The sequence below is a fragment of the Streptomyces sp. McG3 genome (assembly GCF_018619185.1).
Lineage (GTDB): Bacteria > Actinomycetota > Actinomycetes > Streptomycetales > Streptomycetaceae > Streptomyces.
Genome location: NZ_JAAXYC010000019.1, coordinates 1 through 53,379 on the forward strand (window position 1 = coordinate 1; position 53,379 = coordinate 53,379).

47 protein-coding genes, 1 tRNA gene and 2 pseudogenes are annotated in these 53,379 nt (G+C 71.0%); 16 read left to right on the plus strand and 34 right to left on the minus strand.

Annotated features, from left to right (window positions below):
- Positions 1-54 precede the first annotated feature (54 nt).
- From HET64_RS05325 to HET64_RS05380, 12 genes are all read right to left on the minus strand, one after another.
- Entirely contained in the window at positions 55-2,895 is a 2,841-nt protein-coding gene (locus tag HET64_RS05325) for an RNA helicase (RefSeq protein WP_215102841.1), read from the minus strand.
- Positions 2,896-2,940: 45 nt separating this feature from the next.
- Positions 2,941-3,882 (minus strand): diacylglycerol kinase, encoded by a 942-nt coding sequence (locus HET64_RS05330; RefSeq protein ID WP_215102843.1) that lies wholly within the window; start codon positions 3,880-3,882, stop codon positions 2,941-2,943.
- A gap of 18 nt (positions 3,883-3,900) precedes the next feature.
- Positions 3,901-4,866 carry a twin-arginine translocase subunit TatC gene (gene tatC, locus HET64_RS05335; protein WP_215102845.1) on the minus strand — a complete coding sequence of 322 codons (966 nt, stop codon included), beginning with the start codon at positions 4,864-4,866 and terminating at the stop codon, positions 3,901-3,903.
- Between the two features lie 49 nt (positions 4,867-4,915).
- Positions 4,916-5,212: a Sec-independent protein translocase subunit TatA gene (tatA, locus tag HET64_RS05340; RefSeq protein WP_215102847.1), complete on the minus strand. Its 297-nt coding sequence runs from the start codon at positions 5,210-5,212 to the stop codon at positions 4,916-4,918.
- 218 nt (positions 5,213-5,430) lie between these two features.
- On the minus strand, positions 5,431-5,628 hold the full coding sequence (locus HET64_RS05345) for a hypothetical protein (protein WP_215102849.1): 198 nt from the start codon (positions 5,626-5,628) through the stop codon (positions 5,431-5,433).
- 75 nt (positions 5,629-5,703) lie between these two features.
- Positions 5,704-6,012 (minus strand): hypothetical protein, encoded by a 309-nt coding sequence (locus tag HET64_RS05350; protein ID WP_215102850.1) that lies wholly within the window; start codon positions 6,010-6,012, stop codon positions 5,704-5,706.
- A 22-nt stretch (positions 6,013-6,034) separates the two neighbouring features.
- Positions 6,035-6,991, minus strand: a complete 957-nt coding sequence (locus HET64_RS05355) for a YafY family protein (RefSeq protein WP_215102852.1) — start codon at positions 6,989-6,991, stop codon at positions 6,035-6,037.
- Between the two features lie 13 nt (positions 6,992-7,004).
- A complete protein-coding gene (locus HET64_RS05360; RefSeq protein ID WP_018959519.1) occupies positions 7,005-7,958 on the minus strand; it encodes a YafY family protein in 954 nt (317 codons plus the stop codon).
- 141 nt (positions 7,959-8,099) lie between these two features.
- The gene (locus HET64_RS05365) at positions 8,100-8,471 is read right to left on the minus strand and encodes an FKBP-type peptidyl-prolyl cis-trans isomerase (RefSeq protein ID WP_215102854.1); all 372 of its coding nucleotides are present in this window, start codon (positions 8,469-8,471) and stop codon (positions 8,100-8,102) included.
- 43 nt (positions 8,472-8,514) lie between these two features.
- Entirely contained in the window at positions 8,515-9,453 is a 939-nt protein-coding gene (locus HET64_RS05370; RefSeq protein WP_215102856.1) for an FKBP-type peptidyl-prolyl cis-trans isomerase, read from the minus strand.
- Between the two features lie 149 nt (positions 9,454-9,602).
- Positions 9,603-10,964 carry a Pup--protein ligase gene (gene pafA / locus HET64_RS05375; RefSeq protein ID WP_215102858.1) on the minus strand — a complete coding sequence of 454 codons (1,362 nt, stop codon included), beginning with the start codon at positions 10,962-10,964 and terminating at the stop codon, positions 9,603-9,605.
- Between the two features lie 9 nt (positions 10,965-10,973).
- The gene (locus HET64_RS05380; RefSeq protein ID WP_215102860.1) at positions 10,974-12,233 is read right to left on the minus strand and encodes an MFS transporter; all 1,260 of its coding nucleotides are present in this window, start codon (positions 12,231-12,233) and stop codon (positions 10,974-10,976) included.
- Between the two features lie 135 nt (positions 12,234-12,368).
- On the opposite strand from HET64_RS05380, the gene HET64_RS05385 reads away from it, so the two are divergent.
- The gene (locus tag HET64_RS05385) at positions 12,369-13,403 is read left to right on the plus strand and encodes a LacI family DNA-binding transcriptional regulator (protein ID WP_215102862.1); all 1,035 of its coding nucleotides are present in this window, start codon (positions 12,369-12,371) and stop codon (positions 13,401-13,403) included.
- A gap of 45 nt (positions 13,404-13,448) precedes the next feature.
- Here HET64_RS05385 and prcA read toward each other — a convergent pair whose 3' ends face one another.
- The 6 genes and pseudogenes from prcA to arc form a co-directional block, all read right to left on the minus strand.
- Positions 13,449-14,261, minus strand: coding sequence for a proteasome subunit alpha (gene prcA, locus HET64_RS05390; RefSeq protein WP_215102864.1), 813 nt, complete (start codon positions 14,259-14,261; stop codon positions 13,449-13,451).
- Between the two features lie 49 nt (positions 14,262-14,310).
- Positions 14,311-15,156: a proteasome subunit beta gene (gene prcB, locus HET64_RS05395; RefSeq protein WP_215102866.1), complete on the minus strand. Its 846-nt coding sequence runs from the start codon at positions 15,154-15,156 to the stop codon at positions 14,311-14,313.
- Positions 15,108-15,296 (minus strand): annotated as a pseudogene (locus HET64_RS38730) (endonuclease domain-containing protein); the annotation flags it as partial. The gene prcB and the pseudogene HET64_RS38730, both read right to left, overlap by 49 nt.
- A 158-nt stretch (positions 15,297-15,454) precedes the next feature.
- On the minus strand, positions 15,455-15,673 hold the full coding sequence (locus tag HET64_RS05400) for a ubiquitin-like protein Pup (RefSeq protein ID WP_018515354.1): 219 nt from the start codon (positions 15,671-15,673) through the stop codon (positions 15,455-15,457).
- 130 nt (positions 15,674-15,803) lie between these two features.
- Positions 15,804-17,315, minus strand: a complete 1,512-nt coding sequence (dop, locus tag HET64_RS05405; RefSeq protein WP_215102868.1) for a depupylase/deamidase Dop — start codon at positions 17,313-17,315, stop codon at positions 15,804-15,806.
- 234 nt (positions 17,316-17,549) lie between these two features.
- Complete coding sequence (arc, locus tag HET64_RS05410; protein ID WP_215102870.1) at positions 17,550-19,316, minus strand: proteasome ATPase; 1,767 nt, start codon at positions 19,314-19,316, stop codon at positions 17,550-17,552.
- Between the two features lie 240 nt (positions 19,317-19,556).
- Here arc and HET64_RS05415 point away from each other — a divergent pair, with 240 nt between their 5' ends.
- The gene (locus HET64_RS05415) at positions 19,557-19,868 is read left to right on the plus strand and encodes a ferredoxin (RefSeq protein ID WP_018959528.1); all 312 of its coding nucleotides are present in this window, start codon (positions 19,557-19,559) and stop codon (positions 19,866-19,868) included.
- Positions 19,869-19,919: 51 nt separating this feature from the next.
- Here HET64_RS05415 and HET64_RS05420 read toward each other — a convergent pair whose 3' ends face one another.
- From HET64_RS05420 to HET64_RS05430, 3 genes are all read right to left on the minus strand, one after another.
- Positions 19,920-20,501 carry a hypothetical protein gene (locus HET64_RS05420; protein WP_215102872.1) on the minus strand — a complete coding sequence of 194 codons (582 nt, stop codon included), beginning with the start codon at positions 20,499-20,501 and terminating at the stop codon, positions 19,920-19,922.
- Positions 20,502-20,682: 181 nt separating this feature from the next.
- Positions 20,683-21,600, minus strand: coding sequence for a tRNA (adenine-N1)-methyltransferase (locus HET64_RS05425; RefSeq protein ID WP_018959530.1), 918 nt, complete (start codon positions 21,598-21,600; stop codon positions 20,683-20,685).
- A 50-nt stretch (positions 21,601-21,650) separates the two neighbouring features.
- Complete coding sequence (locus HET64_RS05430; protein ID WP_215102874.1) at positions 21,651-22,901, minus strand: site-2 protease family protein; 1,251 nt, start codon at positions 22,899-22,901, stop codon at positions 21,651-21,653.
- A 177-nt stretch (positions 22,902-23,078) separates the two neighbouring features.
- Between HET64_RS05430 and HET64_RS05435 the strand changes: the two genes are divergently transcribed.
- Together HET64_RS05435 and HET64_RS05440 are read left to right on the plus strand one after the other, a co-directional pair.
- Positions 23,079-23,924 (plus strand): PD-(D/E)XK nuclease family protein, encoded by an 846-nt coding sequence (locus HET64_RS05435; protein ID WP_251144823.1) that lies wholly within the window; start codon positions 23,079-23,081, stop codon positions 23,922-23,924.
- Between the two features lie 9 nt (positions 23,925-23,933).
- Complete coding sequence (locus HET64_RS05440; protein ID WP_003970158.1) at positions 23,934-24,605, plus strand: response regulator transcription factor; 672 nt, start codon at positions 23,934-23,936, stop codon at positions 24,603-24,605.
- Between the two features lie 93 nt (positions 24,606-24,698).
- On the opposite strand, the gene HET64_RS05445 is transcribed toward HET64_RS05440, so the two are convergent.
- The 3 genes from HET64_RS05445 to metH form a co-directional block, all read right to left on the minus strand.
- Complete coding sequence (locus HET64_RS05445; protein ID WP_215102878.1) at positions 24,699-26,297, minus strand: ABC transporter substrate-binding protein; 1,599 nt, start codon at positions 26,295-26,297, stop codon at positions 24,699-24,701.
- Positions 26,298-26,620: 323 nt separating this feature from the next.
- Positions 26,621-27,331, minus strand: coding sequence for an HAD family phosphatase (locus tag HET64_RS05450; protein WP_215102880.1), 711 nt, complete (start codon positions 27,329-27,331; stop codon positions 26,621-26,623).
- Between the two features lie 144 nt (positions 27,332-27,475).
- Entirely contained in the window at positions 27,476-30,994 is a 3,519-nt protein-coding gene (gene metH / locus HET64_RS05455) for a methionine synthase (RefSeq protein WP_215102882.1), read from the minus strand.
- Between the two features lie 239 nt (positions 30,995-31,233).
- Between metH and HET64_RS05460 the strand changes: the two genes are divergently transcribed.
- From HET64_RS05460 to HET64_RS05485, 6 genes are all read left to right on the plus strand, one after another.
- The gene (locus tag HET64_RS05460) at positions 31,234-31,998 is read left to right on the plus strand and encodes an IclR family transcriptional regulator (protein ID WP_215102884.1); all 765 of its coding nucleotides are present in this window, start codon (positions 31,234-31,236) and stop codon (positions 31,996-31,998) included.
- Between the two features lie 433 nt (positions 31,999-32,431).
- Positions 32,432-33,223: an MIP/aquaporin family protein gene (locus HET64_RS05465; protein ID WP_215102886.1), complete on the plus strand. Its 792-nt coding sequence runs from the start codon at positions 32,432-32,434 to the stop codon at positions 33,221-33,223.
- Between the two features lie 45 nt (positions 33,224-33,268).
- Positions 33,269-34,813 (plus strand): glycerol kinase GlpK, encoded by a 1,545-nt coding sequence (gene glpK, locus HET64_RS05470; protein WP_215102888.1) that lies wholly within the window; start codon positions 33,269-33,271, stop codon positions 34,811-34,813.
- A gap of 14 nt (positions 34,814-34,827) precedes the next feature.
- Positions 34,828-36,438, plus strand: coding sequence for a glycerol-3-phosphate dehydrogenase/oxidase (locus HET64_RS05475; RefSeq protein WP_215102890.1), 1,611 nt, complete (start codon positions 34,828-34,830; stop codon positions 36,436-36,438).
- Between the two features lie 141 nt (positions 36,439-36,579).
- Positions 36,580-37,638: an LLM class flavin-dependent oxidoreductase gene (locus HET64_RS05480; protein WP_215102892.1), complete on the plus strand. Its 1,059-nt coding sequence runs from the start codon at positions 36,580-36,582 to the stop codon at positions 37,636-37,638.
- A 193-nt stretch (positions 37,639-37,831) separates the two neighbouring features.
- On the plus strand, positions 37,832-38,884 hold the full coding sequence (locus tag HET64_RS05485) for a PAC2 family protein (protein ID WP_215102894.1): 1,053 nt from the start codon (positions 37,832-37,834) through the stop codon (positions 38,882-38,884).
- A gap of 87 nt (positions 38,885-38,971) precedes the next feature.
- Here the strand turns inward: HET64_RS05485 and mshC are convergent, their stop codons facing one another.
- The 4 genes from mshC to HET64_RS05505 form a co-directional block, all read right to left on the minus strand.
- Positions 38,972-40,201 (minus strand): cysteine--1-D-myo-inosityl 2-amino-2-deoxy-alpha-D-glucopyranoside ligase, encoded by a 1,230-nt coding sequence (mshC, locus tag HET64_RS05490; protein WP_215102896.1) that lies wholly within the window; start codon positions 40,199-40,201, stop codon positions 38,972-38,974.
- Positions 40,202-40,322: 121 nt separating this feature from the next.
- On the minus strand, positions 40,323-41,162 hold the full coding sequence (locus tag HET64_RS05495; protein WP_215102898.1) for an SCO1664 family protein: 840 nt from the start codon (positions 41,160-41,162) through the stop codon (positions 40,323-40,325).
- Positions 41,126-41,716, minus strand: coding sequence for a DUF3090 domain-containing protein (locus HET64_RS05500; protein ID WP_215102900.1), 591 nt, complete (start codon positions 41,714-41,716; stop codon positions 41,126-41,128). The genes HET64_RS05495 and HET64_RS05500 overlap by 37 nt, the downstream gene beginning before the upstream one ends.
- Positions 41,717-41,786: 70 nt before the next feature.
- Positions 41,787-42,509, minus strand: a complete 723-nt coding sequence (locus tag HET64_RS05505; protein ID WP_215102902.1) for a histidine phosphatase family protein — start codon at positions 42,507-42,509, stop codon at positions 41,787-41,789.
- Positions 42,510-42,563: 54 nt separating this feature from the next.
- On the opposite strand from HET64_RS05505, the gene corA reads away from it, so the two are divergent.
- Positions 42,564-43,556, plus strand: a complete 993-nt coding sequence (gene corA / locus HET64_RS05510) for a magnesium/cobalt transporter CorA (RefSeq protein WP_215102904.1) — start codon at positions 42,564-42,566, stop codon at positions 43,554-43,556.
- A gap of 28 nt (positions 43,557-43,584) precedes the next feature.
- Here corA and HET64_RS05515 read toward each other — a convergent pair whose 3' ends face one another.
- Entirely contained in the window at positions 43,585-44,373 is a 789-nt protein-coding gene (locus tag HET64_RS05515) for a ferritin-like domain-containing protein (protein ID WP_215102906.1), read from the minus strand.
- Positions 44,374-44,609: 236 nt separating this feature from the next.
- The gene (locus HET64_RS05520) at positions 44,610-45,659 is read right to left on the minus strand and encodes an LLM class F420-dependent oxidoreductase (protein ID WP_215102908.1); all 1,050 of its coding nucleotides are present in this window, start codon (positions 45,657-45,659) and stop codon (positions 44,610-44,612) included.
- 138 nt (positions 45,660-45,797) lie between these two features.
- Here HET64_RS05520 and HET64_RS05525 point away from each other — a divergent pair, with 138 nt between their 5' ends.
- Together HET64_RS05525 and HET64_RS05530 are read left to right on the plus strand one after the other, a co-directional pair.
- Positions 45,798-46,781 carry an aldo/keto reductase gene (locus HET64_RS05525; RefSeq protein WP_215102910.1) on the plus strand — a complete coding sequence of 328 codons (984 nt, stop codon included), beginning with the start codon at positions 45,798-45,800 and terminating at the stop codon, positions 46,779-46,781.
- Complete coding sequence (locus HET64_RS05530; protein ID WP_215102912.1) at positions 46,778-49,120, plus strand: helix-hairpin-helix domain-containing protein; 2,343 nt, start codon at positions 46,778-46,780, stop codon at positions 49,118-49,120. Before HET64_RS05525 ends, HET64_RS05530 begins: the two co-directional genes overlap by 4 nt.
- A gap of 153 nt (positions 49,121-49,273) precedes the next feature.
- Here HET64_RS05530 and HET64_RS05535 read toward each other — a convergent pair whose 3' ends face one another.
- A complete protein-coding gene (locus HET64_RS05535; protein WP_215102914.1) occupies positions 49,274-49,912 on the minus strand; it encodes a hypothetical protein in 639 nt (212 codons plus the stop codon).
- Positions 49,913-49,959: 47 nt separating this feature from the next.
- Between HET64_RS05535 and HET64_RS05540 the strand changes: the two genes are divergently transcribed.
- Complete coding sequence (locus HET64_RS05540) at positions 49,960-50,148, plus strand: DUF5703 family protein (protein ID WP_003970138.1); 189 nt, start codon at positions 49,960-49,962, stop codon at positions 50,146-50,148.
- A gap of 70 nt (positions 50,149-50,218) precedes the next feature.
- Here HET64_RS05540 and HET64_RS05545 read toward each other — a convergent pair whose 3' ends face one another.
- The 3 genes from HET64_RS05545 to HET64_RS05555 form a co-directional block, all read right to left on the minus strand.
- The gene (locus HET64_RS05545; protein ID WP_215102916.1) at positions 50,219-51,031 is read right to left on the minus strand and encodes a chaplin; all 813 of its coding nucleotides are present in this window, start codon (positions 51,029-51,031) and stop codon (positions 50,219-50,221) included.
- A gap of 139 nt (positions 51,032-51,170) precedes the next feature.
- Positions 51,171-51,404, minus strand: coding sequence for a chaplin ChpH (gene chpH, locus HET64_RS05550; protein ID WP_215102918.1), 234 nt, complete (start codon positions 51,402-51,404; stop codon positions 51,171-51,173).
- Between the two features lie 153 nt (positions 51,405-51,557).
- On the minus strand, positions 51,558-52,892 hold the full coding sequence (locus HET64_RS05555; protein WP_215102920.1) for a M20/M25/M40 family metallo-hydrolase: 1,335 nt from the start codon (positions 52,890-52,892) through the stop codon (positions 51,558-51,560).
- A gap of 183 nt (positions 52,893-53,075) precedes the next feature.
- Here HET64_RS05555 and HET64_RS05560 point away from each other — a divergent pair.
- A tRNA-Leu gene (locus HET64_RS05560) sits at positions 53,076-53,163 on the plus strand.
- A gap of 62 nt (positions 53,164-53,225) precedes the next feature.
- A pseudogene (locus HET64_RS38735) lies at positions 53,226-53,379 on the plus strand (pseudouridylate synthase); the annotation flags it as partial.

Consider the following 53,379-nt stretch of genomic DNA (forward strand, 5'->3'; position numbering starts at 1 on the left):
CCCGCACCCCTGCCCCACCCCCGTCAGCGCAGGGCAACGGCACCGGCACCGGCGTCAGCCGACAGAGCTGTACGCCACTACCCCCCGCAACACCGCATCCACCGCCTTGCGCGCGTTCTTCGCCACAGAACTCGCCCCCTCCCCCGCGTCCCGAGGAGCCGCCGCGGCCACCTGCCCCAGCACATCGATCACCTGCTTGCACCACCGTACGAAGTCCCCCGCCGGCATCTCCGCCTCGCGCAGCACCTCGTCCAGCGTCCGGCCGGAGGCCCACATGTAGACCGCCCAGGCGAAGCCGAGATCGGGCTCGCGCTGCCCGACCCCTTCCGTCTGGTTGATCTTGAAGTCCTCCTCCAGGGCGTCAAGCCGGCCCCAGATCCGCACCATCTCGCCCATGGCGACCTTGGCGGGACCGGACGGCAGCTTCGGCGCGACGGCGTCATCTGCCTGCCGCGCCTCGTACACCAACGCCGAGACGCAAGCGGCCAGCTCAGCGGGGTTGAGCCCTTCCCAGACACCCTCGCGCAGACACTCGCTGGCGAGCAGATCCAGCTCCCCGTACAGCCGGGCCAGCCGCCGCCCGTTCGCGGTGACCTCGTTGCCCCGGAGGTAGTCCAGCTCGGTCAGGAGCGCGACGATCCGGTCGAAGGTCCGGGCGATCGTGTTCGTCCGCCCCTCGATCCGCTTCTCCAGCTGCTGGGTGTCCCGCTGCAGCCGGTGGTAGCGCTCGGCCCACCGCGCGTGGTCCTCCCGCTCGTCGCACCCGTGGCACGGGTGGGCGCGCAGCTCGGTCCGCAGCCGGGCGATCTCGCGGTCGTCGGCGGCCGGCGCCCGCCCCTTGCGGTGCCGGTCGGGCACGATGTGCCCGGCCTTCGTCCGCAGCGCGGAGGCCAGATCACGCCGGGACTGCGGCGAGCGCGGGTTGAACGACTTCGGTACGCGCATCCGGTCCAGCGCCTCCACCGGCACCGGGAAGTCCATCGAGGCCAGCCGCTTGACCTGCCGTTCGGCGGTCAGCACCAGCGGGCGCGGCCCGTCGTGGTGGTCGAACCCGCGGTGCCCGTTGGCCCGCCCGGCAGGCAGCCCCGGGTCCAGCACGAGGGCGAGCCCCGCGAACTTCCCCGTCGGCACATGGATGACGTCCCCGGGCTTCAGCTTCTCCAGCGAGGAGGCCGCCGCCGCTCGCCGCTGCGCCGCGCCCTGCTTGGCCAGCTCCGTCTCGCGGTCCTTGAGGTCGCGCCGCAGACGCGCGTACTCCTCGAAGTCACCGAGGTGGCAGGTCATGCCCTCCTGGTAGCCCTCCAGGCCCTCCTCGTTGCGCTGCACCTGCCGCGAGATCCCCACGACGGACTTGTCCGCCTGGAACTGGGCGAACGAGGTCTCCAGCAACTCGCGCGAGCGGTGCCGGCCGAACTGCTGCACCAGGTTGACCGCCATGTTGTACGAGGGGCGGAAGCTGGAGCGCAGCGGATACGTACGGGTGCCCGCGAGGCCGGCCAGCGCCGTCGGGTCCAGGCCGCGCTGCCACAGGACCACCGCGTGGCCCTCGACATCGATGCCGCGGCGTCCGGCCCGGCCGGTGAGCTGGGTGTACTCGCCGGGGGTGATGTCGGCGTGCTGCTCGCCGTTCCACTTGACGAGCTTCTCCAGCACCACGGAACGCGCGGGCATGTTGATGCCGAGCGCCAGCGTCTCGGTGGCGAAGACGGCCTTCACCAGACCGCGGACGAACAGCTCCTCGACGACTTCCTTGAAGGTCGGCAGCATGCCCGCGTGGTGCGCGGCGATACCCCGCTCCAGTCCTTCGAGCCACTCGTAGTAGCCCAGGACGTGCAGGTCCTCGCCGGGGATGGACGCGGTCCGCTCCTCGACGATCTCCCGGACCAGCCGGCGCTTGTCCTCGTCGTTGAGCCGCAGCCCTGCGTACAGGCACTGCTGGACGGCGGCCTCGCAGCCGGCCCGGCTGAAGATGAAGGTGATGGCGGGGAGCAGGCCCTCGTTGTCCAGCCGGTCGATGACCTCGGGCCGGCCGGGCGTCCAGATCCGGCCGCGCTGACGCCTCTCGCGCTCACGGTCGGCCTCGCGCACCATCTTGCCCCGGCGGCGGTCCCGGGGGTTGTAGACGTTCTGGCTCTCCTGCCGGGCGAGACGGACCAGGTCGGGGTTGACCTCACGCCGTCCGGCGCCCCGGCCGCCGTGGTCGGTCGCCTCCTCGAAGAGGTCGTACATCTTGCGGCCGGCCATCACGTGCTGCCAGAGCGGCACCGGGCGGTGCTCGGAGACGATCACCTCGGTGTCGCCGCGCACGGTGTCCAGCCAGTCGCCGAACTCCTCCGCGTTGGAGACGGTCGCCGACAGGGAGACCAGCGTCACCGACTCCGGGAGGTGAATGATCACTTCCTCCCACACCGCGCCCCTGAAGCGGTCGGAGAGGTAGTGCACCTCGTCCATGACCACATAGCCGAGTCCGGACAGCGACTGGGAGCCCGCGTACAGCATGTTCCGCAGGACCTCGGTGGTCATCACGACCACCGGCGCCTCGGAGTTGACGCTGTTGTCGCCGGTCAGCAGACCGACCTTGTCGGCGCCGTAGCGCTTGACCAGATCGGCGAACTTCTGGTTGGAGAGCGCCTTGATCGGTGTGGTGTAGAAGCACTTGCGGCCCTGCTCCAGGGCCAGATGCACGGCGAACTCGCCGACGATCGTCTTGCCCGACCCGGTGGGGGCCGCGACCAGCACCCCCTTGCCCGCTTCCAGGGCCTGGCAGGCCTCGATCTGGAACGGGTCCAGACCGAACTCGTACATCTCGCGGAAGGGCCCGAGGGCCGTCGCCATCTCGGCCGCACGGTCCCGAGAAGCCTGGTATCGCTCAGCTGGTGAGAGGTCCTCTGTCATCTTGGCTACGAGCCTACCCGCCACCTCCGACACTCAGCGCGATCTTTAAATGCCCTTGGCTGTTCCCTCGCCCGGGGCCCGGTCAGCGCCGGCCCGGGGCCCGGTGAGCACCCGTACGGCACCCGGTACGCAGGTGGCGGTGAGCGGCAGCGCGCCCAGCGGTTCACCGTCCGCGTACGCCGTGACCCCGGCCGCCGCCAGCTCGATCGAGGAGACCCGGTGCACGGTGACGGCGGGGTGGCCCAGGTGCGTGCCCCGGTAGACCTTCGGGAAGACCTTGAGGAGCGTGGTGCGGGTGCACCGCCCCACCACGGTCACGTCGAAGAGCCCGTCGTCCATCTCGGCGTCGGCACAGATCCGCATGCCCCCGCCGTACGTGGTTCCGTTGCCGACCGCGATGAGCGTGGCCTCGATCTCGGTGGCCTCTCCCCCGTCGAGCCGGATGCGGTACGGGATCGGCCGGAAGGCGGCCAGCTCGGCGAGGATCGCGAGGTCGTACGTGAACCGGCCGCCGACGAAGCGCATCCGGTTGCCCCGGTCGTTGACCCGGGAGTCGAAGCCGGAGGCGAGGACCGAGCCGAACCAGCGGTCCCCGACCCGCCCGAGGTCGATGTCGCGGTGACCGCCCTGCTTGAGCGCCCGCGCGGCCAGCCGTCCGGCGGCGGCCGGGTCACGTATCGGCAGCCCCAGCGCCCGGGCGAAGTCGTTTCCGGTGCCGACGGCGACGACGCCGAGCGGGGTGGCGGTCCCGGCGACGGCCTGGAGGGCGAGGGACATCAGCCCGTCCCCGCCCACGGCTATCAGTGCCCCGGTCCCCGCCGCGACGGCCTCGCGGGCCCGGCGCAGGGCGTCGTCGGCGTCCTCGCCCAGCACCGTACGGACGGAGAATCCGGCGTCCCGCAACGCGGAAGCGGCCGGCTGCGCGGCGTGCGCGCCCCGGCCGCGTCCTGCGGTGGGATTGACGAAGAGGGTGATCTCGCTGGTCACCCGCCGGACCCTACAAGGTCAGGTGATGTCGTCGTAACCGTTCAGCCGGCGCGATCCGGGACCGTCCGTCTCGCCGGACGCCTGCCCCGGAAGTGCGGGGCGGGAGCCGGAGACTCTCTCGATGCTGCCGACGGGCTCGGGCGTCAGATCGAGATCCGATGCCTCGTCGTCGCTGAGCTCGGCGTCGGGGTTCTTGCGGTTGCGCCGCTTGTCGTTCAGCAGGGAGAAGCCGACGGCGATGAAGTAGAGGACCGCGAGCGGGCCGGCGAGAAGCAGCATGGAAACCGGTTCGCCACCGGGGGTCGCGATGGCCGCGAAAGCGGTGAGGCCCACGATCATCCCGCGCCACCAGCCGAGCATCCGCTTGCCGGAGACGACACCGGTCATGTTCAGCGCGATGAGGAGCAGCGGCAGCTCGAAGGCGATGCCGAAGACGATCACCATGCGGACCAGCAGATCCAGATAGCTGTCGAGCTCGATCTGGTTCTGCACGTTCTCGGGGCTGAACCCGAGCATGATCTCGGCGGTCTGCGGCAGGATCGCGTACGCGAGGTAGGCGCCGGAGAGGAAGAGGGGCGCGCCCACGATGGCGAAGGCGTAGGCGTAGCGCTTCTCACCCTGGTGCAGCCCGGGGGCCACGAAGGCCCACAGCTGGTACAGCCAGACCGGAGTCGCCAGCAGGACGCCGGACATCAGGGCGACCTTGAGGGCGTTGGTGAACGGCGCCAGCAGGGTGTTGGTCTTCAGCAGTGCGCAGGGCTTGCCGTTGACGGCGACGACCACGCCGTCCTTGCATCCGACGGATTCGAGCAGGGGGCGCAGAAGGAAGTCGTAGATCTCCTTCTGGAAGAACGCTGCCACGATCGTCACCACGACGATCGCCAGCACGGCCTTCAGCAGCCGGTTACGCAGCTCACGCAGGTGATCGAGGAGAGGCATCCGCCCCTCGTCGTCCTTCTCCTGCTTGCGGGCAGACTTGAGCAACCCACTTCCCTCGTCTCGTGCGGCGGCTGTCGGCGGAGCGCGTCAGCTGTCAGCTCTGGGTGGTGGGCTTGGCCTCGCTGACCGGGCGGGAACTGGTGACGTCTCCCGGAGCGGCCTGGATGGTGCGCGCGGTGGTGGACTGCGGGGGCGTCGGGTCCTCGACGGTCTCCGTCGTGGGCGCCGCGGTCGTCGCGTCGTCCTTCTTCATGGCCTTGGCCTCGCTCTTGAGGATGCGGGCCGACTTGCCGAGCGAGCGCGCCATGTCGGGAAGCTTCTTGGCACCGAAGAGCAGCAGGATGACAGCGATGATCAGAACGATCTCGAGGGGCTTCAGATTGCCGATCATGTGCGACTTCCTTCTCACTGAGGCGGCTGGAGGGTGGGCTCGCTACCCGTTCGACCGGGCATACGTCCGATCGTTGCGCTTGGCAGCGATCGTAACCCGCAGGGGTAAACGCGAGGCAATGCCCGTGCGTACTCCTGCTTGCGACCCGCACCTCCCTGCCTGGGCCGACCCATGCAGCGTACCCCCCGGTGCGGTCGAACATCAGGTCTCAGGAGCCGTTATCGCAGGCCTTCGCCGGTGGCCGCGAGGCGGCCGGCCGCCCGTTCGAGGTCCTCGGACGCCCGGTTGATCCGCTCCGTGGTGACCGTGACCTGTCGGCCGAGACGCTGGGCCTCGACGAAGACCTTGATGCCCAGGACGCCGAGCACGGTGATGCCCAGGAATCCGAGGGCGATGGCGAGCATGGGCCAGAACATACGGCGGTGCCTCTTCCTACGGGGCTTCCTACAGGACTTGCCACGTCGCTTCCAACGGGCGCGGTGGCCGGGCCGCTACAGCGCGGTGTGCAGGCGCAGCGTCCGCACGCCGCCGCCGGTGAGCAGTTCGATGATGCGCTCCCCGGCGGGCTTGCGGACCGAGGCGCCGCACTCGGGGCAGGTGAAGGTGTAGAAGGTGGTGCGGCTGGTGGCGCCGATCGCGAGGCGCAGTGCCGCGGCGGCCAGCTCGAAGCGCCCGCGGCAGTCGGGGCAGGCGGCCCGGAAGCGTACGGCGGCGGGTACGGGCACCGGGACGGGTCCGGCGCCGGGCAGGGGCGCCGGGCGGATCCCGGTGGTGGCCGGGAACAGGGGCGTCCGGTTCATCGTTGTGTCCCCTCCTCGGGTCTCAGACCGCGTCCTCGTAGGCGGCGAGTGCCTCGCGGGCGGCCTCGCGGGCGCTGTCCGCGAGTTCCGGCGGCGTGACGATGCGGCCCTCGCCGCCGAGGCGCAGGGCGAGCCGGCGCAGGGAGGCCGGGTCCGGGGTGCGCAGGGTGATCCGCAGACCGCCGTCGGGGAGCTCCTCGGCGGAGTCGTGCGGGTAGTACTCCGCGACCCAGCGGCCGCCGGTGCCGACCTCGATGACGACTTCCGGGTCCTCGGCGGCGGGCTGGACCAGCCCCGCGGACAGGTCGCGCAGCTCCAGCTCGGGCGGGGCGGCGGGGGCGTCGAGGAGGCGGATCTCGGCGACCCGGTCCAGCCGGAAGGTCCGGCGGGCCTCGGAGAGCCGGCACCAGCCCTCCATATAGGTGTGCCCGACGGCGAAGAGCCGGATCGGGTCGACCTCGCGCTCGGTGAGTTCGTCGCGGGCGGGCGAGTAGTAGCGCAGCCAGAGCCGGCGGCGCTCGGAGATGGCCCGGTCGACGTCGGCGAAGACGCCGCCCTCCGCCTCGAAGGTCACCGAGAGGCGGGAGCTGGCCGCGCCGGACTCGCCGGCGGCCGTCTCCAGCTTGGCGGTGGCGCGCACGAGGGCGAGCCGGTCGCTCTCGCGCAGGCCGGGCAGGGTGGCGACGGCGCGGGCCGCGACGAGCAGCGCGGTGGCCTCGTCGGCGGCGAGGCGGAGCGGCTCGGCGACGTCGTCCGGGTTGTGCCACCAGATCCGGTCGCCGTCGGTGTCGATGTCGAGGAGGTCGCCGCCGCGGAAGCTGGTGCCGCACATGGGCAGGACGTCGAGGTCGGAGATCAGCTCGTCCTCGGTGATCCCGAAGGCCCGTGCCACGTCCTGGACGTGGGCGCCGGGGCGCTCGCGCAGATACGTCACCAGGGAAAGCATCCGGCGGGTCTGGTCGATCGCGTTCGTGGCCATCGTTTCCCTGCCCCTAGTCCTTGGCCACGGCGCGGAGCCGGTCCACCACATCGGCCCGCAGATCGGCGGGTTCCTCCACGACAACATCCGGGCCGAACTCGACGAGCCAGGCGTCGAGTCCGTGCCCGTACGGGATCTCCAGCTCGTCCCAGCCGTCGCCGCGTTCCCTCACGGCTATCGCGCGCGACCGCAGCGGGTAGCCGGCTCCGGCGCGCAGCCTGATCCGGGCGGTACGGGTCGCGGTCTCGCCGGCCCAGCTCTCGACGGTCTCGCGGACGGTGACGACGTCGGGCACCTCGGCGCTGAAGGCCCCGGCGCGGGAGCGGACCTTGCCGGTGATGCGGGAGAGCCGGAAGACGCGTTCGGCGCCGCGCTCGCGGTCCCAGCCCGCCAGATACCAGTGGCCGCGCCAGCATTCGAGGGTCCAGGGTTCGACCTGGCGCTGCTCGGGGCGGGCGGAGTTGGCCTTGCGGTAGTCGAAGGTGACGGGGCGCCGGTCGCGGCAGGCCAGCATCAGGGGCTCGAAGGCGGCCTCGTGGACGGGGATGCGGGGTTCGAGGGCGCTGTGGACCTCGTAGGCGTCCTCGGCCTCCGGCATTCCGGCGGCCCGCAGCTTCTGGAGGGCGCCGCTCGCTGCTCCGGCGAGGCGGGCCTGCTGCCAGACCTTGGCGGCGAGGCCGAGGGCCGCGGCCTCCTCGGCGTCCAGGGTGATGGGGGGCAGCCGGTTGCTGTCGCGGCGGGCCAGGTATCCGGTGTCGCCGTCGAGGTTCTCGACGGTCTCGATGACGAGGCCGAGCTCGCGCAGATCGTCCTTGTCGCGCTCGAACATCCGGTTGAAGGAGTCGTCGGAGCCCGCTTCCAGGTAGGCCTCGATGGATCCGCGGAGTTCGCGCTTGCTGAGTGGGCGCCGGGTCCCCAGCAGGCACAGCGCGAGGTTCATCAACCGCTCGGCCTTGGCAATCGCCATCGACGCCCTTTCTCTTGTTGCTCTACGACCGTCGACCGTACCGCCCCGGGGTTCTGGGAACCAAAAGGCGGGCCACCAGCCGGAGAGCGGTGAGGGCCCCCGCCGTGCGGCGGGGGCCCTCACACGCGCGACCGGAACGGATCAGACCGCTACGAGGTCGCAGACGAAGATCAGCGTCTCGCCCGGGGCGATCTTGCCGCCGGCGCCGCGCTCGCCGTAGGCGAGGTGCGCGGGGATGATCAGCTCGCGGCGACCGCCGACCTTCATGCCCTGCACGCCCTGGTCCCATCCGGAGATGACCTGACCGGCACCGAGCTGGAACCGCAGCGGGGTGCCGCGGTTCCAGGAGGCGTCGAACTCCTCGCCGGTGGAGAAGGCCACGCCCACGTAGTGGACGGAGACGGTCTGGCCGGCCTGGGCCACCGCGCCCTCGCCCTCCCAGATGTCCTTGATCTGCAGGTCGGCCGGCGGCTCGCCACCCGGGAAGTCGACCTCGGGCTTCTCGATGCTCACTGAACTGCTCCTCTAAATGATGAACTGGACAACCGGGACAGTCTTACACCTTGGCGAGGATGTCCACGGCGAAGACCAGGGTGGAGTTCTTCGGGATGGCCTGCTGCTGCTGGTCTCCGAAGGCCTGGTCCGGCGGGATGACGAGCAGCACCCGGCTGCCGACCTTCTTGTCGGTCAGGCCGTTCTTCAGGCCCTTGAGGGTGACCTGGGACAGCGGGAAGGTCTGGGTCTTGCCCGTGGTGTACGTGTTGTCGAACTCCTTGGCGCCCTTCCAGATCATGCCGACGTAGTTCACGACGACGCTGTCGGACTCCTTGACGACCTCGCCGTCGGACTCCAGGACGTAGTTGGAGACGAGCTTCTTCGGCGGGTCACCCTTGGGGATGGTGACCGTCGGGGCCTTGCCGTCGGTCTTGACGCCGACCTTGGGCAGGTCGATGTTGTCCTGGGCGACCTCGGTGCCCTTGGCGGAGGCCGGGATCTGGGTGGCCTTCAGGATGTCGACGACGAACACGAGCGTGGCGTTGGGCTTGATGTCGCCCTGGCCCTGCTCGCCGTAGCCGAGCTCCGGCGGGATGACCAGCTCGACGCGGCTGCCGACCTTCTGGCCGACCAGGCCCTTGTCCCAGCCCTGGATGACCATGCCTGCGCCGAGCGTGAGGTCGAAGGGCTGCTTGCGGTCGAAGCTGTTGTCGAACGGCTTGGTGGAGTCCCACGCCTGGCCGAGGTAGTTGACCTGGATCGCGTCGCCGTTCTTGAGCTTCGCGCCGTCCCCCTCGCTGATGACGTCGGTCTTCAGCTCCTTGGGCGGGTCACCCTCACCCTTGGAGAGGGTGGGCTTCTCGCCGAACTTGGCGCCCGCGGTGATCGCGGGGACGCCGTTCTTGGACGAGGCGGAGTCGGAGGCCTTGTCGTCGCTGCCGCACGCCACTGCTGTCAGCAGCAGGAGGGGGGCGACGAGAAGGCCGGCAATTCGGCGCACTGGTTCCTCAGATCTCAGGGGGCACGGTGAATCGGTCCCGCAACACTCTAGGCCCTTTGATTCGCTGGGGGCCGGACCCCGCACGGACGGCCCCGGCCCCCAGGACCGGTGGGTCCTGGGGGCCGGGGCCGTGCCGCGGTGACGTCGGCTCACATACCGGCGATCAGCTTCTCCACCCGCTCGTCCACGGAACGGAACGGGTCCTTGCACAACACCGTGCGCTGCGCCTGGTCGTTGAGCTTGAGGTGGACCCAGTCGACGGTGAAGTCCCGCCGCTGCTCCTGGGCCCTGCGGATGAAGTCGCCGCGCAACCGTGCCCGGGTGGTCTGCGGGGGCACCGACTTGCCCTCGAAGATCTTCAGGTCGTTGCAGATGCGGGCGGTCTGCCCCTTGCGCTCCAGGAGGTAGAAGAGGCCTCGGCGGCGGTGGATGTCGTGGTAGGCGAGGTCTATCTGGGCGACCCGCGGATTCGACATGGTCATGTTGTGCTTGGCCCGGTACCGCTCGATGAGCTTGTACTTCATGACCCAGTCGATCTCGGTGCCGATCCGGTCGAGGTCCTCGGCCTCGATCGCGTCCAGGGTGCGGCCCCACAGCTCCAGGACCTGGTCGACGGTGCCGGTGCGGATGCCACGGCGCTCGACGAAGTCCACGGCCTTCTCGTAGTACTCCCGCTGGACCTCGATGGCCGAGGCCTCCCGGCCGTTGGCCAGGCGCACCTTGCGCTGCCCGGTGAGGTCGTGGCTGACCTCGCGGATCGCCCGGATCGGGTTCTCCAGGGTCAGGTCGCGCATCACCGTGCCCGCCTCGATCATGCGGAGCACCAGGTCGGTGGCGCCGACCTTGAGCAGCATGGTCGTCTCGGACATGTTCGAGTCACCGACGATGACGTGGAGACGGCGGTACCGCTCGGCGTCGGCGTGGGGTTCGTCGCGGGTGTTGATGATCGGCCGGGAGCGGGTGGTCGCGGAGCTGACGCCCTCCCAGATGTGCTCGGCACGCTGGCTGACGCAGTAGACCGCGCCGCGCGGGGTCTGGAGCACCTTGCCCGCACCGCAGATCAGCTGCCTGGTGACGAGGAACGGAATGAGGATGTCCGCGAGCCGGGAGAATTCTCCGTGGCGGGCGACGAGGTAGTTCTCGTGGCAGCCGTAGGAGTTTCCCGCCGAGTCGGTGTTGTTCTTGAAGAGATAGACGTCGCCCGCGATTCCCTCCTCGTGCAGGCGGCGTTCGGCGTCGACGAGCAGGCCTTCCAGAATGCGCTCGCCCGCCTTGTCGTGCGTGACCAGTTCGGTCACGTTGTCGCATTCGGGGGTTGCATATTCCGGATGCGATCCCACGTCGAGGTAGAGGCGGGCGCCGTTCCGCAGAAAGACATTGCTGCTGCGGCCCCATGACACAACACGGCGGAAGAGGTAGCGCGCCACTTCGTCAGGTGACAGTCGGCGCTGTCCCCTGAACGTGCACGTGACGCCGTACTCGTTCTCCAGCCCGAAAATGCGGCGGTCCATGACTGAACATTACGCCTTATGGCCTGAGCTGAAACCGGGTTCGACGGCTCCGTTTCGATCATTTTCCGATCCCGTCACGACGGCGGGCGTACGGGAGGGGGGCGTGAGGACGTTCCCGGTGGCCAGGAGGACCACCAGGGCGGCCACTCCCCCGGCCCCGGCGACGGCGAAGCTCCAGGCGGTCGAGCCGAGTTCGACGGCCGGTCCCGCTACCGCCGTGCCGGCCGCCGCGCCCACACCGAACGTGGTGACGAGCCAGGAGAACGCCTCGGTCACGGTGCCGCGCGGGGCGTGCCGGTCGACCACGATGAAGGAGCAGGCGATGGCCGGTGCGAGGAACACTCCGGCGAGGGCGGCGAGGGCGCTCATGACGGGCACCGAGGGGGTGAGCGTCAACGGCAGATAGCCCAGTGCCAGCAGCCCGACGATGACCCGCAGCCGTTTCTCGGGGGCGCCGGCCCACTGCCGCGCCCCGTAGCCGAGGCCGCCGATCAGCGCGCCGAGCCCGAGTGCGGCCATCAGCCACCCGTACACCGATTCCCGGCCGTGGTCGTCCGCGTACGCCACCCCGGCCACCGTGATGGAGCCGAGGGCGAGCCCGACGAAGAAGAACGCGCCGAGCAGGGCGAGGAGTCCGGGCGAGCGCAGGGCGCCGAGCCAGTGTGCCTCACGGGGCGCGGAGCGCCAGGTGCGCGAGGGCTCGGACAGGACCACCGAGAGGGCGCCGAGGACACCGATGGCGTTGATGACGAGCAGCGCGGCGGCGGGCGACCAGAGCGAGACGAGCAGCGTCACCAGGAGCGGGCCGACGGTGAACATGATCTCCTGCGCCACGGCGTCCATGGCGTAGGCCCGGTGCACCTGGCCCTCACCCTTGAGGACGCTGGGCCACAGGGCCCGCAGACCGCCCTCCAGCGGCGGTGTGGCGACTCCGGCGATGATGACGGCCAGGTAGGCCAGCGGGAGCGAGGAGAGGCCGGTGAAGGCCAGCAGGGACATTCCGAGCGCGGAGACCACGGCGGCCGGGAACTGGACGCGCGGCTGCCCGTGGAGGTCGACCGCCCGGCCGAGCAGCGGCTGCCCGACGGCGGTGGCAAGACCGTAGGCGGCGGCGAGCGCGCCGGCCAGGGTGTAGCTGCCGCCCTCCGCCCGGGTGAACAGCACGATCGCGATGTGCGCGGTGCCGTTGGGCAGCCGCCCCACCAGGGTGCCCGTCAGCAGCCGCGCGGCATGCCGCGCCCGGAGGATGTCCAGATATCCCGCGGCCATGTCCGCCCCTCTCCGCCCCGACCGGCTGCGCCGCCCCCGAGGTGTTACGTATAACGTCGAGGCTCATACGTACCATGTGCGCAGTTCGCGGGTCCACCTCGCGGCGTTACGGAAACATCCCGCACGGAGGCACGAGTGACCAGCGCGCAGCAGCCCGTCCCCGCCCGGCCCACCAGCCGCGACGTGGCCCGTGCGGCGGGCGTCTCCCAGGCGACGGTCTCCCTGGTGCTCGGCGAGAAGTGGCCGGGCAGGGTGTCGGAGACCACGGCCCAGCGGGTCCGGGACGCCGCGGCGGAGATCGGCTACCGGCCCAATCTGGCGGCCCGCAGCCTGCGGCTCGGCCGCACCAGGACCGCGCTGCTGGTGGTGCCCGCGCTCACCAACGAGTTCTTCGCGCGGGTGTACGCCGGGGCGGCGGAGCTCGCCGCCGAGCACGACTTCGGCGTGGTGCTCTACCCCTCGCCCGACGGCACGGGCCCGGCGCGGGACCCGTTCGCCTCGGCCCGCGCCGCGCTCGACGGGGTCATCGCGTCCTCGATGGCAGCCGACGCGCTGGGCGCGCTGCACGGGGCGGATCTGCCGCTGGTGATGCTGGACAGCGACCCCTCGGACACCGGGCCCGCCGCCCATGTGAACCTCGACATCGCCGACGGGATGCGGCAGGTGACGGAACATCTGCTGGGGCTCGGCCACCGCCGCTTCCTGCATCTGGCGTCCGCCGTGGACACCTGGACGTTCGCGGTACGCGCCGGGGCGCTGCACCAGGCCCTGAAAGCCGCGGGGGACGCGACGGTGCGCACGGTGCGTGCCCCGCTGGACGTACGGGCGGGGCGCGAGGCGGCCGAACAGGCCCTCTCGGCCGTCGGGGACCGGCCCACCGCGATCATCTGCGACGACGACATTCTCGCCGCCGGGGCCTGCAAGGCGGCCCGCAGGCTCGGGCTGCGGGTGCCGGACGAACTGTCGGTCACCGGATTCGACGACCTGGCACTGGCCACGGCGCTGGAGCCGGAGCTGACCACGGTGCGGCTGCCGGCGGAGCAGGTCGGGGAGCGGGGCATGGAGGCGCTGCTCGCGGTGCTGGAGGGCCGCCCCGCCGATCCGGGCGGTCTGCCGGTCAGGCTGGTCGTACGCGGCTCCACGGCACCGCCGCCCGCCGCCCGGACATGACGGTGCCCCCGGGCCGGGACCCGGGGGCGCTGTCCTGCCGCCGCGCTACTTCTCCGTCTCCTCCGTGGAGTCGGGAGTGCTGCCGGCACTCTCCGTGCCGTCCGTGCTGTCGGTGTCCTCGGTGTCGGACGGGGCGTCCGTCGGCGTGCTGCCGGCGGTCTCCGTGTCCAGCAGCCGGGCCAGCTGACGGCCGACGATCCGCTTGAACTTGCGCTGCTGGGGGCGGGTGCGGTCCAGGACCGCGACCTCCAGGCGCTCCGCGGGGATCTCCCGCTCGCCGCCGCCCGGCTCCCGCGAGAGCGCCTGGACGGCCAGCTTGAGCGCCTCGGCGAGGGTCATGCCGTCGCGGTGGCGCTGGTCGAGGAAGGTGCTGATCTGTTCGGAGTTGCCGCCGACCGCGACCGAGCCGTGCTCGTCCACGATCGAACCGTCGTGCGGCAGCCGGTAGATCTGGTCACCCTCGGGCGCGCTGCCGACCTCGGCGACCACCAGCTCCACCTCGTACGGCTTCTCGGCCGCGCTGGAGAAGATGGTGCCGAGCGTCTGGGCATAGACGTTGGCCAGCCCACGGGCCGTCACATCGTCCCGGTCGTAGGTGTATCCGCGCAGATCGGCGTAGCGCACGCCGCCGATGCGGAGGTTCTCGTACTCGTTGTACTTGCCGGCGGCCGCGAAGCCGATCCGGTCATAGATCTCGCTGAACTTGTGCAGTGCGCGGGACGGGTTCTCGCCGACGAACACAATGCCGTCGGCATACTGCAGCACAACGAGGCTGCGACCACGGGCGATGCCCTTGCGGGCGTATTCCGCCCGGTCGGCCATGGCCTGCTGGGGTGAGACATAGAACGGCGTCGACACCGGCTATCCGTCCCTTTCTGTCAGTGACGAGTGCGTCGGGAGGCTGGGGTCAGAGCAGCGCGGCGCGCGGGCCGTCGGGCTGCTCGAGTCGGCGCTCCAGGATGGCGCGCGCGATCTCGGAGGACTCCTGGTCGGTCAGCCTCCGGAAGCCTTCGTCGGTGATGACGGTGACGATCGGGAAGATGCGGCGCGCCACGTCGGGGCCGCCGGTCGCCGAGTCGTCGTCCGCTGCGTCGTACAGCGCCTGCACGACCAGGGTGAGGGCCTGTTCCTCCGTCAGGTCCTCGCGGTAGAGCTTCTTCATCGCGTTGCGGGCGAAGATCGACCCGGAGCCGGTGGCCGCGTAGCCGCTCTCCTCGGTACGGCCGCCGGTGACGTCGTAGGAGAAGATGCGGCCCTTCTCGCGGTCGACGTCGTAGCCGGCGAAGAGGGGCACCACCGCGAGGCCCTGCATGGCCATGGCGAGGTTGCCGCGGATCATGGTGGAGAGGCGGTTGGCCTTGCCCTCCAGGGAGAGCTGGGCGCCCTCGACCTTCTCGAAGTGCTCCAGCTCCAGCTGGAACAGCTTGACCATCTCCACAGCCAGTCCGGCGGTGCCGGCGATGCCCACCGCGGAGTACTCGTCGGCCGGGAAGACCTTCTGCATGTCGCGCGAGGCGATCATGTTGCCCATGGTGGCGCGCCGGTCGCCGGCCAGGACCACGCCACCGGGGAAGGACGCCGAGACGATGGTCGTCCCGTGCGGCGCCTCGATGGCCCCCTTGAGCGGCGGCAGGCTCCGATTGCCCGGGAGCATCTCGGGCGACTGGTCGGACAGGAAGTCCATGAACGAGGACGAACCCGGCGTCAGGAAGGCAGCTGGTAGACGCCCGGTGCTACGAGTGTTGGCTTCCACGCGTTTCCCTCCAGGTATGCGATGGCCCTGCGCAAGAGAGTCAGGATCATCCCCCAACTTGCCGATGGCCGAATTGCCGTTGAAGCACGTACGCCACGGACCCTACCCGCCAGGCGGGAGTGATCCACATGTTCGGAGGGGGTTATCCGCACCGATCCGGCGGGACCGGGAACCGGCCCCCGGATCGGCGGGCGGGGTGACGGCGCACGCCGTGGCGCACGCCGTCACCCCTCTCCCCCGTTGCCTGCGCATGTCCGCGTGAGCACCCGGAACCCACTCAGGCGTTCACATTGATGAACTACTGTCCACCCTTTTGAACGAAGGACCGAACGAAGTCCTCGGCGTTCTCTTCCAGGACGTCGTCGATCTCGTCCAGGACCGAGTCGACGTCGTCGCTCAGCTTCTCCTGACGCTCCGCGAGGTCCTCGGACGCCTGCGCGTCCTGCGCCTGCTCCTCGGTCTCCTCGGTGGAACGTGTCGCCTTCTGCTGTCCGCCGCCGGTGTCCTTGGTCGCCATGTAGCTCACCCCGCTCGGTTCGAAGCAATCGAAGCTCTTGATCAGACCCTACCCACGGGGTCCGACATTTGACCCGGTAGTTGATGCAACGCCCGCGCCTCAGGTGATTGATTCCCAGCCCGGAGGCCTTTCAGCCGCCCGACAGCACCCGGACCAGCTCCTCCGCCGTCCGGCAGCGGTCCAGCAGGTCCTTGACGTGTTCCTTCGTGCCGCGCAGCGGTTCCAGGGTGGGCACCCGCTGCAGGGAGTCGCGGTCCGGCAGGTCGAAGATCACCGAGTCCCACGAGGCCGCCGCGACGTCGTCGGCGTACTGCTCCAGGCAGCGCCCGCGGAAGTAGGCCCTGGTGTCCTCCGGGGGCTTCGTACGGGCCCTGGTGACCTCGTCCTCGTCCAGGAGGCGCTTCATCTTCCCGCGGGCCGCCAGACGGTTGTAGAGGCCCTTGTCGGGCCGTACGTCCGCGTACTGGAGATCCACCAGATGCAGCCGGGGCGCGTCCCAGTCCAGCGCGTCACGGCGGCGGTAGCCCTCCATGAGCTCCCGCTTGGCGATCCAGTCCAGCTCGCCCGCCAGGCTCATCGGATCGGTCTCCAGGCGGTTGAGGGTGTCCTCCCAGCGGGTCAGGATGTCCTTGGTCTGCTCGTCGGCGTCCGCGCCGTACCGCTCGTCGACGTACTTGCGGGCCAGTTCGAAGTACTCCATCTGGAGCTGGACCGCGGTGAGTGTCCGGCCGCTGCGGAGCGTGATCAGCTGCCGGAGGCCGGGGTCGTGGGAGACCTGGTGCAGGGTGCGCACGGGCTGGTCGACCGCGAGGTCGACGTTGATGAAGGCGTCCTCGATCATGGACAGCACCAGGGACGTGGTGCCGAGCTTGAGATAGGTGGAGATCTCCGAGAGGTTGGCGTCGCCGATGATCACATGGAGCCGGCGGTACTTCTCGGCGTCGGAGTGCGGCTCGTCCCGGGTGTTGATGATGGGGCGCTTGAGCGTGGTCTCCAGACCGACCTCGACCTCGAAGTAGTCGGCGCGCTGACTGATCTGGAAGCCGTGCTCGTTGCCGTCCTGGCCGATGCCGACCCGGCCCGCGCCCGTGACGACCTGGCGGGAGACGAAGAACGGCGTCAGATGGCGCACGATGTCCGAGAACGGCGTCTCCCGCTGCATGAGGTAGTTCTCGTGCGTGCCGTAGGAGGCGCCCTTGTTGTCGGTGTTGTTCTTGTAGAGGTGGATCGGCTGTGCGCCCGGGATGGCGGCCGCCCGCTCCGCGGCCTCCGCCATGATCCGTTCGCCGGCCTTGTCCCAGAGCACCGCGTCGCGCGGATTGGTGATCTCCGGAGAGCTGTATTCGGGGTGCGCGTGGTCGACGTACAGCCGGGCGCCGTTGGTGAGGATGACGTTGGCCAGGCCGATGTCCTCGTCGGTCAGCTGGCTGGAGTCGGCGGTCTCCCGGGCGAGGTCGAAGCCTCGCGCGTCACGCAGCGGATTCTCCTCCTCGAAGTCCCAGCGGGCGCGGCGCGCCCGGTGCATCGCCGCCGCGTAGGCGTTGACGATCTGGGACGAGGTGAGCATGGCATTGGCGTTGGGGTGGCCGGGGACGGAGATCCCGTACTCCGTCTCGATGCCCATTACTCGCCGTACGGTCATGCGGCCCTCCTTGCCCGGCGCCGGCCCCTCCGGGAACGACGCTCAAGTACCGCTGCTGAGTCCGGTGCGTATGCGATGCCCGTCACCGCACTGCGCGACTCGGCGGTACCGCAGAGCCTAGAGCGCCTCTGCGCCGGTGGGGAGATCAATTACGACATTGCTCCGGCAAGGCCGGAACGGGGGAATGAAACCGGCTGCGGAGGCCCCTGGGGGCTTCCGCAGCCGGTCCGCGTATTACAGGTACTGGCCGGTATTGGCCACCGTATCGATGGAACGGCCGGTGTCCGCACCCTGCTTTCCGGTGACGAGTGTGCGGATGAAGACGATCCGCTCACCCTTCTTGCCGGAAATCCTGGCCCAGTCGTCCGGGTTGGTCGTGTTCGGCAGGTCCTCGTTCTCCTTGAACTCGTCCACGCAGGCCTGCAGGAGATGAGCGACCCGCAGCCCCTTCTGGCCCTGTTCCAGGAATGCCTTGATGGCCATTTTCTTTGCCCGGTCGACGATGTTCTGAATCATCGCGCCGGAGTTGAAGTCCTTGAAGTACAGGACTTCCTTGTCGCCGTTGGCGTAGGTGACCTCCAGGAAGCGGTTCTCCTCGGACTCCGTGTACATCCGCTCCACGACGGACTGGATCATGGCGTGGGCGGCGGCCGGCCGGGAGCCGGTGTGCTCGGCCAGGTCGTCCGCGTGCAGCGGGAGCCCCGGGGTCAGGTACTTCGCGAAGATGTCCTTCGCCGCCTCGGCGTCCGGACGCTCGATCTTGATCTTCACATCGAGACGGCCGGGGCGCAGGATGGCGGGGTCGATCATGTCCTCGCGGTTGGAGGCGCCGATGACGATGACGTTCTCCAGGCCCTCCACACCGTCGATCTCGGCGAGCAGCTGCGGGACGATGGTGTTCTCCACGTCCGAGCTGACGCCGCTGCCGCGGGTGCGGAAGAGGGACTCCATCTCGTCGAAGAAGACGATGACGGGGGTGCCCTCGCTCGCCTTCTCCCTCGCACGCTGGAAGACCAGGCGGATGTGCCGCTCGGTCTCGCCGACGTACTTGTTGAGGAGCTCGGGGCCCTTGATATTGAGGAAGTAGCTCTTCCCCGTGGGCTGCCCGGTGACCTCGGCGACCTTCTTGGCGAGCGAATTGGCGACGGCCTTGGCGATGAGGGTCTTGCCACAGCCGGGCGGACCGTAGAGCAGGATGCCCTTCGGCGGGCGAAGCTCGTGCTCCTTGAAGAGGTCGGGGTGCAGGTACGGAAGCTCGACCGCGTCGCGGATCAGCTCGATCTGGTCGCCCAGGCCGCCGATCTTGTCGTAGTCGATGTCCGGGACCTCTTCGAGGACGAGCTCCTCGACCTCGCTCTTGGGGACCACCTCGTAGACGTAACCCGACCTGGAGTCCAGGAGCAGGGCGTCGCCGGAGCGGATGGTGATGTCCAGCAACGGCTCGGCGAGCCGCACCACCCTCTCCTCGTCGGTGTGCCCGACCACCAGGGCGCGCTCGCCGTCCTCAAGGATCTCCTTGAGGGTGACGATGTCCCCGGCGCGCTCGAACTGCATGGCCTCGACCACGTTGAGCGCTTCGTTGAGCATGACCTCCTGGCCACGCCGGAGGTCCTCGAGCTCGACACTGGGGCTGACGTTCACCCGGAGCTTGCGGCCCCCGGTGAAGATGTCGCAGGTGCCGTCCTCGTTGGCCTGAAGGAAGACGCCGAAGCCGGCCGGCGGCTGCGCGAGCCGGTCGACCTCCTCCTTGAGGGCCACGATCTGGTCACGCGCCTCACGGAGCGTGTTGGCGAGCCGCTCGTTCTGTGCGGACACGCCTGCCAGGTTCGTCTGCAACTCGACGATCCGCTCTTCGAGAACCCTCGAGTGACGCGGAGAGTCGGCGAGCTTACGTCGCAGGACGGCGATTTCCTGCTCGAGATAGGCAACCTGGCCGGCTGGGTCTTCTGACCCTCGCGCGGGCCGGATGCCGCGGTTGATGTCGTCGTCGTGGGCTGCCACGGTCCTCACCTCCTCCATGGGGAGCTGGACGCTTCCTGACCCTACCTGGGTGGGTGGTGATTGAAACCCCTAGATCACAAAGACTGCGGGGCGTGTCCGATCTTCACCCTTGCGCTCTCCCTCACGTCAAGGGAATACCCACCCTTCGGCACCGGAAAGCCGCCGGTTGTATCGTCGAACTGTTCAACACCCGTCAGGGCTGGCTCCAATTGGTTCAGATACGCAGGAACGGCAGGACACATGACCGTGCAGCAGGACTCGCCGGGCGACAGTGACACGCAGGACCTGGAGGTCTGGATCGACCAGGACCTCTGTACGGGCGACGGCATCTGTGTGCAGTACGCCCCCGATGTCTTCGAGCTGGACATCGACGGCCTGGCCTATGTGAAGAGCGGCGACGACGAGCTCCTCCAGAGCCCGGGGGCGACCACTCCGGTGCCGCTGCCGCTCCTCCAGGACGTCGTCGATTCGGCCAAGGAGTGCCCCGGGGACTGCATCCACGTGCGGCGTGTCAAGGACAGCGTCGAGGTGTACGGCCCCGACGCCGACTAGCCGGTACGGGGGCTGGCGCCCCGACGCCGGCCGGAGCCCCGCGGTGCGTGCTCAGACGCTGCGCGCGAGGTCCCCGGAGGTGCGGACGAAGGCCTTCCCCTTCCACCGCCAGGAGGCCTGTTCCTCCTGGTCGGGGCAGCAGCGGGGCACGTCGAGCGAGGAGTAGCCGAGCAGGGTCGCCGAGACGAGGCCGTCGCGTACGGCGAAGTCCCCGACGGTCTTCCTGTCAGCGGGGTCCACCAGGGTCGCCACGACCCTGGGTGCGGCCCCGCTGCTCCGTGTCAGGACGTAGATGCCGCCGGGCGGGGTCCCCGATCCGGCGGCGCAGTGCACCACGGCGACGGTTTCCGGCCGCCCGTCGCCGTCGAGGTCCCCGGAGGCCTTCTTCGCGACGGTCGTCCCGGCACCGCCGCACTCCAGCGGGAACTCCACGCCGGCCGGGTCGGGAGCGGGCGCCGGGGCGCCGTGCCGCGCGGTGGTCCGCTGCTCGGGGGCCGTGGCGGTCGCCGTGGCCGCACGGGGCTGGAGCAGCCCGGCCAGCGCGACGACCCCGGCCATCGCCGCGGCCGTGGCGAGCCAGTGCATCGGCTTGGCGGCGGTGTGGGCGAGGTCCGGGAGCGCGGGGGTCTGCACGCGGTACGTCTCCTGATGGTTCCTGGAAGCCCGGTGAGGGGGTGGGGACACCTCCGAGGGGTGGCCAGCATCGTGCCACACCTCACACCGGGGCGGAACGGCGGGGGCAACGAAAAGGCGCCGCCGCGCAGTTCCCCGGTCGGTCGGGGAACTGCGCGGCGGCGCCGGTACGTTGGACGGATCAGCCGCGGTCGGCGGCGGAGCCTCCGCGGCTCTGGCTGCCGGGTCCGTCGTAGTCGTCGCCGTAGGCGCCCTTGGACGGGCGGCGGCGGCGCAGCGGCGGCTCGACTCCGTCCGCGAGGCGGCGGGCGGTGACCAGGAAGCCGGTGTGGCCGATCATCCGGTGGTCGGGGCGGACGGCGAGGCCCTCCACGTGCCAGTTGCGGATCATCGACTCCCAGGGCTGCGGTTCGGCGAAGCAGCCGATCTCGCGGATGGACTCGACGGTGCGCGAGAGCTGGGTGGTGGTGGCGACGTAGGCGCAGAGGATGCCGCCGGGCACCAAGGCCTTGGAGACGGCCTCCAGGCACTCCCAGGGCGCGAGCATGTCCAGCACGACGCGGTCGACGTCGGTGTCGGAGAGGTTGTCCTGGAGGTCGCCGACGGTCAGCTGCCAGGCCGGGTGCGGGGAGCCGAAGTAGCGCTCGACGTTCTGCTGGGCGATCTCGGCGAAGTCCTCGCGGCGCTCGTAGGAGTGCAGCATGCCCTGCTCACCGATGGCGCGCAGCAGGAAGGTGCTGAGCGAGCCGGATCCGACCCCGGCCTCCACGACGCGGGCGCCGGGGAAGATGTCGGCGAAGGCCAGGATCTGGCCGGCGTCCTTGGGGTAGACCACGGCGGCGCCGCGGGGCATGGACAGGACGTAGTCGGGGAGCAGGGGGCGCAACGCGAGATAGGCGACGTTTCCCGTGGTGCGGACAACACTGCCCTCGGGAGCACCGATCAGCTCGTCGTGCGGGAAAGAACCCTTGTGGGTGTGGAAGTTCTTTCCGGCTTCGAGCGTGAAGGTGTAGTGGCGGCCCTTGGGGTCGGTGAGCTGTACCTGGTCCCCGACCTTGAAGGGCCCACGTCGGCGGGCGGCACCGGTCGGTTCAGACATGTGACCAGCCTACCGGGGATTCCCGGGCCGCCGACCGCCCGGGAGGGCCGTCAGGCGCCGGGGCGGGCCATGGCCTTGACGAAGGCGCGCTCCACGTCGGCGGTGGAGAGGACTCCGTAGATCTCGCCGGTCTCCTCGACGACCAGGTATTCGGTGGCGGGGGTGGCCTTGAGCCGGTCCAGGAGGGCCTCGCCGGCCAGTTCCGCGGGGACCTTCATGCCGTCGGTGAGGTCTTGGGCGAGGCCGCTGACGGCGACCCAGGGGCGGCGGTGTTCGGGGACGCCGACGATGGCGGCCTCGCGGACGACGCCCTTGGGGTTGCCCTGTCCGTCGACGACGACCAGGGCGCGGGCGCCCGCCTCGTTGGCCCGGCGCAGCGCTTCGGAGAGCGGGGTGGCGGATTCGACGGGGACGGCGCGGCGGGTCAGGGTGCGGGCCCGGAGGTCGGGCAGGTGCTCGCGGAGGCGGGCCATGCGCAGGCTGTTCCCGGCGCCGGTCCAGATGATGCCCGCGAGGATCGCGGCGAGCAGCGCGTCCATGACGGTCTCGACGCCACCGATGTCCTGGGCGGTGCCGCCGAGTGCTCCGGTGTGGGTGAGCAGCGGCAGTCCGACGAGGACGACGACGGCGAGGCCGCGGCCGACCCAGGCGGCGGCGATGGTGCCGCTCATGGGCTTGCCGGTGATCTTCCAGACGACGGCGCGGAGCATCCGGCCGCCGTCCAGCGGCAGGCCGGGCAGCAGGTTGAAGGCGGCCACGATGAGGTTGGAGATCATCAGGCCCGCGACCAGGACGCCGGGGACCGTGCCGGGCTCGACGAACTGCATCGCGCCGTAGAAGACGCCGCCGAGGACCAGGGACAGAAGCGGTCCGACAAAGGCCAGGACGAACTCGCGGCCGGGTGTCTCGCTCTCCTTCTCGATCTCCGAGACGCCGCCGAAGAACTGGAGTTGGATGCGGCGGACCGGGAGCTTGTAGCGCAGCGCGGCGACCGTGTGGGCCAGTTCGTGGACGAGCACGGAGGCGTAGAAGGCGATGGCGAAGAACAGGGCGACGAGGTAGCGGGCGGCGCCCAGCTCGGGCAGCACACGGTCGAGCTGGCCGCCGAACACCCAGGTGATCAGCGCGGCGACGACGAACCAGCTGGGGGCGACGTAGACGGGCACGCCGAAGGGCCGGCCCATGAGGAGGCCGCCGCCCGGCTCGGCAGGACGTTTCGGCTTGCCGTTGTCGGGATCGGTGCCGGGGGCCGTTCCCCCTGCGCCGGGCTGCGGCCGCCCGCTGTCGCCGCTGTCGTCCACGGGGTCCCTTCGGTTCGGTGAGTGGCGTTGGCCACGATCATGCAGTGTGCGAGGGTCTGCCGTCGATGGTATGCCGCTCGCTGTCAGTGGCGGGCCGTAGGGTCTTCAGACATGACTTCCGTGCCGCGGCCGCCTCAGCCGCCTTCGTCCCTGTCGCCGTCGCGGGCGAGCGATTTCATGCAGTGTCCCTTGCTCTACCGCTTCCGGGTCATCGACAAGCTGCCGGAGAAGCCCAGCGAGGCGGCTACCCGCGGCACGCTGGTCCATGCGGTGCTGGAGCGGCTCTTCGACGCCCCGGCGGCCGACCGGACGGCGCCGCGGGCGCGGGCGCTGATTCCCGGCCAGTGGGACCGGCTGCTGGAGTCGAAGCCGGAGCTGACCGGGCTGTTCGCCGGGGACACCGAGGGGGAGCGTCTGACGCGCTGGCTGGGTGAGGCGGAGCGGTTGGTGGACCGGTGGTTCTCGCTGGAGGACCCGACGCGTCTGGAGCCGGCGGAGCGTGAGCTGTTCGTCGAGACGGAGCTGGAGTCGGGGCTGCGGCTGCGCGGGGTGATCGACCGGGTGGACGTCGCGCCGAGCGGCGAGGTCCGGATCGTCGACTACAAGACGGGGAAGGCGCCGCGGCCGGAGTATTCCGACGGTCCGCTGTTCCAGATGACGTTCTACGCGCTGGTGATCTGGCGGCTGAAGGGCGTGGTTCCGCGCCGGCTCCAGCTGGTCTATCTGGGCAGCGGGGACGTGCTGACGTACGACCCGGTGGTGGCGGACCTGGAGCGGGTGGAGCGCAAGCTGCTGGCGCTGTGGGACGCGATCTCGCTGGCGACGGAGACCGGAGACTGGCGGCCCCGGCCGACGAAGCTGTGCGGCTGGTGCGACCACCAGGCGGTGTGTCCGGAATTCGGTGGGACTCCCCCGGTATACCCGCTGTCGGTCCGCCCTGCGGATCCGGGTGAGGATGGCCAGGGCAGAATGGGACCGGTCCAGGCCGAGGCCGGCCGTGCCGTGGCCCTTGAGGGCCCTTAAGGAGTTCCTGTGGCGATCCGCGTCCTTCTGGTCGATGACCAGCCTCTGCTGCGCACCGGTTTCCGGATGATTCTGGAGGCCGAGGGCGATCTGGCGGTGGTCGGTGAGGCCGGTGACGGTCTGCAGGCCATCGATCAGGTGCGGGCGCTGCAGCCCGATGTGGTGCTGATGGACATCCGGATGCCGCGGATGGACGGCGTGGAGGCCACGCGTCAGATCACCGGCCCCGGGAAGGACGGCCCGGCGAAGGTGCTGGTGCTGACCACCTTCGATCTCGACGAGTACGTGGTGGAGGCGCTGCGCGCCGGGGCGAGCGGCTTCCTGCTGAAGGACGCTCCGGCCGCGGAGCTGGTGCAGGCGATCCGGGTGGTGGCGGCGGGCGAGGCGATGCTCGCGCCGAGCATCACGCGCCGGCTGCTGGACAAGTACGCGGATCACCTGCCGTCCGGTGAGGACCCGGTGCCGGACGCCCTGCACACGCTGACGGACCGTGAGGTCGAGGTGCTGAAGCTGGTGGCGCGGGGGCTGTCCAACGCGGAGATCGCCGCGGATCTGTTCGTCAGCGAGACGACGGTGAAGACACATGTGGGCCACGTGCTGACGAAGCTGGGCCTGCGCGACCGGGTGCAGGCCGCGGTGTACGCGTACGAGAGCGGGCTGGTGCGTCCCGGCGCGCAGTAGCGGCCACGCAGGCACACGCGCACGACGAAGCCGTCCGGCCCGGTCCCGTCCTTGGAACAGGAGGGGATGGGCCGGGCGGCTTTCCGGCCGGGCTCAGACGCTGGGCCGGTTGAGCTCCCAGAGCTGGAGTTCGGAGGTGGCGCTGACGGAGCGCTCCACACCGGCGATCCCGTCGCGCGATGCCACGTACTGCTTGCCCTGCCAGATCGGCAGCACCGGCACATCGGTGGCGACGATGTCCTGGAGCTTCTCGTAGGTGGCGGCGGCGGCCGTGCGGTCGGTCTCGCGGCGGGACTCCGGGATGAGGACCCTCTGCGCCTCGCGCGACCGGTAGGGCGAGTTGAGAAAGTTGTTCTCGTCCAGGAAGGGCGCGGTGTAGTTGTCCGGGTCCGGGAAGTCGGGGAACCAGCCCATGCCGTAGGCCGCGTAGTCGCCGCGCTTCTGCTCGGGGCGGTACTGCGACCACTCCTTGCCCCGGACGGAGACGTCGAAGAGGCCCGAGCTGTTCAGCTGCCGCTGGATCGCCTTGAACTCCTCGGCGGTGGCCGGGCCGTAGTGGTCACTGGTGTAGTGCAGGGTGAACTTCACCGGCGTCTTGATCCCGGCGTCGTCGAGGATCGCCCGGGCCTTGGCTGTGCTGGGCTCGCCGTACTTGTTGAAGAAGGCGTTGGTGTGCCCGGCGATGCTGGACGGGATCAGCGAGTAGAGCGGTTCGGCGGTGGTGCCGTACACCTTGCCCGCGATCGCGCCCCGGTCGACGATCTGCGCCATGGCCTGCCGGACGGGCTTGCTGACCGCGGGGTCCTTGGTGTTGAACCCGACGTAGCTGATGGCCAGGCCGGGCAGCTCGGTGAGCTCGATGCCCTCCTCCGGCTCCACGAGCATGTCGCGGGCCTGCTGGGGCGACATCGCCCGGGTCATCATGTGGATCTTCTCCTCGTCGAGCGCCCTGCCCATGGCCTCGGCGTCGGGGAACAGGTCCATCTCGACCTTGTCGTTGAGGACCTTGAGCTCACCCTTGTACGACGGGTTCCTGGTGAAGGCGATCTTGACGACCCGGCCGTCCTCGACCCGCGGCTTCATGGTGTACGGGCCGGAGCCGTTCACCTGGAAGCCGGCGCGCCCCTCCTTCGCCGGGTACTGCCCCTTCGGGACGATGCCGGCGGCGGGGGTGGCGAGCTTGTACGGGAAGGTCGCGTCGGGCGTGTTCAGGTGGAAGATCACCTGGTCGTCGCCCTTGGTCTCGATCATGTCGATGTTGGCGAGCAGTCCGACCGGCCCGCTGTCCGCGTCGATGTCGATGACGCGCTGGATGGAGTGCTTCACGTCCTCGGCGGTGACGGCAGTCCCGTCGGCGAAGGTGAGCCCCGCCCGCAGGGTGCAGCGGTAGCTCTCGTTCGCGGTGTCGGTGAAGGTGCAGCTGCGGGCGGCCTCGGGCACCGGCTCGCCGCCTCCGCCCGGCACCGTGGTCAGGGTCTGCACGGTCTGCCGCAGGACGTTCCAGACGCCCGCTTCGTAGCCGATGGCCGGGTCGAGCGGCGCGGGGTTCTCCTTGGAGGCCACGAGCTGGTCCGTGGTGCCGACGACGATGGCTCCGTTGCCACCGGCGCCGCTGTCCGTGCTGCCGCAGGCGGCGAGCACGGGGGCGAGCAGGCCGACGACGGCCGGCAGCACCAGGGTCTTGCGGTTCATCTGGACGTTCTCCCTCATCCCGGCAGGTGAGGAATCAAAGCTAGTAGCCGCCGGTGGCCCCTCCGACCGTCCGGCGGGCGGCTCCCGCTCCCCCGGTGACCGGGCGGGGCGACATACGCTCACCATTACGGACAGCCCACCCGATCCCGGCGGCCCACCGGAGGCCCACAGGTGAGGAAGGTCACCTGTCAGGCCTCTTCACAGATGCACCCCGCAACTGATCCACATCCACGGAACGTTGCCGGAACGCACACGGGGACGACCAGAAAATCCGCTGTTCGTTCACAAGTGCGCGACCGGCGCGGACGCGCACCCGGTGCGGGTCAGCCCGTTCCGCCCGCTTGGGTGATGAGCTTGCGCAGGAAGGCGAGGTCGACCTCTTCGAGGGAGCCGACGACCACACGTCCGGCCGCGGGCGCGATCGGGGCGACGGACGGCACGGCGACGACCCGGCATCCGGCGGCCTCGGCGGCGGCCACGCCGGTCGCGGTGTCCTCGATGACCGCGCAGCGCCAGGGATCGGCGCCGAAGCCCGCGGCAGCGGTGAGGTAGGGCTCGGGGTGGGGTTTGGTCCGGGTTACCTCGTCCCCGGCGACGGTCAGCGCGAAGTGGTGGCGGCCCACCGATTCCAGCACCCGGTCGATGATCCGGCGATGGGAGGCGGAGACGAGCGCGGTGGGCACCTCGTAGGCGGCCAGCTCGGCGAGCAGCCGCTCGGCGCCCGGCATCAGCGGCACCCCGCGCTCGATGCGCTTCTCGAATCCGTCGTTGAGCAGCACCGTCAGCTCGTCCAGCCGGACGTCGGCGCCGGTGACGTCGATGAGGTAGCCGGCGCTCCGGGTCATCGGACCGCCGACGACCACGTCCCGCCAGGCCTCGTCGAGCCGGTGCCCCAGGCCGGCGAAGACCTCCTTCTCGACGTCCCACCAGAAGCCCTCGGTATCGACCAGGGTTCCGTCCATGTCGAGAAGGACCGCCTGCAGGGCGGCGCCTTCGGCCGTGCGGGTCAAGGACGCGGGGACCGTACTGGTCATCCGGCACACCTTCCGTAAGGGACGAGAAGGCCGGCCGCCATTCCCGGAAAACGGGAGGGCGACCGGCCTGCACTGGACCGACCAGTCTACGACGTGTCCGGCCGCGGTGCGCGAAGGGCGCGAGGCCGCGGGGCGGAGTCCGTCCTACCGGGCGTTGAAGTACTTCGCCTCGGGGTGGTGGATGACGATGGCGTCGGTGGACTGCTCCGGGTGGAGCTGGAACTCCTCGGAGAGGTGCACGCCGATCCGCTCCGGCTGGAGGAGGTCGGCGATCTTCGCCCGGTCCTCCAGGTCCGGGCACGCCCCGTAACCGAGCGAGAACCGTGCGCCGCGGTACTTGAGCGCGAACATGTCCTCGACGTCGGCGGGGTCCTCCCCGGCGAAGCCGAGCTCGCTGCGGACCCGGGCGTGCCAGTACTCGGCGAGCGCCTCGGCCAGCTGGACGGAGAGGCCGTGCAGCTCCAGGTAGTCGCGGTAGGAGTTGGCGGCGAACAGTTCGGCGGTGGCCTCGCCGATCCGGGAGCCGACGGTGACGATCTGGAGGCCGATGACGTCCCTCTCGCCGGACTCCTCGGGGCGGAAGAAGTCGGCGAGGCAGAGGCGGCGGCCGCGGCGCTGGCGCGGGAAGGTGAAGCGGGTGCGCTCGGAGCCGTCCTCGTGGAGGAGGACCAGGTCGTCGCCCTTGGAGACGCAGGGGAAGTAGCCGTAGACGACGGCCGCTTCCAGGAGGTTGTTGGACTGGAGGTGGTCGAGCCAGCCGCGCAGGTGCGGGCGTCCCTCGGTCTCCACCAGCTCCTCGTACGTCGGTCCATCGCCGCTCCGGGCCTGCTTGAGGCCCCACTGGCCCTTGAACAGCGCGCCCTCGTCGAGCCAGGAGGCGTAGTCCTTGAGCGGGATCCCCTTGATGACGCGGGTGCCCCGGAACGGCGGCTCGGGGATGGGGTTGGTGGTGGAGACGTCCGAGCGCACCGAGCCCTCGGGCTCCTCGACCTCCAGCACCGCGGTGTCGGTGTTCTTCTTGGGTACCCGGCGCTGCTTGAGCTCGGGCAGGACCGCGCCGGGCACGCCGCGCTTGACGCCGATGAGCGCGTCCATGAGGCGCAGGCCCTCGAAGGCGTCCCGGGCGTAGCGGACCTCGCCCTCGTAGATCTCGTGCAGGTCCTGCTCGACGTAGGCCCGGGTGAGCGCGGCGCCACCGAGGATCACCGGGAAGTCGGCGGCCATCTTGCGCTGGTTGAGCTCCTGGAGGTTCTCCTTCATGATCACCGTCGACTTCACCAGGAGGCCGGACATCCCGATCACATCCGCGCGGTGCTCCTCGGCGGCCTCCAGGATCGCGGAGACGGGCTGCTTGATGCCGAGGTTGACGACGTTGTAGCCGTTGTTGGAGAGGATGATGTCGACGAGGTTCTTGCCGATGTCGTGGACGTCGCCGCGGACGGTGGCGAGCACGATCGTGCCCTTGCCGTCGTCGTCGGTCTTCTCCATGTGCGGCTCCAGATGGGCCACCGCGCTCTTCATGACCTCGGCGGACTGGAGCACGAACGGCAGCTGCATCTGGCCCGAGCCGAACAGCTCGCCGACCACCTTCATGCCTTCCAGCAGCGTGTTGTTGACGATGTCGAGGGCCGGGGTGTCCTGGAGGGCCTCGTCGAGGTCGGCCTCCAGGCCGTTCTTCTCGCCGTCGATGATGCGCCGCTGGAGGCGCTCGTCCAGCGGGAGGGCCATCAGCTCCTCGGCCCGGCCCGCCTTCATCGACTTCATGTTGACGCCCTCGAACAGCTCCATGAGCTTCTGGAGGGGGTCGTAGCCCTCGCTGCGGCGGTCGTAGATGAGGTCGAGGGCGACCTTGACCTGCTCCTCCTCCAGCCGGGCGATCGGCAGGATCTTCGAGGCGTGCACGATCGCCGAGTCCAGGCCGGCCTTGACGCACTCGTCGAGGAAGACGGAGTTCAGGATGACCCGGGCGGCCGGGTTCAGACCGAAGGAGATGTTGGAGAGGCCCAGCGTGGTCTGGACGTCCGGGTGGCGCTTCTTGAGCTCGCGGATCGCCCCGATGGTGGCGATGCCGTCGCCCCGGGACTCCTCCTGACCGGTGCAGATGGTGAAGGTCAGGGTGTCGATGAGGATGTCGGACTCGTGGATGCCCCAGTTGGTGGTGAGGTCCTCGATCAGCCGCTCGGCGATGGCGACCTTGTGCTCGACCGTGCGGGCCTGCCCCTCCTCGTCGATCGTCAGGGCGATCAGGGCGGCGCCGTGCTCGGAGGCCAGGGCGCTGACCTGCGCGAATCGGGACTCGGGGCCATCGCCGTCCTCGTAGTTCACCGAGTTCAGCACGGCCCGGCCGCCGAGCTTCTCCAGGCCGGCGCGCAGCACGGGCAGCTCGGTGGAGTCCAGCACGATCGGGAGGGTGGAGGCGGTCGCGAAGCGGCCGGCCAGCTCCGTCATGTCGGCGGCGCCGTCACGGCCCACGTAGTCGACGCAGAGGTCGAGCATGTGCGCGCCCTCGCGGATCTGGTCGCGGGCCATCTCCACGCAGTCGTCCCAGCGGGCCTCCAGCATGGCTTCGCGGAACTTCTTCGAGCCGTTGGCGTTGGTGCGCTCCCCGATCGCCAGGTAGGCGGTGTCCTGCCGGAAGGGGATGGTCTGGTAGAGCGAGGCCGCGCCGGGCTCGGGGCGCGGGTCCCGCTCGGTCGGGGTGAGCCCCCGGGCGCGCTCGACGACGGCCCGCAGGTGCTCCGGCGTCGTACCGCAGCAGCCGCCGATGAGGGAGAGACCGTAGTCCCGGACGAACGTCTCCTGGGAGTCGGCGAGACCGTCGGGGCCGAGCGGGAAGTGCGCGCCGTCCTTGGTGAGGACGGGCAGGCCGGCGTTGGGCATGCACATCAGGGGCGTACGGGAGTGGCGGGCGAGGTAGCGCAGGTGCTCGCTCATCTCGTCCGGGCCGGTCGAGCAGTTCAGCCCGATCAGGTCGATGCCCAGCGGCTCCAGGGCGGTCAGGGCGGCGCCGATCTCGGATCCCAGCAGCATGACGCCGGTGGTCTCGAAGGCGAGGGAGCAGATCAGGGGCACGTGGACGCCGAGGGCGTCCATCGCCCGGCGCGCGCCGATGATGCTGGACTTGGTCTGCAGCAGGTCCTGGGTGGTCTCGACGATCAGGGCGTCGGAGCCGCCCGTGAGGAGGCCCTCGGCGTTCTTCTGGTAGCCGTCGCGCAGGACGTCGTAGGTGATGTGGCCGAGCGAGGGCAGCTTGGTGCCGGGGCCGATCGAGCCGAGGACCCAGCGCTGGCGTCCGTCCTTCGCCGCGAACTCGTCCGCGACCTCGCGGGCGATCCGGGCGCCGGACTCGGAGAGCTCGACGATCCGGTCGGCGATCTCGTACTCGTTCGCGGCGGAGTGGTTCGCGCCGAAGGTGTTGGTCTCGACGCAGTCGACGCCGACCGCGAAGTACTCCTCGTGGACCGAGCGCACGATGTCGGGCCGGGTGATGTTCAGGATCTCGTTGCAGCCTTCGAGGTTCTCGAAGTCCTCCAGCGTGGGGTCCTGTGCCTGGAGCATGGTGCCCATCGCCCCGTCGGCCACCACCACGCGGGTGGCGAGTGCCTCTCGGAGCGCGTCTGCGCGGGTCCGGCTGTCGGCGGCGGATGTCGGCAACGAGGCCATGGATGATCTCCCAGGGATGCGACGGCTGTCGGCTTTGCGTCCTTCTTGGGGAAGGCGCACCTCGCCAGCGTAGCCGGACGGCGTCCGGGACCGTAGGTGCGTCCATGGGACGGACTGCATGCTGTGCGGGTGCATCGCGTGCGGCCCGGTGGCGGAGACTTTCCCCCGGAGTCCCGCGCAGGTCGGCATCGACCGATAGTGTTCAGCATTGTCGAACCGAGGTGGAGGAGTACGGCGCGATGGCCAAGAACATCCAGTCGCTGGAGCGGGCGGCCGCGATGCTGCGTCTGCTGGCGGGCGGCGAGCGCCGGCTCGGGCTCTCCGACATCGCCTCCTCACTGGGGCTGGCCAAGGGCACCGCGCACGGCATTCTGCGCACGCTCCAGCTGGAGGGCTTCGTCGAGCAGGACGCGGCGTCGGGGCGCTACCAGCTGGGCGCGGAGCTGCTGCGGCTGGGCAACAGCTATCTGGACGTCCACGAACTGCGGGCGCGCGCCCTGGTCTGGACGGACGACCTGGCCCGCTCCAGCGGCGAGAGCGTCCACCTCGGGGTGCTGCACCAGCACGGCGTGCTGATCGTCCACCACGTCTTCCGGCCCGACGACAGCCGCCAGGTGCTGGAGGTCGGGGCCATGCAGCCGCTGCACTCCACGGCGCTGGGCAAGGTGCTGTCCGCGTACGACCCGGTGGCCCACAGCGAGGTCATGGAGGCGGAGCGCCGCTCCTTCACCGGGCGCACCGTCACCGCCGACGACGCCTTCGAGTCGATGCTCGACCTGATCCGGGCCCAGGGCTGGGCCGCCGACGCCGAGGAGACCTGGGAGGGCGTGGCCGCGGTGGCCGCCCCGATCCACGACCGGCGCAGGATGCCCGTCGGGGCGGTCGCCGTGACGGGCGCGGTGGAGCGGGTGGCCCCGGGCGGGACGCTGCGCCCCGAGCTGATCGCGGCCGTGCGCGACTGCGCCCGCGCGGTCTCCCGGGATCTGGGCGCCGGCCGCTTCTGACGGCCCGCACGACCCGCCCGCTCCCCGCACCGCGCGACGCCGCACCTCCACCCCCGTACGCATGACCCCGTACGCAGCCGCGTCCGCCCCTGCCGCCCGGCGCCGGGTGATCGTCCGCTCGCGCCCCGGCACGTCCGAGCCCGTCCCGGACCGTCCGGGCCCGCCCCGGCCCTCGCGGTAACGATCGCGTCGCGCACCGAGTCGTGGACCACAGAACCCTTGACGCTTCCTTCACTCGGGGGAAACACTGCCGTTCAACGGTCGGCATTGTCGAACGCCTAACGGCAATACGCGTTAGGGTGTGACAGTGCCAAGGGCCGGTCAAGCCCTTACAGGTGGGCTGCCCACGCTTCGTGGATACCCATCTGGGGCGCGGATCACCGGCGGGACCGGTGCTCCGCTCTCCCCTGGACGAAGGACAAAGGAGTCGCGGGTGTCCAGCTCCGACATTTTCATCGGCGAGACCATAGGTACCGCCGTACTCATCCTGCTCGGCGGCGGTGTCTGTGCCGCCGTCACGCTGAAGAGCTCGAAGGCCCGGAACGCGGGCTGGCTGGCCATCACCTTCGGGTGGGGTTTCGCCGTGCTGACCGGCGCCTATCTCGCCGGCGGCGTATCGGGCGCCCACCTCAACCCCGCGGTCACGGTCGGCCTGGCCATCCAGGGCGGCACGGAGTGGGGCGACGTGCCCCTCTACCTCGGCTCGCAGCTGCTCGGCGCGATGATCGGCGCCCTGCTGGTCTGGGCGGTCTACTACGGGCAGTTCCACGCCCACCTCACCGACCCCGAGATCGTCGGGACGAAGTCCACCGACGAGGGCATGGTCGACCAGACCGCCGCCCCGAAGGCCGGCCCGGTGCTCGGGATCTTCTCCACCGGTCCGGAGATCCGCAACGGCGTCCAGAACGTCATCACCGAGATCATCGCCACCACCGTGCTGGTCCTGGCGATCCTGACCCAGGGCCTCAACGACGGGGGCAACGGCATCGGCACGCTCGGCGCGCTGATCACCGCCCTGGTCGTCGTCGGCATCGGCCTCTCGCTCGGCGGCCCGACCGGCTACGCCATCAACCCGGTCCGCGACCTCGGTCCGCGCATCGTGCACTCCCTGCTGCCGCTGCCGAACAAGGGTGGTTCGGACTGGGGCTACGCGTGGGTACCCATCGTGGGTCCGCTCGTCGGCGGCGCACTCGCCGGCGGGCTCTACAACCTCGCCTTCGCGTAGCCCGAGCCGCACCTCCACCACTTCACAGACTTCCGGGAGCACACCGTGACCGACGCACACACCACCGGCACCCACGGCACCGGGCCGTTCATCGCGGCCATCGACCAGGGCACCACCTCCAGCCGCTGCATCGTCTTCGACAAGGACGGCCGGATCGTCTCCGTCGACCAGAAGGAGCACGAGCAGATCTTCCCGAAGCCGGGCTGGGTCGAGCACGACGCGACCGAGATCTGGGAGAACGTCCAGGAGGTCGTCGCCGGGGCCATCGTCAAGGCCGGCATCACCTCCGACGACGTCAAGGCGATCGGCATCACCAACCAGCGCGAGACCACGCTGATGTGGGACAAGAACACCGGTGAGCCGGTGCACAACGCCCTGGTCTGGCAGGACACCCGCACCGACGCGCTCTGCAAGGAGCTCGGCCGCAACGTGGGCCAGGACCGGTTCCGCCGCGAGACCGGGCTGCCGCTCGCCTCGTACTTCGCGGGACCCAAGGTCCGCTGGCTGCTCGACAACGTCGAGGGGCTGCGCGAGCGCGCCGAGGCCGGCGACATCCTCTTCGGCACCATGGACTCCTGGGTCATCTGGAACCTCACCGGCGGCACCGACGGCGGGGTACACGTCACCGACGTCACCAATGCCTCGCGCACCCTCCTGATGAACCTGCACCGGATGGAGTGGGACGAGAAGATCCTCTCCTCCATCGGCATCCCGGCCGCGGTGCTCCCCGAGATCCGCTCCTCCGCCGAGGTGTACGGCCACGCCAAGGGCGGCATCCTCGACGGCGTGCCCGTCGCCTCCGCGCTCGGCGACCAGCAGGCGGCCCTCTTCGGCCAGACCTGTTTCGCCGAGGGCGAGGCCAAGTCCACGTACGGCACCGGCACCTTCATGCTGATGAACACCGGCTCCACCCCGGTCAACTCGTACAACGGGCTGCTCACCACCGTCGGCTACCAGATCGGCGACAAGCCCCCGGTGTACGCGCTGGAGGGCTCCATCGCGGTCACCGGCTCGCTGGTGCAGTGGATGCGGGACCAGATGGGCCTGATCAAGTCGGCCGCCGAGATCGAGACGCTGGCCTCCTCGGTCGAGGACAACGGCGGCGCCTACTTCGTGCCCGCCTTCTCCGGTCTCTTCGCCCCCTACTGGCGTCCCGACGCCCGCGGGGTGATCACCGGTCTCACCCGTTACGTCACCAAGGCGCACATCGCCCGTGCCGTCCTGGAGGCCACCGCCTGGCAGACCCGCGAGATCAGCGACGCCATGACGAAGGACTCCGGCGTCGAGCTGACCGCGCTCAAGGTCGACGGCGGCATGACGTCCAACAACCTGCTGATGCAGACGCTCGCCGACTTCCTGGACGCGCCCGTGGTGCGCCCCATGGTCGCCGAGACCACCTGCCTCGGCGCCGCCTACGCCGCCGGTCTGGCCGTCGGCTTCTGGCCGGACACCGACGCGCTGCGCGCCAACTGGCGCCGGGCCGCCGAGTGGACACCCCGTATGGACGCGGACACCCGTGCCCGCGAGTACAAGAGCTGGCTCAAGGCCGTCGAACGGACCATGGGCTGGATCGAGGACGAAGAAAGCTGACGAGGAGCATCACCATGACCACCCTGCAGAGCGTTCCCGCCCTCGGAACGCACCCGGCCTCCGGCTCGCTGCCGAGCCGCGCCGAGACCCGGGAGCAGCTGTCCCGGGCCACGTACGACCTCCTGGTCATCGGCGGCGGCATCCTGGGCATCTCCACCGCCTGGCATGCCGCGCAGTCCGGGCTGCGGGTGGCACTGGTGGACGCCGGCGACTTCGCCGGCGCCACCTCCTCCGCTTCCTCCAAGCTGCTCCACGGCGGTCTGCGCTACCTCCAGACCGGCGCGGTGAAGCTGGTCGCGGAGAACCACTTCGAGCGCCGCGCGGTCTCCCGCGAGGTGGCCCCCCACCTGGCCAACCCGCTCACCTTCTACCTGCCCGTCTACAAGGGCGGCCCGCACGGCGCGGCCAAGCTCGGCGCGGGCGTCTTCGCCTACTCCGCGCTCTCCGCCTTCGGCGACGGCGTCGGCCATGTCATCTCCCCGGCCAAGGCGCAGCGCGACGTGCCCGAGCTGCGTACGGACGACCTGAAGGCGGTCGCGGTCTACCGCGACGACCAGATGAACGACGCCCGCATGGCGCTGATGACGGTCCGCGCGGCCGTCGACGCGGGCGCGGTCGTCCTGAACCACGCGGCGGTCACCGGGCTGCGCTTCACCCGGGGCCGGGTCACCGGCGCCGACCTGACGGACAGCACGGACGGCACCGAGTTCGGCGTCACCGCCCGGCTCGTCCTGAACGCCACCGGCCCCTGGGTCGACCACCTGCGGAAGATGGAGGACCCGAACGCGGCCCCCTCCATCCGTCTCTCCAAGGGCGCGCACCTGGTCCTCAAGCGGACCCGGCCGTGGCGGGCGGCGCTGGCCACCCCGATCGACAAGTACCGGATCACGTTCGCCCTGCCCTGGGAGGACATGCTGCTGCTCGGCACGACGGACGAGGAGTACGAGGGCGACCCGGCGGATGTCGCGGTGACGGAGTCCGACACCGCGCAGATCCTCGACGAGGCGGCGTTCTCGATCAAGGACCAGCAGCTGTCGCGCGATCTGATCACGTACTCCTTCGCGGGTCTGCGGGTGCTGCCCGGCGGTCCCGGCGACACCTCCAAGGCCAAGCGCGAGACGGTCGTCACCGAGGGCCGCGGCGGAATGCTGTCGGTGGCGGGCGGCAAGTGGACGACCTTCCGCCACATCGGCCGCACCGTCATGAACAAGCTGGCCGCCCTGCCCGGGCACCCGCTGGCCGAGGACATGGAGCCGATGAACCGGCTGCCGAGGAAGCTCCCGCTGCCCGGCATCGCCAACCCGAACGCGGTGGCGCACCGGCTGCTCATCGACGGCGGCACACCCGGCCCCCGGATGGCGCCGGACACCGCCCGGCACCTGGCCACGCACTACGGTTCGCTCGCCTTCGACATCGCCCGGCTGGCGAACGAGAGCCCGGAACTGGCCGAGCGCGTCCACCCGGACGCCCCGGAGATCTGGGCCCAGGTCGCCTACGCCCGGGACCACGAGTGGGCCGAGACGGCGGACGACGTGCTGCGCCGCCGGACCACGCTGACGATCCGGGGCCTGGCGACGGAAGACGTCCGCGCCGGCGTCGAGAAGCTGCTGGCCGACAAGGACTGACCTGTTCTGGCCCGTCCCGCGTGGACGGGCGACGGGGGCGGCTCCCGCGGGAGCCGCCCCCGTCGGCGTGCGCGATCGTCCCGGCGCACGCGCCACATTGCCGCCATACGCCCGCAACGTGCCCCGGGGACAGTGGAGTTCATGAGATTCTCCGTGCTCTCCCTGATCGGCCACGAGCCGCACCCGCTCACCGGTGAACTCCTCCCGGCCGCCGACCGGTTCGAGGAAGTGATCGACACGGCCGCGGTGGCGGAGCGGCTCGGCTTCGACGCGTACTCCATCGGCGAACGGCACGCCGGGGCCTTCCTCTCCTCCAGTCCGAACGTGGTGCTGGGCGCGATCGCGGCCCGTACGAGCACCATCCGGCTGCTGACCGGGGTGACCGTCGTCGCGATCCTCGACCCGGTCCGGGTGGCGGAGGACTTCGCGACGCTGGACCAGATATCCCGGGGCCGGGTCGAACTCGTCGTCGGCAAGGGCGCGGAGGCGGGGCACTTCGACCTGTTCGGGCTCGACGAGGCACGGCAGTGGGACCTCCAGAAGGAGAAGTACGAGCTGCTGCGGCGGCTGTGGAGCGAGGAGGGCGTCGACTGGGAGGGCGAGTTCCGGCCGCCCCTGAAGAACGTGACGACGGTGCCCCGTCCGTACGCGGGCGTGCCGCGCGTCTGGCACGGCTCGGCGACCAGCCTCAACTCCCCCGAGCTGGCGGCCAAGCACGGCGACCCGCTGTTCACCGCGAACGCCATCCAGCCGGTCGAGGCGTACGCCCGGCTCATCGCCCACTACCGGGAGCGGTTCGAGGCGTACGGGCACGATCCGGCGGACGCCGAGGTGGCGGCGGGATCGGGCGGACTCCTCATCACCGACAGCTCGCAGGCGGCGGTCGACCAGTACAAGGAGCTGTACGAGGCGCGGGTGCGGCAGGTCTTCAAGCCGCATCTGGAGGGCAAGGCCGGCTACAACACCCCGTTCCGCACGATCGAGGAGGCGATCGCGGGCGGCCCGCAGCTGATCGGCAGCCCGCAGCAGATCATCGACAAGATCCTCGGCTGGCACGAGGTCTACCGCCACGACCTCCAGTCGATCACCGTGGACGGCTTCGGGCTGGGCCGGCCGGAGCAGTTGGAGACCCTCCAGCGGTTCGCGGAGGAGATCGCCCCGGTGGTGCGCCGGGAAGCGCCGTCCTCGCCGCGGAGCTGACGCGGGGCCGCCCCGCCGCCGTACCGGCGCGGAGCGCCGGGCCGCCGTGTCGCGGGGGCCATGATGCACTGATCCGCCCGATGATCCACTCCCGGTGGCAGGGTTCACCCGGCCGTGCGAGAGGGCTGCGGCGGGGGGCCCCGGAAGCCGTAAGGTTGCTCCGTACGTATGGAGACATCGGAAGGAGGCCCGGGTGATCGAGCTCGAGTCGGTGCCCGAGCTGATCGACCCGGTCATGGTGGCCGCGTTCGAAGGCTGGAACGACGCCGGGGACGCCGCCTCCACAGCGGTCGGTCATCTGGACCGGGAGTGGAAGGGCGAGGTGTTCGCGGCGCTGGACGCCGAGGACTACTACGACTTCCAGGTCAACCGGCCCACGGTGTGGCTGGACGGCGGTACGCGGAAGATCACCTGGCCGACGACGCGGCTGTCCGTGGTGCGGGTGGGCGGGGAGAAGCCCCGGGACCTGGTCCTGGTGCGCGGTATCGAACCCTCCATGCGCTGGCGGTCGTTCTGCAACGAGATCCTCGGCTTCGCCCATGAGCTGGGCGTCGAAATGGTCGTCATCCTGGGCGCGTTGCTCGGCGACACCCCGCACACCCGGCCGGTGCCGGTGAGCGGGGTCACCTCGGACGCGGACCTGGCGCGGACGATGGACCTGGAGGAGACGCGGTACGAGGGGCCCACGGGCATCGTCGGGGTCCTCCAGGAGGCGTGCACCCACGCCGGGGTGCCCGCGGTCAGCCTGTGGGCGGCGGTACCGCACTATGTGTCCCAGCCACCGAACCCGAAGGCGACGCTGGCCCTGCTGAACCGCCTCGAGGACCTGATCGGACTGCGGATCCCGCTGGGCGAGCTGCCCGAGGACGCACGCGCCTGGCAGGTCGGGGTGGACCAGCTGGCCTCGGAGGACAGCGAGGTCGCCGAGTACGTGCAGACGCTGGAGGAGGCGCGGGACACCGCGGAGCTTCCCGAGGCGTCCGGCGAGGCCATCGCCCGGGAGTTCGAGCGCTATCTGCGACGGCGGGACGGCGGCCCCGGGCAGGGGCCGGGCGGCCACGCGACGGAGTCCGGGGACGTGCCGTATCTGCGCGACCCCTCCAGCGGCCGCACCCGCCCGCCGAAGCCGCCGCGTGCGGAGCCGGGGCGGGGGAGAGCCGCCGACGACCAGGGCGCCAAGGGTCCTGACGAGGCGCCGGGGAACGATCCCGGCGGAGGCTCCGGGGACACCCCCGACGAGGACTGACCGGGCGCCGGTGGCGAACAACGGAGCGCCGCACGGGAGACGATCCCGTGCGGCGCTCCGTTCGTGTGTCCGGACCCGCGCTCCGTCCTACAGCGCGACGCCCAGCAGGGCGTCGACCGTACGCGAGACGACGCCGGGCGCGCCCTCGTCCGTGCCGCCCTCCGCGCCCTGGAGCGCGGCCCAGCGGTCCACCGCGGCGAGTGCTGCGGGGCTGTCCAGGTCGTCCGCGAGGGCCTCGCGGACCTCGTCGACCAGCGCGTCGGCGGACGGTCCGTCGGGGCGCGAGACGGCGGCCCGCCAGCGCGCGAGGCGCTCGACGGCGTCGGCCAGCACCTGGTCGGTCCACTCCCAGTCGGACCGGTAGTGGCGGGAGAGCAGGGCGAGCCGGAGGGCCGCCGGGTCCACGCCGTCGCGGCGCAGCGTCGAGACGAAGACCAGGTTGCCGCGCGACTTGGACATCTTCTCGCCGTCCAGGCCGACCATTCCGGCGTGGACGTACGCCTTGGCGAACGGGTGCTCGCCGGTCAGCGCCTGGGCGTGGGAGGCGCCCATCTCGTGGTGCGGGAAGGCGAGGTCGGAGCCGCCGCCCTGGATGTCGAAGCCCATGCCGAGGTGGTCGAGGGCGATGGCGACGCACTCGATGTGCCAGCCCGGGCGGCCTTCGCCCAGGGAGGCCCCGTCCCAGCTCGGCTCGCCCGGGCGGGCGGCCATCCAGAGCATCGGGTCGAGGGGGTTCTTCTTGCCGGGGCGCTCCGGGTCGCCGCCGCGTTCGGCGGAGAGCAGGCGCATCGCCTCGGCGTCGAGGCCGGAGACCTCGCCGAAGTGCGGGTCGGCGTCGACGGAGAAGTAGATGTCGCCGTCCAGGTCGTAGGCGGCGCCCGCGTCCCGGAGGCGTTCGACGAGGGGCACGATGCCCGGTATCGCCTCGACCGCTCCGATGTAGTGCTGCGGGGGCAGCATCCGCAGGGCGGTCATGTCCTCGCGGAAGAGTGCCGTCTCGCGCTCCGCGAGCTCGGTCCAGTCCTGACCGTCGCGCACGGCCCGCTCCAGCAGCGGATCGTCCACGTCGGTCACGTTCTGGACGTAGTGGACCTGCCGCTTGGTGTCGAGCCACACGCGCTGAACGAGGTCGAACGCGTTGTAGGTCGCCGCATGACCCATATGGGTCGCGTCGTACGGCGTGATGCCGCAGACATAGATGCGGGCGACGGGACCGGGGTCAAGGGTGATCCGTCCGCCGGTCGCGGTGTCGTGGATCCGAAGGTCGCGGCCCTTGCCAGGCAGGGCGGGGACCTCAGAAGCGGGCCAGGCATGCATGTCATGAGCGTAACCGGACGATGCTTCCGGATACGAACCGGCACCGGAAACCTGTCCGAAGAGGCCCTCTTGCGTGAAACCCGGGGCAGGCGGTACGGCCTGCCCCGGACGCGAGGAGCTCCTACACCGGCGGCCAGGGAATGGGCGGCCACTGGCCGCTCGGCTGCGGGTGCAGGGCGCTCTTGACCAGCCCGGCGACCCGCTGCCGCAGGGCCTCCAGTTCGGCCGGTGTGATGAGTTCGGCCATCCGGGTGGCGAGGGCGGTCCCCGGCGCCAGTTCATCGGCGAGCCGGCCCAGCACGGCCAGCGCCTCCTCGGTCAGCGGCTCGCCCGCCCAGCCCCAGAGCAGGGTCCGCAGCTTGTCGTCCGCGTTGAAGGTGACGCCGTGGTCGATGCCGAAGAGCCGTCCGCCGGGGGCCGGCAGCAGGTGTCCGCCCTTGCGGTCACCGTTGTTGATCACCGCGTCCAGCACGGCGAGCCGCCGCAGCCGGACGTCGTCGGCGTGCACCAGCAGCGCGGTCTTCCCCTCCCCCACGTCCGCGAAGCCCACGGCCTTCCAGCCGTCACCGGGCTCCTCGCCCTCGACGAGCGCCAGCAGCTCGGGGGTGTCCTCGTCGGAGGCGGGGCCCTCGATCCAGAGCTGGCACATGCCCTGCCCGTAGGGCCCGTCGCGCAGCACGGTCGGCGGCACGAGGTCCCAGCCGGTCGCCCGGGAGATCTCGTACGCGGCGACCTCCCGCTGGGCGAGGGTCCCGTCGGGGAAGTCCCACAGCGGCTGCTCCCCCGCGACCGGCTTGTAGGCGCAGGGGCGCTCCTCGCCCTCGTACTCCACCGTGCAGTGCAGCACCGCGTTGGACGCCCCGCCGACCTGCCCGAGGACGCTGATCGTGCCCTCGGTGAGCAGGGTGAGCAGGTCGGTGTCCGTCAGGCTCCGCGACGGTATCCGTTCTGGCGCGGGCATACGTGTCCTTCCGGATCAAGTGGCAAGCTGCACAGCGGACACGGCGGGCGGCCGGCGTTGACGACGTCCAGGGCCCGCTTGGCGAAGGCGCGGGCCTGGGAGCCGCTGAGCCGGACGCGGAGCATCGGCGGGCCGTTCTCCTCGTCCTGGAGGAGCTTCTCCTCGGCCTCCGCGAGGTCGTCCTCGGAGCCGGCGTCGAGTTCGACGAGGGCCTGCGCCTCGACGATCATGCGCTGTTCCTCGCCGTCCCAGGCCAGGGCCATGGTGCCGACCCGGAACTCCTCCTCGACGGGCACGTCGAGCGGCGCGGTGTCGGAGACGTCGGTGGGGGCCACCGCGGGCACCGGGGAGTTGCCCCCGGTGCGGCGTACGACCTCGTCGAGCAGTTCGTCGATCCGCTCGGCGAGAGCGGTGACCTGAGCCTTCTCCAGGGCGACGCTGGTGACCCGGCCCTGAGAGGACGCCTGCAGGAAAAACGTACGGCGGCCAGGCAACCCGACCGTACCGGCCACGAATCGGTCCGGTGGGTCGTAGAGGAACACCTGACGGGACACGTCCTGCTCCCTTGAGCTTCGATGGTGGTTGGGCGGCGCTACGGCGCGTCCACCCTACTGCCCGGAGCGATCACGGCGCGCCCGCACCGCCCCCGACCGTCGCGTCCGCCGAGCCGTCGTCCGTGGGGGACGCGGCGGCGTCCGCTCCGACGGAGTGTTCGCGGGGGGCCAGGGAGGCGAGGTCGCCGGTGTCGCCGAGCCGCAGGATGAAGGGGCGCAGCCGGGTGTAGCGGATCGCGGTGACCGAGCAGGGGTCGACGTGGACACGCTGGAAGAGGTCCAGGTGCATGCCCAGCGCGTCGGCGACGAGGGACTTGATGATGTCGCCGTGCGAGCACATGACGTAGGTGGCGTCCTCACCGTGCTCCGCCTCGACCCGGTCGTTCCAGTCGCGTACGGCGTCGACGGCGCGGGCCTGCATGGCGCGCATCGATTCGCCGCCCGGGAAGGCCGCCGCGGAGGGGTGCTGCTGGACGACGGACATCAGGGGCTCGTCGGCCAGTTCGGCCAGCTTCCGTCCCGACCAGTCGCCGTAGTCGCACTCGCTGATGCGGTCCTCGGTGTGCAGGGGCAGGCCGGGGCGGGCGTCGAGGAGCGGCTGGAGGGTCTGCCGGCAGCGCTCCAGGGGGCTGCTGACGGCGAGGACCGGGGCCACCGCGGAAAGCCGTGCGGGCAGGGCCGCGGCCTGTTCGGTGCCGCGTTCGTCGAGGGAGACGCCGGGGGTGCGGCCAGCGAGCACTCCGGCGGTGTTGGCGGTGGAGCGTCCGTGGCGTACGAGGATCAGCGTGGGCATACCCGCCAGCGTAGAGGGACGGCGAAGGTGCGCGGGAGCCGATCTCGGGGAAGAATGCCCGCCGTGATCGTGGACTGTGCCATCTACCGGGACGGGCGCCGCAGCGAACGGCCCGACGACTTCTCCGATGCCCTGGACGAGGCGCGGGCCGCACGGGACGCGTTCCTGTGGATCGGGCTGCACGAGCCGACGGAGGAGGAGTTCGACCTCGTACGGGACGAGTTCGGGCTGCACCCGCTGGCCGTGGAGGACGCGCTGCGGGCGCATCAGCGGCCCAAGCTGGAGGTGTACGACGACTCCCTGTTCGCGGTCCTCAAGCCGGTCGTCTACGAGCCCGAGAGCGACACGGTCAGCGCCGACGAGCTGATGGTCTTCATAGGCGACTCGTTCGTGGTGACGGTCCGGCACGGCGAGGGAGCCCCGCTGGCGGCCGTGCGCCGCCGGCTGGAGGCCGAGCCCGAGGTGCTGAAGCACGGCCCGACGGCGGTGCTGTACGCGGTCAGCGACGCCGTCGTGGACCACTACATGGACGTCTCCGGTGAGCTCCAGCTCGACCTGGAGGAGCTGGAGGCGCAGGTGTTCGCCCCGAGCGGCGGCGACTCGAAGAACACCGCGGGCCGGATCTACACCTTCAAGCGGCAGGTGCTGGAGTTCCGCCGGGCGGCCGGGCCGCTGACCGCTCCGATGGCCCGGCTCTCGGGGGCGGGCGTGCCGTTCGTCCACGAGCACGCGCAGCCGTTCTTCCGGGACGTGGCCGACCATCTGACGCGCGCCAACGAGCAGGTGGAGGGCTTGGACCGGCTACTTTCGGACATTCTGTCGGCCCATCTGGCCCAGATGGGCGTGCGGCAGAACGACGACATGCGCAAGATCTCCGCCTGGGCGGCCATGGCCGCCGTCCCGACGATGGTGGCGGGCGTCTACGGCATGAACTTCGACCACATGCCGGAGCTGCACTGGGTGTGGACCTACCCGGCGGTGGTCGCGGCGATGGCCTGCGCCGTGTTCGGCCTCTACCGGCTGTTCAAGCGGCGCGGCTGGCTCTGAGGGCCCGGCGTCCGCGAGCCGTGTGCGCTCAGGCGTACTCGCGTTCCGGTGCGGCGGGGCCGCCCAGCGCGTCGCGCCGCCGCGGCATCTCCAGGCTCACCATGCGCCGCCAGCCGACGAGGCGCTCGTACGCGTACACCGCGTGGATGCCCGCGGCGAGTGCGGCCGCCTTGGGCCGCGACCAGCCGAGCACCCGGCCCATGGCGGCCATCACGGCGAGGCTGACGTCGCGGTAGACGCGGATCTCGGCCAGGGCGCACTCGCGCATGATCCGCTGGATGGTGCGGCCGTGACCGGCGCGGGCGAGGCCGAGGAGTTCCTCGTGGCAGTAGGCGAGGTGGTTGTCCTCGTCGTGGGAGATCATCTTCACCGCGCGGCCGATGTCGGGGTGGTCGGCGAAGTACCGGCGCAGCAGGCGCATCTGCTCGGAGGCGCGCTGCTCGGTGACGCGGCTGTGTGCCAGATAGGTGATGATGTCGCGCTCGGTGAGCCGCTGCTCGCCACGCAGCCGGGAGTGCGCGAGCCCGATGCCCTGCTGTTCCAGGAGCATGGTGTAGTCGGTCTCCGGCGGGACCTCGACCGGCGGCAGGCCGCGCTTCTTCAGGAGCGCGTTGAAGATCCGGCCGTGCTTGTCCTCGTCGGCGCCGTGCCGGACGATCCGGGGAGCCAGGTCGCGGCTGCTGTCCGGGACGAGGGCGGCGATGCGGGCGTTCTCCCAGCCCCCCTGGGCCTCACCGCTCGCGGCGATGGAGCAGAAGAGCCGGTAGGACTCGTCGTTGTCCAGGATCTCCTGGAACAGGGTCCGCGCTGAGAGCATGACGGCCACCTCCGTACCCGTTGCCCGCGGAATCGAGGTCCGCGGAGCAGTAGTGCGCAGGAAGAGTCAAATGCGCCTCGGACCGGTCGGCAACCGGAACGGCCGGGGACGACGCCCGGCGCGGCCGCGTAACCCTTGGGCGCGCGCCGCGTTGTTCCGGGTGACGGCCGTGGCGGGGAGGACCCCCGAGCCCCCACCACGGCCGTAGCGCTGTCCCGGTTCTGCCGGTGTGTTCGTCAGGCGAGCCCGGAGCGCTCCAGCGCGTCCGTGCCGGCACGCAGGGCGGTGAGCCGCTCCTCCAGCGTGAAGCCGGCCGGGGCGAGGTTGAGCGTGGTGACCCCGGCGGCGGCGTATGCCTGCATCCGCTCGGCGATCCGCTCGACGGGGCCGAGCAGTGCGGTCTGGTCGATCAGCTGGTGCGGCACGGCCGCGGCGGCCCCCGCCTTGTCCCCGCCGAGGTACTTGTCCTGGATCTCGGCGGCCTCCTTCTCGTACCCCATGCGCTGGGCGAGCTGGTTGTAGAAGTTCTGCTTCCGGCTGCCCATCCCGCCGACGTACAGCGCGGTGTACGGGCGGAACATGTCGGCGAGGCCGGTCACGTCGTCGCCGACGGCGAGCGGCAGCGTCGGGCTGACGTCGAAGCCCTCCATCGACTTCCCGGCCTTCTCCCGGCCCGCGCGCAGCGGCTGGATCGCGGTCTCCTCCAGGTGCTCGGCGGAGGGGAAGATCAGCAGGGCGCCGTCGGCGATCTCGCCGGTCTGCTCCAGGTTCTTGGGGCCGATCGCGGCGATGTAGAGCGGGATGTGCTCGCGCTGGGGGTGCACGGTGAGCTTGATCGGCTTGCCCGGGCCGTCGGGGAGCGGCAGCGTCCAGTGCGCTCCCTCGTACGACACGCGCTCACGGGTCATCGCCTTGCGGACGATCTCCACGTACTCCCGGGTGCGGGCCAGCGGCTTGTCGAACTTCACGCCGTACCAGCCCTCGGAGACCTGCGGGCCCGAGACCCCGAGGCCGAGGCGGAATCGGCCGCCGGACAGCGAGTCGAGGGTGGCGGCGGTCATCGCCGTCATGGTGGGCTGGCGCGCCGGGATCTGCATGATCGCGGAGCCGACGTCGATCGACTCGGTCTGGGCCGCGACCCAGGTCAGCACGGTCGGGGCGTCGGAGCCGTACGCCTCGGCCGCCCAGCAGACGTCGTAGCCGAGCCGGTCGGCCTCCTGCGCGACGGCGAGGTTGTCGCCGTCCATGCCGGCGCCCCAGTAACCGAGATTGATGCCGAGCCGCATAGCCGCTCCCCTTACTGATCAGTAACGTCCCTTTCTCCGGACTCTAGCGCGGGTGACGGAGTTCCGGCAGGCCCGGCGGACCTCCGGTTGTCCACAGGCCTCCACCCGGTGGGGTCATGGCCAGTAATCTCAGCGCCCATGGAGCAGAGGCATCTCGGCCGTACCGGCCTTCGCGTGTCCCGGGTCGGGCTCGGCACCCTCACCTGGGGCCGGGACACGGACGAGCACGACGCCGCCGACCAGCTCAAGACCTTCTGGGACGCGGGCGGCACCCTGGTGGACACCGCCGATGTGTACGGGGGCGGCGAGGCCGAATATCTGCTCGGGCGCCTCGTCGGGAGTCTGGTCCCCCGTCAGGATCTGGTCCTCGCCACGAAGGCGGGCAACGTCCCGGACCCCTATCGCCGCTTCAACGGTTCGCGCGGGCACCTGCTGGCCGCTCTGGACGCGTCACTGGAACGGCTCGGCACGGACTACGTGGACCTGTGGCAGGTCCACGCCTTCGACCCGGAGACCCCGTTGGAGGAGACCCTCCAGGCGGTGGACCTCGCCGTGTCCTCCGGCCGCGTCCGGTACGCGGGGGTGTCGAACTTCTGCGGCTGGCAGCTGGCGAAGGCCGCCACCTGGCAGCTCGCCGCGCCCGGGGTGCGCACCCGGCTGGCCAGTACGCAGATGGAGTACTCGCTGCTCCAGCGGGGCATCGAGCGCGAGGTGCTGCCCGCCGCGCTGGACCTCGGGATCGGGCTGCTGCCGTCCTCGCCGCTGGGGCGCGGTGTGCTCACCGGCAAGTACCGCCAGGGCACCCCGTCCGACTCCCGGGGCGCGTCGACACGGCTCGCCCCGTTCGTCGAGCCGTATCTCGACGACGCGGCGGCCCGCATCACCGACGCGGTGGCGACGGCGGCGGACGGGCTGGCGACGAGTCCGCTCCAGGTGGCGCTCGCCTGGGTCCGGGACCGGCCCGGGGTGGCGGCACCGATCGTCGGTGCGCGCAACGCCGGGCAGCTCGCGGAGGCTTTGTCAGTGGAGGCGCTTAGTCTTCCCTACGAGATCTGCCAGGCGCTCGACGATGTGTCGGCGCCCGTGCACCGCTATCCCGACCAGGACTGGAGCACGCTGTGACTGCGCTTCCCGGGGAGACCCCCGGCACCGTCGGCACGGACACACCACAGGACACCGTGTCCCCGCCGGAGGCCGGTGCCGAAGGCCCCGAGCACGCCGAAGCGCCCGACGCGTCTGCCGCGCCCGATACGCCCGACGCTCCTGACGCGCCCGAAGGCACCGAGTCGTCCGGCACTCCGGCGGACGTCGAGGACGACGCGCGGGAGGACGCGGAGGGCGATGCGGAGGAGGACGCGGAGGGCGATGCGGAGGAGGACGCGGAGGGCGATGCGACCGCTGACGCCGCGCCCGCCGAAGCGACGCCCGCCGCCGAGCTCTCGGAGGCGCAGGCCGAGCTGGCCGCCCAGCGCGAGCTGCGGGAGCGGATCGAGCAGCGCAAGGCGGAGAAGGCCGCGCCCATCGCCGCCGGCACGGGGCTGAGCGGCACGGCCGCCGATCTGCTCGCGGCCGTCCGCGCCGTGGAGAGCGGCGAGAAGGCGGGCACCGCGTTCTTCGATTCGCCCGCTCCGGCCGCCCGGCGTCCCGCACCGGCCGCCGCACAGCCGCCCCGGGCCCCGGCGCCCGCCGCCGCCCCGACGGCACGGGCCGCCACCCCCGAAGCCCTGGACGCGGTGCGCGCGGTGCTCACGGAGGGCGGGGCCCCCGAGGCGCTGGCCGGCCCGGCCGTCGGCTCGCTGGGCGAGCAGGCGGCCGAGCTGCTGCGCACCGACCCCTGGCAGCTGCTGGCGGTGCCCGGGGTGCGGCCCGAGCAGGCCGACGGCTTCGCACGGGCCCTGCTGGGTGCCGCCTGCGGCCCGGACGACGGCCGCAGGACGTCGGCCCTGGTCGGCTGGCTGCTGGAGCGCGCCGCCCTCCAGGGCCACACGGCCCTGGACGCCGGGACCGTACGGGCGGCGCTCGCCGAGCGTGCGGTCGGCGACCCGGACGCGGCGGTGCGGGACGCCGTCGAGGAGGGCGTCGCCCTGGTCTTCCGGGAAGGCGAGGAGCTGGAGCCGGACGACACCGAAGCGGAGGACGGCGAAGCGGACCTCGCGGAGGACGCCGACGCGGCCCCGGAGCCGGTCCAGGTGCTGCTGGGCCTGGACCGCTACGCCCTGGCCGAGGAGAGCCTCGCCGACGGCCTGGCCCGGCTGGTCAACGCCTGCGAGAAGGCCGCCGACTGGACGGAAGCGGCCGCCGCGGCCCCCAGCCCGTCGGCCGCCGAGCTGATCCGCACGACCGCCGCGGCCGGACTGGTCGCGCACAGCGGCGGCGAGGCGGCCCGGGCCGAGCCCGCCGCCCTGATCGCGGCGGCGCGCGGCCTGGGGCTGCGGGCCCTGGGCGCCACCCACAGCGAGGACGGCCGCCGGAGGCTCGCGGCGGCCACCGGCGATCCGGACACGGCGGTCACACTGGCCGGTCTGCTGTCCGGTGCGCAGGGCCCCGGCCGGGACGAGGACGGGGCGCTCGCCCTGGACCTGCTGGTCGTGCTGGACGCCCCGCAGCTGGACGTGGAGGGTGCGGCGGTCCTCGTCGAGGCGCTGGCCGACGGCGCCCGGCTGGTGCTGAGCGGCGACCCGGGCGTGCTGGGCTCGGCGGGCGCCGGGCGGGTGTTCGCCGATGTGCTGGCCTCCCACGCCTGCCCGCAGGTCGTCTCCCGGACCCCGGACCCCGGGCCGATCGGCGAACTGGTCTCCGGCATCGGCATCGGCGAGCTGAACCAGGTCGACGCCCCGGGCAAGGAGGTGGTGATCGTCCCGGTCCGCGACGCGGGCGAAGCCGTCCACCGCACCGTGCAGCTGGTCGCCGACTCGGTGCCCCGGGCGTTCTCCATCCCCGCCGAGGAGACCCAGGTGATCACCGTGGGCCACGGCGGGGCCGCCGGGACCAGGGCGCTGAACGAGGCCCTGAAGCAGCGGCTCAACCCGGGCCCCGGCCGCTTCGGCGGTTTCGACCCGGGCGACCGCGTGGTCCATGTGCCCGCGCCCGGCCGGACGGTGCCCGGGGTGGTGCGCTCGGCCGACGCCGAGGGGCTGCGGCTGGACTGCGGGGGCGTCCCCGTCGTCGTACCGCAGGAGCGGGTGGAGTCGTCGGTGCGGCACGGCTGGGCCCTCAGCGCCCATCAGGCGGCCGGGATGCGCTGGCCCGCCGCGGTGGTGGTGCTGCCGGGCGACGCCGCGCAGGGGCTGAGCAGGCCCTGGGTGTACACCGCGTTCGGCCGGGGCGAGCGGCATCTGTCCGTGGTGCACGGGGTGGACCAGGCGCTCCCGCACGCGGTGGCGCAGGTTCCGGCCCCGGAGCGGACGACTCGGCTGCGCCCGTTGCTGGAGGCGCTCCCGACGCCCGACGCGTCGTCCTAGCGGTTGGGCTGATCCGGACAGCGGTGGGGCCCCGGTGCGCTGTGCGCCGGGGCCCCACCGTCATGTCCGGTGCGGGAGGGAGGACGAAGGTCGGAGGCCGCCCACCGAGGGCCCGGCGGAGGGCGTGTCCGGTCCCGATCCGCCGGGCACGCCCTAGTCCTCGTCCGACTCGTCCTCCTCGTCGAAGACCGCGCTGACGTCGAAGCGGCAGACCACCAGTTCCGGGTCGGCGTCCTCGAACGGGGCGCCGAGCCACTCCCCCGGCTCCGGCGGCGCTTCCCCGGCCGAGACCCAGAGGGTGGAGTCGCCCTCCTCCAGGCCGAACTCCTTGTGCCGGGAGGCGATCTCGTCCGGTTCGTACTCGCCGAAGAGCACGCCGAGCGCGGCGTGGACGCTGGTGCCGACCACCGGGGCCGTGTCCTGTCCGCCGCCCGGACCCGCGTCGAGGTCGGCGAGGCGCTGAGCCTGTGCGAGCAGCCGCGGGGGCTCCGCGACCACGTAGTCGCGCCGGATCAGGACGCTGAGCGCGCTGGGCTCGGCGGGACCGGCGTAAGGAGGGAGGGAGTCGTCCGCGCCGGGGATCTCGAAGGGGGTGACTTCGTCGTAGCGCTCGTAGAGGAGTTCGTCGTAGACCTCGGCGGCAGCGGCAAGGGCGTTGAACGCGTCGTAGACGGCGGGGTCGTCGTCCCCGGTGCGGCGTTCGACCGCGTCGAGGTGGCGGTCGATCGCGGCTTTGACCGCCTCGGCGGCGGCACGTACCTCGGCAGCGGTGGGCTGCGCAGCATCAGACATAGTGCAGACGCTATCCGTACCGGGGCTCTGCCCGCACAATAGATGCGATGCCGGAATACGAATTCGTCGACGTGTACGTGCCGCGCGGGGTCTCCCGCAAGGAAGCGGCCCGACTCCTGACCGACCACGCCGAGTACGGACACTGGGAACTGGACCGCCTGACGCTCCGCAGGGACGGCAGCCGCAGGGTGCGGCTGCGCAGACGGATCATCCGTCAGCTACGGGCCACCTGGTGACCGGGAGCGGGCCCCGCGGTCGCGGGGCCCGCTCCCTCACCTGGGCTGTGCGCTGCTGCGCCCGCCCGGATCAGGCGGCGCTGCGCGAGCGGCGGTAGAGAACCGATCCGGCACCGGCGAGCAGCAGTCCGGCACTGGCCGGGATGAGCAGTTCGAGCCCGCCCCCACCGGTCTGTGCGAGCTGCTCCCCGGGGATGTGCTGGGTCTCGGGAGCGTTCGGCTCGGGCGGCTGGTTGGCCGGCGGGGTGACCGGCTTCTCCGGCGTGACCGGGGGCTTCTCGGGCTGCTCGGGCGGCGGGGGCGGAGCCTCGCCGCCGTTGGAGCAGCTGTTGCCGAAGACCGGGTTCAGCAGACCGCCGATGGTGACGCTGTTCCCGCAGAGGTTCACGGGGATGTCGATCGGTGCCTGGATCAGGTTGCCGGAGAGGATGCCGGGCGAGCCCTGGGCGGTCCCCTCGGCCGTGGCGCCGCCGCCCGGGGCCCGGTGACGGCCGGTGCCGGGCTCGGAGTGCCGGTCCGACGTCTCGGTGTGCCCGTCCGAGGCGGTGGTGTCGCCGGCCAGGGCGCCGTTTCCGGAGCCTCCCGGGACCGAGCGGGTCTCGGGAGCCGCCGAGCGGTCCCCGGAGCGGTCGGATTCTGCTGATCCGTTTCCGCAGTCGTTTCCGCTGGCGGGGTTCAGCAGACCGCCGACGCTGACGGAGTTGCCGCAGACGTTGACCGGGACGTCGATCGGGATCTGGACCGAGTTGCCGGACAGCACGCCCGGAGAGCCGGAGGCGGTACCGGCCGCCCCCGAGTCGGCGTGGGCGTATCCGCCACTCAGCGCGAGCACTCCGCCCGCAGCCGCCATGGTGATCAGGCCTTTACGAGTGACCTGTCGCATAGGTTCGTTTCCTGCCTTCTGGCTTCCGAAAAACCCCCGGACATGACCGTGCGGGAGCCGAATGCCGAACGGTCCCGGAGCGCATGGAGTGCACTCCGGGACCGGTCGAGCTCAAACCCTTACGGGTTGACGTTCAACGTCAGGCGTTGATGCAGGTGTTGCCGAAGGTGGGGTTCAGCAGACCGATCACGGAGACCGTGTTGCCGCACAGGTTGATCGGCACGTGGACCGGAACCTGGACGACGTTGCCGGAGAGCACGCCGGGGCTGCCGATGGCAGCACCCTGGGCGCCCGCGTCGGCGGAAGCCATGCCCGCACCCGCGAGAACGAGGCCACCCGTAGCAGCCGCAACTGCGACGACCTTCTTGATCATGATTCCTCCTAGTTGGAAAATGCGGTCCCAGCCGCGGACCGCAAACCTTGTAACGAGGAGGATTTGGCGGGGCTACGTGTGAACGGCTCGTTTCACTCGTTCGGACATGTCCGCACAGGTGGACGAATCAACGGTGAATCGGTCAGGGAGCGGTCAGGAGTGGTCGATGAACCGGTCGAGCACCCGCACGCCGAACTGCAGACCGTCGACCGGGACCCGCTCGTCGACGCCGTGGAACATCCCGGCGAAGTCCAGCTCCGGCGGCAGCTTCAGCGGGGCGAAGCCGAAGCCCCGGATGCCGAGGTCGTCGAAGGACTTGGCGTCGGTGCCGGCCGAGAGCATGTACGGCACGGCACGGGCGATGGGGTCCTCGGCGACCAGCGCGGTCTGCATGGCATCGACCAGCGCGCCGTCGAACGTGGTCTCCAGGGCCTTGTCCGCGTGCACGTCCTCGCGCCGGACGTTGGGCCCGAGGATCCGGTCCAGGTCCGCGAGGAACTCCTCCTCGTACCCGGGGAGGTAGCGGCCGTCGACGTGGGCGGTCGCCTGCCCCGGGATGACGTTGACCTTGTAGCCGGCGCCGAGCTGCGTGGGGTTGGCGGTGTTCTGGAGGGAGGCGCCGATCAGCTTGGCGATGCCGCCCAGCTTGGCGAGCGTCGCGTCCATGTTCTCCGGGTCCAGCTCGGTGCCCAGCGCGTCGGAGAGCTCGTCCAGGAAGTGGCGCAGCGTCTTGGTGACCCGCACCGGGAACTTGTGCCGGCCCAGCCGGCCGACCGCCTCGGACAGCTCCGTGATGGCGTTGTCCTTGTGGATCATCGAACCGTGTCCGGCGGTACCGTCCACGGTCAGCTTCATCCAGTGCATGCCCTTCTGGGCCGTCTCCACCAGGTACAGCCGCAGGTTCTCGTTGACGGTGAAGGAGAAGCCGCCGACCTCGCTGATCGCCTCGGTGACGCCCTCGAAGAGCCCGGGGTGGTTGTCGACGAGGTAGCGCGCCCCGTACGTCCCGCCGGCCTCCTCGTCCGCGAGGAAGGCGAGCACGATGTCGCGCGGGGGCTTGCGGCCGGTGCGCATGCGCTCGCGGACGACCGCGAGAGTCATCGCGTCCATGTCCTTCATGTCGACCGCGCCCCGGCCCCAGACGCAGCCGTCCGCGATCTCCCCGGAGAACGGGTCGTGCGTCCAGTCCGCCGCGTTGGCCGGGACGACGTCGGTGTGCCCGTGGATCAGGAGCGCCGGGCGGGAGGGGTCCTCACCCTCGATCCGGGCGACCGTGGAGGCCCGCCCCTTGTGCGACTCGAAGATCTTCGGCTCCAGGCCGACCTCCGCGAGCTTCTCCGCGACGTACTCGGCCGCGAGCCGCTCACCGGGGCCGGAGTGGTCGCCGTAGTTGCTGGTGTCGATCCGGATCAGGTCACGACAGAGGTCGACGACCTCCCTCTCGGCGTTGCCGCCGGTGACGGCCTTGCCCGTGCTGCTCTCGCTCACGCTGGTTCCTTCCACTGTCGCTGTGGTGCTCCCCCTCATCCTCCCGCGCCCGCGGCCCGCACCCAAGGCCGCACACCCCCCGTCACGCACCGTTCACAGCCATCGGGGCGTGATCGAGCACCCTCGAATGTTTGCTATGGTTTTCCACGTCGGAACGGGCACGGCCCGCGAGACAGACACCTTGTCCGGGTGGCGGAATGGCAGACGCGCTAGCTTGAGGTGCTAGTGCCCTTTATCGGGCGTGGGGGTTCAAGTCCCCCCTCGGACACCAGCAGGAGCCCCACTTCGGTGGGGCTCTTTTGCGTCACCGGGCGACCACGGAGAGGGGCGACCATGCGGGGTCGCAGGAAGCCGCCTCCTGCGCCGCTCCCCCAGCGACAGGGGATCGACGCGGTGCGAGTGCGGTTGCCGGAGGATCCCGAAGGGCTCTGGGGCTGCGTCGGGGAGCATCTCGTCGGGCGGTTCGGCGGGGCGATCGGGGCGGGCC

Bases quoted from the DNA above. Each gene is read 5' to 3' on its own strand.
- HET64_RS05460 (WP_215102884.1), top strand. From the start codon at position 31,234: ATGGCCAAGAACATCCAGTCGCTGGAGCGGGCGGCCGCGATGCTGCGT.
- HET64_RS05480 (WP_215102892.1), top strand. From the start codon at position 36,580: ATGAGATTCTCCGTGCTCTCCCTGATCGGCCACGAGCCGCACCCGCTC.
- HET64_RS05325 (WP_215102841.1), bottom strand. From the start codon at position 2,895: ATGACAGAGGACCTCTCACCAGCTGAGCGATACCAGGCTTCTCGGGAC.
- HET64_RS05545 (WP_215102916.1), bottom strand. From the start codon at position 51,031: ATGCGACAGGTCACTCGTAAAGGCCTGATCACCATGGCGGCTGCGGGC.
- HET64_RS05495 (WP_215102898.1), bottom strand. From the start codon at position 41,162: ATGCCCGCGCCAGAACGGATACCGTCGCGGAGCCTGACGGACACCGAC.
- HET64_RS05540 (WP_003970138.1), top strand. From the start codon at position 49,960: ATGCCGGAATACGAATTCGTCGACGTGTACGTGCCGCGCGGGGTCTCC.
- HET64_RS05525 (WP_215102910.1), top strand. From the start codon at position 45,798: ATGGAGCAGAGGCATCTCGGCCGTACCGGCCTTCGCGTGTCCCGGGTC.
- mshC (WP_215102896.1), bottom strand. From the start codon at position 40,201: ATGCATGCCTGGCCCGCTTCTGAGGTCCCCGCCCTGCCTGGCAAGGGC.
- HET64_RS05425 (WP_018959530.1), bottom strand. From the start codon at position 21,600: ATGTCTGAACCGACCGGTGCCGCCCGCCGACGTGGGCCCTTCAAGGTC.
- HET64_RS05475 (WP_215102890.1), top strand. From the start codon at position 34,828: ATGACCACCCTGCAGAGCGTTCCCGCCCTCGGAACGCACCCGGCCTCC.
- HET64_RS05535 (WP_215102914.1), bottom strand. From the start codon at position 49,912: ATGTCTGATGCTGCGCAGCCCACCGCTGCCGAGGTACGTGCCGCCGCC.
- HET64_RS05380 (WP_215102860.1), bottom strand. From the start codon at position 12,233: ATGGCCGCGGGATATCTGGACATCCTCCGGGCGCGGCATGCCGCGCGG.
- dop (WP_215102868.1), bottom strand. From the start codon at position 17,315: ATGACCGTACGGCGAGTAATGGGCATCGAGACGGAGTACGGGATCTCC.
- HET64_RS05355 (WP_215102852.1), bottom strand. From the start codon at position 6,991: ATGGCCACGAACGCGATCGACCAGACCCGCCGGATGCTTTCCCTGGTG.
- HET64_RS05415 (WP_018959528.1), top strand. From the start codon at position 19,557: ATGACCGTGCAGCAGGACTCGCCGGGCGACAGTGACACGCAGGACCTG.
- metH (WP_215102882.1), bottom strand. From the start codon at position 30,994: ATGGCCTCGTTGCCGACATCCGCCGCCGACAGCCGGACCCGCGCAGAC.
- HET64_RS05520 (WP_215102908.1), bottom strand. From the start codon at position 45,659: ATGCGGCTCGGCATCAATCTCGGTTACTGGGGCGCCGGCATGGACGGC.
- HET64_RS05360 (WP_018959519.1), bottom strand. From the start codon at position 7,958: ATGGCGATTGCCAAGGCCGAGCGGTTGATGAACCTCGCGCTGTGCCTG.
- pafA (WP_215102858.1), bottom strand. From the start codon at position 10,964: ATGGACCGCCGCATTTTCGGGCTGGAGAACGAGTACGGCGTCACGTGC.
- chpH (WP_215102918.1), bottom strand. From the start codon at position 51,404: ATGATCAAGAAGGTCGTCGCAGTTGCGGCTGCTACGGGTGGCCTCGTT.
- HET64_RS05445 (WP_215102878.1), bottom strand. From the start codon at position 26,297: ATGAACCGCAAGACCCTGGTGCTGCCGGCCGTCGTCGGCCTGCTCGCC.
- HET64_RS05350 (WP_215102850.1), bottom strand. From the start codon at position 6,012: ATGAACCGGACGCCCCTGTTCCCGGCCACCACCGGGATCCGCCCGGCG.
- HET64_RS05450 (WP_215102880.1), bottom strand. From the start codon at position 27,331: ATGACCAGTACGGTCCCCGCGTCCTTGACCCGCACGGCCGAAGGCGCC.
- HET64_RS05435 (WP_251144823.1), top strand. From the start codon at position 23,079: ATGCAGTGTCCCTTGCTCTACCGCTTCCGGGTCATCGACAAGCTGCCG.
- HET64_RS05515 (WP_215102906.1), bottom strand. From the start codon at position 44,373: ATGCTCTCAGCGCGGACCCTGTTCCAGGAGATCCTGGACAACGACGAG.
- HET64_RS05345 (WP_215102849.1), bottom strand. From the start codon at position 5,628: ATGTTCTGGCCCATGCTCGCCATCGCCCTCGGATTCCTGGGCATCACC.
- HET64_RS05400 (WP_018515354.1), bottom strand. From the start codon at position 15,673: ATGGCGACCAAGGACACCGGCGGCGGACAGCAGAAGGCGACACGTTCC.
- tatA (WP_215102847.1), bottom strand. From the start codon at position 5,212: ATGATCGGCAATCTGAAGCCCCTCGAGATCGTTCTGATCATCGCTGTC.
- HET64_RS05505 (WP_215102902.1), bottom strand. From the start codon at position 42,509: ATGCCCACGCTGATCCTCGTACGCCACGGACGCTCCACCGCCAACACC.
- corA (WP_215102904.1), top strand. From the start codon at position 42,564: ATGCCCGCCGTGATCGTGGACTGTGCCATCTACCGGGACGGGCGCCGC.